Genomic DNA, 57,671 nt, shown 5'->3' on the forward strand with positions numbered 1-57,671 from the left:
TTCGTAAATTCAGATACGTGTGGCTGAAAGAATTCTGACGTAAATACTAACGTAATATCCCCTGGATTCGACATAATGTCCATGGAATCTTTTAACTCAGTATTATATTGGTTGTTGAACTTATTTAATGATTTTTCGAATTGAGGATAAAAGGAAGATTGTTCAGGCTCTGTTTGACCACTTGGCATCATACAAGTTGCTAACTCCTTATTTAACGCAAATGTCGTACAAAGAGAAACCTTCGGAAGCTGAAGAAGGTCGGCCACAGTGGAACCTGCTAAAAGGTGATAATCATAAAGTACATAATCATATGTTTCATGCTTTGTTTCACTCATGATTTTAGTAATAATATTCTCAGATTCATTTAAAAACAAATTCATTACTTCATAGCGATCATAAGACTCTTCTTTGGTCATTCGATTGCTCATATCAAGACTTGGACGAAAATCTTCGTATTCACGAAATGTCGCGCCTGATTTTTGAATTTTTTCAGCGTAGTCTTCAATGCCGTAATAGACGACCTTCTCCCCTTGAGCCATCAATTCTTTTACAATTCCTAAAGAAGGATTCACATGCCCTTCACCTGGAAAGCCTATTACTAATACATTTCCCATAACATCCATTCCTTTCACTTAGTTAATGATTAAATGACTTAATTATTCATTTAGTAAATCTATTGTATAGAAACTGAATTTACTATAAATTATCTTTACCGTAAAGTCATTAAGCGTTTTCAACTAAAAAAAGGTTAAATAGGCTCATTTTGGAATATAGTTATAAATTAACTCAAGAAAAACAAATATTGTAAAATTTATCTTGTTTGTAAATAGATGTATACGCTTTACACCTGATTCGAATAAAAAAACACACCCCGCTACATTAAGCATGAGGTGTGTTGTTCATTTAGAAGTTGTATAACTCCCATATATCTGATGTTTCTGAACCAATATACCAAGCTGCCGCTCCGCCTAAATGATAGTCATTAATCAAATTAACCCGGCGCTGCATAGATGCTTTGTCCTCGAGCCATATTTGATGCTTCGTACCATTTTCGGTGTATTCTACATAGTACTGAGAGGCTTGGCTGTCCCATTTCTTGGTCAGCTTTTTAGAAGAGATAACAGATTCAGCTTCTTTCATCGTTAAGTCTTTTGTGACAACTTTTTTGGTCGATAGATTCGTTTTCCATTCTCGCGTATAAAAAGGAACTCCCAGCAGGATTTTATGTGCAGGTACATCTTTCATAAGAAGTTCTGTTCCTTCTTTCACCCAAGGCAGCGAAGCCACAGACCCTGGAACCTGACTTCCTCCCCAGTGTTCTTCATAACCCATCATAATGACGTAATCTGCCACTTGACCAATCTGTTTTCGATCAAAGCTTCCTGACCAAAACGGATCATTATTTTCTCGTGTGACATCTACTGAAACGGTCATACCATGAGGCTTTAACGCTGCTTTTAATTCTTTAATAAATAAAACAAAATCTTGTTTGTTTTTGATATTAATATTTTCAAAGTCAACATTGATCCCATCGCTGTTTGTTTTTACTAGCGAACTTTCTACTGACGATACAAGCTTTTGCCGCTTTGCTTTGTTACTTAGCACATCGCTTGTAAGCACATCATCGAAATTGTTACCGATGAGCGGCCAGACTTTTTTGCCGTTTTTATGAGCCGTTTGAACATATGATTCATTTATAGAAGATGAAACAACTTTGTCATTCGACGTTAGCGTAAACCAACGAGGTGAAACAACGTCTAAATTCTTTTGTTTCATCGATTCTGTGTAGCCTGCTGTTTTTTCATTAAAGCTCCAACCCATAACTACAGGCTGATGCTTCTTTTGCGCTAAATCAGATTTTTTGATCCAGCCCTTTTTTCCTTCCAAAAGCTGTACTTGTACATAGTAATCAGGAATAATAAGCATTTGTCCGGGCTTAATATTTGTTGAGGATAGCTGATTTAACTTTGTTAATTCATTTGCTTTTACACCGTACTTTACGGAGATTTTCCAAAGCGTATCTCCTGATACTACTTTATGTAACAAGCCTTTTGGCGGTATTTTCAGCGTTTGCCCTGGAATCAGCTCCGTCTTTTTCAGCTGATTTTGTTTTATTAGATCACTGACTGTTACACCGTATTGCTTAGCTAGTAGCCATAGTGTATTTCCCGGCACTACCGTATGAGTAGCAACCTGAGCTGCATCTCCAGCTTCAGATGAAATGACAGGAAATTCTTCTCCTTTTTTCACTGTCTGCATAACAGAAGAATGTAAAGAAGGAGAACGATATACGTTTACGTTGTCACCTTTGACAGTGCCCACTGAAGAAGCAGCGGCTCCTTTACTCATCGGGGCCAATCCTCCGCTGAAAAGACAGAGAACGATCAGGCTCATACATATTTTCTTCATTTTATAATTTCGCCTCCCCACTTTTTGACATCACCTGTCTAGTTTACTACTCCTATAAGATAGAATCCTAGAGGTACATTGTGGTAAAGCGACGTCTGGGTATACGTAAAATTCAAATAAAAAAGCTTACCGTCCGATGACGATAAGCTTTCGTTTCTTATGCATTTCCCACTACATTTTGATCTTTAATATCCATATCAATTGTATTAGCGGTACTGGCACTGCTTGTAATATTCATAAAATTCCCTGTGTTCCCGCTGCCAGAACCGACTGTTGTAAAAGCTGTGCTTTTTGGCTTAATAGCTAGACAATCACCAAACTCCACTGAAGATGAAACCAATACATTCGAGATATTTACGGCTCCTACTACCGATGGCATCTGCCTCTCCTCCTGTTCATTATCTATCTGCTATAGGATATGAGCAGAAGGCCAAAAAGTAGCTTTTTCATCTTTTTAATTTTATTAAGGATCAATTCGTTTATACCTTGATTCTGCAAACATATATACTCCGTATGCCATAAGCCCGATTGATACGATAGCCAGCAGTACAGACCCAAAAGGACGCTGTGCTACTTCAGCAAGTGCTCCATCTAACCCTTTCGTTTCGTCTGGATCCGCTTGAAGAGCCGTGCGAATAAGAAAGAAACCAATAATGCCAAAGACGATACTTCGGGCAATGATACCTGCTTTTCCGATATGCCCGCTCCATCGCCACTCTTCTTTTGACATTTCGTTTTTCTTTAGTTTTTTTAGGAAGCGTCCTGAAAGAGCCCAGTATACTTGTCCTATACCAAAGATAATGATACCGATACCTGTAAGCGCAATGATGGTTTGCCCAAAGGGATAAGATAACAACTTGGCTGACACCGTCTGATAATGCTTACCTGACGTATGAACGTGAGCATGAAGCAAAATTTTCACCGAACTCACACAAAGACTAATATAAAACGTGGCGACAACTAAATAGCCTAAACGAGTAAAAACGCCTTTTCCTCCATGTCCAACGTGGTGAGGATCAAAAATAGCAGAAATGATTTGCCAAAACGCATATCCACTTAAACCTACTGCCAAAACAATTAAAATTAAAAATCCAAACGGCTGCTTTGCAATTGTGTGTAGGGCTCCTTGAGAAGTAACTAAATCGCCTTTTAATCCGAAAGCTGTCTGAATCGCTAATATACCGATGATAAAATAGACCACACCTTGAGCCACATGACCAAACCGTGAAAAACGCACGACAAATGGCTTAGTACGTTCTTTTAAGCGATGTAACTTTCGGCCCAACGTATCTTTTTTAACAAATGGAGATTCACCCATACGTTTCCTCCTGCTTTTTGAAAACAAACTTTATTTTATAAAACACCTGAAAATAAGCGTGCAAATGACTCTTTCGAACGTTCTACTAAGCTTCGCTTGTAAAATGCTACTGGTTTGATCAAATGACTGTCTTCAATATCTTCTTCGTAATTTTTGATGAGCGTTTGAATCGTCTCTCCTTCAATTAAAAATGCATTAACTTCAAAGTTCAGATGAAAACTTCTCATATCCATATTTGCAGTACCGACCGAAGCCATATCTCCGTCTATAATCACAATTTTTTGATGCAAAAACCCTTTTCTATACGAATATACTTCAATTCCACATCGAAGAAGTTCAGCAAAATATGACCTCGTTCCATATTGAGTCAGAAAGCCATCATTAATTTCGGGTACCATAATCCGTACCTCTACACCTTTTCTAGCCGCAATACGAAGGGCGGTTCTTATGGCTTCATTTGGAACAAAATAAGGAGTTGAAATCCAGATTGATTTCGTCGCGCTTGTAATCATAGTATAGTAATAATCACTCATATTTTCCTGCGTATCAGGCCCTGTCGCCACCACTTGCACAAAGCCTTCTCCTTCGACAGGATGAGGCTTTGTATACGCTTCATTGTTAATTAAGCATTCTCCAGAAACGTATTCCCAATCGAACATAAAGATCGAATGCAAGGTTTGAACAGATTCTCCTTTTAGCATCAGATGAGTATCTCTCCAAAAACCAATTTTTTTGTTTTTTCCTAGATACTCATCCCCAACATTCAATCCCCCTACAAAACCTACTTCCCCGTCAATTACGACTATTTTACGGTGGTTTCGAAAGTTAAATTTTTGATTAAAAAATCCATACTTAATAGGTAAGAAAGGATGCACTTTAATATTCGCTTTTTTCATTCGTTTAATATCTGAACCTGATAGTGTAAAACTTCCCATTGTATCGAATGTAAAGCGCACTTCTATACCTTCGCTTGCTTTTTTTATTAAAATATCAATGATTTCTTTTCCTAGAGAATCTGAGTGAAACATATAGTATTCCATATGAATAAACTGTTTTGCTGATTGCAAATGCTTTTTGATTTCATTAAACGTTTCTTGCCCGTTCTTAAGGACGTAGGTTTTTGTATGAACATTCATCTTCGTCAAAGATACACATTGAAGATACTGAGCAAAGTAACGCTGATGCGATTGAAGCGGCGATAGATCAGGGGTCGTTTCTTTATCTGCCATCTTTCTAAGCATCTCTCGGTTATGCATACGCTTTTTTTTGAACATATGCCCCTTTAAATAGAGCTGTCCTGAATACAAATAAAAGAAAAAACCTGCAACAGGGAAGAAAAAGAGGACATACATCCAAACCAACGTACTTTCAGGCGTTCGATTTTCAAGCATAAGTGAATACATACAAATGAAAATGATGACACCATATAATCCAACTAAGGCATACTTCCAATGAACATCAATAGAGGTAAAAAAGAAAGCATAAATGGAAAGTAAAATAATAAATAAAAAAATAAAGTCCAACCGGCGTTTTTTCATAAAAGCTCTCCTAAAAACAAACTGTATTGTATCACTTGTCTATCTTTCATATGAGGTAGTATATGGAATACACAGAATTCTTATCATGCACGCTACATAAAATGTACATATATTTGCACAAAAAGCAGTTTAGCCGCTTAAGCAACTAAACTGAACTATCTCAGACAAGCATCATTCATATACCTATACCCTGGATGGTAAAACAAAAAACCTCCTTACGGGGAGGTTTTTTGTTTTACACGCATGACGATGTCTTTTTATGAGTTGGTATAACCGGACTCTTTTTCTTTTTTAGGCCAAACAAAATTAGAAAGAGATAATAAGAAATCAATTCCTACAATAACTGTCCAAAATTCCACTACATTTTGCAGCACGTTGGTTTTTCCATTTGGTACTATATACATCATCGCTGCTAAAAGAGCTGCTCCAATAGCGTAAGCAACAAGATGCTGTATCCATGACTTAAAATAATGCTTTGCATATTCTTTTCCATAGCGCCTACGAGGTTTTTCTCCGCTTTTCATCACATAATATTGAAAGCGTTCGTCTGCCCATTGAATCATACTTTTCCCAAAAGCGATCGAAATTCCAATATACACGGCTGCAATAGCGTGAGCATAGGTCGCTGTAGCACCTCCGTAAAGGTCTACGCTCGTCACAATCAGAAGAACAAAATCAACAACAGGTGTTAGAGCTAAAATAAAAAAACTGAGCTTTTGTTTTTTAAACATATACCTTGCTGCTAATCCTAAAATGATGACTATCCAAAAAGCGATTTCACATGCAATAATCATCCAGGCTATTAAGTTCAAATAATCCCCTCTCTTCCTCTCGTTCAACGAATAGAAAATTGGTTTTAAGTGAAAAATTTTTATGCATAAGTTTATTTTTACGTATATACATCCTGCTTCATAACCTTACGGCTTATTCCATCCTCAGCTGAGTTCTAAGATTCGTTGAACCGTATTTGCTAGGCGGATCTTTTAAATCGATATCTATAATATTCCCAGCTCATTCCTGCCCCGACTCCAATCGAATAAGCTAGTATATCGCTCCATAAGAAGCCATACCCCAGAGTGAGCCCTCCTAGCGCAGTCTTTCTTATGTCATCAATCCACCGAGTGTGATACAGCTGTGTAAATTCAATGAAGTAACAAAACACTATAGCAAACATACCAATCATTTTTATCCTCCATGTAGGAAACAAAAAACCCGCGCTGACAAAAATCATTAAGGCCCATAACGAATCTCCCGCATATATATTTACGATGTGAGGAAGATACGCGGTAAGTTTTCTTGATAAAAGCCCTGCTCCCATGATAACAAAAGCTAGAAGAAGATATACCCATCTATTTCTTTTATTCATTTCAAACTCCTTTTTTCTTCTTAAATACTCCGTAGCAATAAGCCTTCACTGTATAATTTTATCAGAACCGCAGACTGTTAAATACCGCTTTTTTTCATTTTTTACAGCTTCCCCCTACGTATATATGACAACTGTCATAGTTTCTATATGACACGTATGTCTTAAATAGTCAGAAAAATCTCTTTATACTGAGGGTAATATACGGTGATGAAAGGAATTTCATATGACTATACAAAAACAAAAGAATTTACGAAAACAAGTTGCACCTTTTGAAAAAGCAGTAATGAAAGACAGCATAAGACAATTGATTAATACTTTTTTACCTTTTTTCACACTGTGGTTTCTCGCTTATGAGAGCCTTTCAATTTCTTATTTTTTAGCATTTCCGCTAACTGTTATCGCAGCAGGATTTTTAGTGAGAATATTCATTATTTTTCATGACTGTTGTCACTACTCTTTCTTTAAAAGTAGACAACACAATAAAATTCTCGGAACCATTACCGGTGTCTTAACGATGTTCCCTTACAGTCAATGGGGACATAGCCATGCAATTCACCATGCAACAAGCAGCAACTTAGATAAAAGAGGTACGGGTGACATTTGGGTGTTAACCGTAACAGAATATAAAGAAGCTTCTATTTGGAAAAAAATCGCTTACCGTATCTATCGTAACCCGTTCATTATGTTCGGCGTGGGACCTATATATGTATTTTTGATTACAAACCGATTCAATCAAAAAAATGCGAAGAAACAAGAAAGAATGAATACGTATCTTACAAATGTATTGATCGTTGCATTAGCAGCAGCGACCTGCTGGTTGGTAGGTTGGCAGGCGTTCCTATTAATTCAAGGACCGATTTTCTTCATTTCAGGTTCCATTGGAATTTGGCTGTTTTATGTACAGCATCAGTTTGAAGATTCCTATTTTGAAGAAGATGAGCACTGGGATTATGTAAAAGCAGCCGTTGAAGGAAGTTCATTTTACAAGCTTCCAAAACTATTGCAATGGCTAACAGGCAATATTGGGTTTCACCATGTACATCATTTAAGTCCAAGAGTGCCCAACTATAAGCTTGAAGCTGTTCATCAACACACACAGCCTCTTCAAAATGTACCAACCATTACACTCGCAACAAGTCTTCGCTCTCTTCGATTCCGTCTATGGGATGAAGAAAACAAAAAGTTTGTGAGCTTTAAAGAAATAAAAAAACGCTCAGCTGCACCAAAAGCAAGCAGAATTTCATCTCAAACAAAAGCGGAACTTTAATAAAATAAAACAAAACAGTCAAGCTTTCAAAAGCTTGACTGTTTTATCTATCTCTCTAAACTTATTTCGTTCTACTTTGTGGTAAACTAATAGTGTATTTTAACAAGTAAACGAGGTTCTTTATGAAAAAATATACGTTTTTCCAAAAAATCACTGGGCTATCTCCTTACATATGGACGGTATTTGTCATTCTACCATTTTATTTTATTTTACAGTCTTCATCTATGAATCACATTATTGTTGGTTCGTTACTCACCATCTTATTTTTTATTTTCTATCGTTTTGCGTTTGTTTCAACAGGCAAGTCCGTTTACGTATGGACGGCTTTGTTAATCGTTATTTCCTTAGCCCTGACAACTATTTTTAATTATATTTACTTTGCCTTTTACTTTGCTTTTTTTATCGCTTATTTTATTGGAAATATCCAAAAACGGCTCGCTTTCTTCACTTTGTATGCTGTTCATTTAATTAGCACCGTTATTTCGGTAAACTTTAACGTTGTTATGCAAGAAGAGATCTTTTTAAAACAGCTGCCTTTCATTTTTGTAATTTCCATCAGTGTGATTGTACTGCCATTTAGCATTTATAATCGGAAGAAGCGAGACCGGCTGGAAGAACAGCTTGAAGATGCAAATAAACGTATTTCTGAGCTTGTAAAACAGGAAGAACGCCAGCGGATAGCTCGCGATCTGCACGATACGTTAGGACAAAAGCTGTCTCTTATCGGTCTAAAAAGTGATTTAGCAAGAAAACTTATTACAAAAGATCCTGAAAAAGCAAAATCAGAATTAAAAGATGTCCAGCAAACAGCGCGCACGGCTCTTAATGAAGTGAGAAACATGGTTTCTCAAATGCGTGGAATCCGCCTTAGTGAAGAACTAAAACGCGTTCAAGAGCTTTTAGAAGCTGCCGAAATTAAGTTTGTAGGAGAAGAGGCCATTTCATTAGAGAATGTGTCGTTGCTAATTGAAAATATTCTTAGCATGTGTTTAAAAGAAGCAGTAACCAATGTGGTCAAACATAGTCAAGCCACCGTTTGCACGATTACTTTACATCAGTCTGCAAAAGAAGTAGGCATAACGGTAGAAGACAATGGAGTTGGTATTAATACGAAGAAAACCTGCTGGAAAGGAAACGGTCTTTTAGGAATGAAAGAACGGCTGGAGTTTGTAAACGGCCATCTTGATATCTCCAGTCAAGGGGGGACGATTATTCATATTACAGTTCCAAACATCGTTAAACATATTAAGGAGGAACAATTATGATTCGAATTGTTATTGCCGAAGATCAGCAAATGATGTTAGGGGCTTTAGGCTCTTTGTTAAATTTAGAAGATGACATGGAAGTTGTCGGAAAAGCTTCAAATGGGGAACAAGCGGTATCACTTGCTAAGCAGCACCAGCCAGATATATGCGTAATGGATATCGAGATGCCTCTTAAAACTGGGCTTGAAGCTGCAGAGGAACTGAAAGATTTAAACTGCAAAGTCATCATTTTGACAACGTTCGCTCGCTCCGGCTATTTTCAAAGAGCTTTGAAAGCAGGCGTAAGCGGATACTTGCTAAAAGATAGCCCCAGTGAAGAACTCGCAAATTCCATTCGAAGCGTGATGGCAGGCAGACGCCTCTATGCTCCAGAATTAGTGGATGACTTATATAGTGAATCTACCAGTCCCCTTACAGCTAGAGAGAAAGAAGTATTAGCTCTAGTAGCTGATGGAAAAAACACAAAAGAAATTGCTGACGAACTATCTATTAAGACTGGAACGGTGCGCAATTATATTTCTACCATTCTGGACAAACTCGAAGTAAAGAACCGCATTGAAGCCATTACTCGCTTTAAGGAAAAAGGCTGGTTCAAATGAAAAAAGCATGCATCAAACCGAGATGCATGCTTTTTAATCATTTGGCAATTTATCGTACCCTAATTTGTCGATGATCACAACATGCTCGGGGAATTCATCAAGCAGCTGCTGTTTTGTGAATAATTCAAAGTCACGGAAATCAAAACCTGGTGCGACCATGCATCCAACGAGAGAAAACGTATTCTCATTTGCCACAGAGGAACCAAAAATCGTATCTCTTGGAACTAAAAATTGAGGAACTTCTCCATTTTCTAAGTTTGTACCTAGTTTTACTTCTTGATAGGTTCCGTCGCGGTAAATAATATGAATGGTTAAAGGGCTTCCCCCATGATAGTACCATAGTTCATCTGATTGAAGCCGGTGGAAATGCGATACATCTTGAGACCTTAATAAAAAGTAAATACTCGTATATAGAAATCGTTTATCATCAAACTCCGATGACACTTCTTTATCAGAAATTTCATCATTGGAGCGATAGGTTTGTTTATAAAACCCTCCTTCTGGATGAGGCTGAAGCTCGAGCTTTGAAATCCAATATTCCCACTTATGTAAATCCATTACGTTCCTTCCCTTCCTTTTTCTTTTATCATTAACTACATCATAGTAAATCATTCTTTCTAACACAACAAACGGCTTCATTATTCCATCAGGAAAAATGAAGCCGCTTACCACTGGTATCTTATCATTACATCCTACCCTTTCTGTTAGCACGGCTATATCTATACCTGCTAGAATGGCAGCGATGAAATAAATATGTCATATACAAATCTAACTGAAATCGATCTCCCTCAATGAAACATTGAAACGGCTGTTCTCTGCCTTGATCATTTTTTTCAGATGAACGCTGCTTAAACGGGACAATATTCATCTCTTTTCCCCCTCAGACAGATGTACTTTTTAGTGTAAATGCTGATGACAAACGTAATATTTTTTGATAAAAGTGAGGGCTGCCTGTGCATCTTGAATGCCAAGCTTTTTACAAACGCCAGCTAACATGAGCAGTTTGTACATAACCAGCTTTTGATTATTTGTTGCCAGTACGTAATAAACAATCGTATTAGCAACTGCCCGCGGTAATCTTATTTTTTTCAACTCATATAGCGCAGCAGACGAAGACATGCCTGCTTCAGTTAAAATCTGCTCAGTTGTGTACGTCCCCAAATAGCGAGCAAGCTTTCTTTCTTTATCGTTAAATATACCTTTAGAATCGTTCATTTTCTCTCCCTCTGTTATTTTAATAATCCATTAAATGCTGCATTAATTAGCCATAATGCGATAGCTCCTCCTGATAAATAAGTGCTGAGATAGACTAATAATTCCATATACCTCCCTCCCATTTCTATCTTACCCCTTCATTTCTCTAGCTGCAGTGATATTCATCACAGGTAAAAAGTGTATTGTTGAGCTACTGAATAGCTCCGCAAAAGAGCTCGTGAGAAAGATCTCACGAGCTGCTTAGTTAGCATTTTTATTTTCGGATAAAGCGTTTAAAAATCATAATAATTAATAATATAACTACAATAACAAGCAAAAATTTCAACATGAGTTGTCCATCCCTTCAAATCAGTAAGTCATCTTTCATTAGTAAGTAGTTACCCTGTTTTGTTTTTTATAAACTGCCTACCTACTTATTTCATGCCGAAAATTATATAATAGTAGAAAATCACCTAAAATAGCCCTACAGGTAAAACATAAATAGGAGTATAACCATGACTGACTATCTTCAAACATTTCTGCTTGAATATTTAGAAGCAGCTGGGTTTATAAGCATTCTCTTGAACATTCTTATCAGCATTACAGGCGTATTTCCAAGCGCACCCCTTACGTTCGTAAACGTAAAATTATTTGGTTTTCGGAACGGATTTTTACTTTCTTTTATTGGAGAAGTTTTAGGTGTAGCTCTCTCTTTTTGGCTGTATCGGAAAGGGTTCCGCACACTTGTTCATACCAAAACACCTTCTCACTCCAAGTGGCTAAAGCTGCTGCGCGTACAAGGGAAAGAGAGTTTTATATTAATTCTTTCTTTGCGATTACTTCCCTTTGTTCCATCAGGCCTCATTACATTCTTCAGCGCTGTAGGAAAAGGCTCCTTTGCGGTATTCATTTCTGCTAGCGCACTTGGAAAAATTCCAGCGCTTTTTATTGAAGTTTATTCGGTTTATCATATTTCATACGGATCTATGCAAGGCAAAATCATTTTAGTGGTTTTATCCATTTTTTTGCTTTTTTATATAAGTAAAAAATGGAAGAAAAAAGCTTAACAGACTATAAAAAGGGAAGACTATCTAAAAATAAGCAAAAACATTATCTTATGTAACTGTAATAAGATAACGTATTGGAGATGGTCCATTGATTTTTCTATTGGTTTCTGGAAGTATCATTATTCCTATTATCATGCTTTTTTTCTCACTAAAGTGGAAAGGAGCAGAACTAGTTTTTAATACGCTAGCCCTTCTTTCAGCGCTAGTATTTGGAAATATAGCCGCTGCTTCTATCTATCGTATCTTAAAAAACCATACTGTTTTTATGACGAGCATTCATGCAATCTTTTTAAATTCAGCTTTTTTATTAACCGGAGCGTACCTTGGAATCTATGCACTGTATAAACTGTTAGCTCTGACCTTAAATGTAAAACAGCGTACTATGGGAAAATAGTACGCTGTTTTTTTAAGTGCAGTTTATTTTATGATTCCAGTTGGTATACATAGAGGTGAACCATCAATCGGATTTTGAATGATAGTTGATGATAAATTAAACACATCTCTTATCATTTCTTCTGTAAATACTTGAGCAGGAGAACCTTCTTTGTAAATCTGACCGTTTGAAATACTGATTAAATGATCTGCATAGCGAGCTGCTTGGTTTAAATCGTGCAAGACCATCACAATTGTACAATTTCTCTTTTGGTTTAAAGAACGAAGAAGTTCAAGCACCTCAATCTGATGAGCTAAATCTAAATATGTGGTAGGCTCATCCAAAAGCAGAAGCTCCGTACCCTGTGCTAATGCCATTGCAATCCAGGCCCTTTGACGCTGTCCTCCAGAGAGCGCATCCAGTGTGCGGTGACTTAAATTAGACAGTTTAGTTGCCTGTAAAGCCTCTTCTACAATTTGATGATCTTCAGCAGAATAGCGAGCAAATAAGCCCTTATGAGGGTGACGACCGTAATAGCACAGCTCTTTTACTGTTAAATCTTCAGGAGCTTCAGGAGCTTGAGGCAAAATAGCCAGTTTTTTTGCTACTTCTTTTGATGAATGACGATGAATATCTTTTCCATTTAAATATATACTTCCTTCTGTTGGCTTCAATAAACGCGCCAATGAACGAAGGATTGTTGATTTTCCGCAGCCATTCGATCCAATGATTATGCTTATCTTTCCTTCTGGAATGTGAAGGTCAATATCGCGAATAACTGAAGTTGAATCATATGATAGCGAAAGTTTTTCCGCAGTTAACTTTGTCATTACTCTTCCTCCTTTCTCCTATTTTTTCTGTTCACGCCGCAGTAAATATAGAAAATAAGGGGCACCAATAACAGATGTTACAATTCCAGCTGGAATCTCAACGGGCGGCATAACCCCTCTTCCTAAACTGTCAGCAATTAGCAGGAATAAAGCACCTACTGCTGCTGAAACTGGTAACAAGAACTTCGAACGGCTTCCTACTAGCCTCCTACCAATATGAGGAGCAATTAAACCAATAAAACCAATTGACCCAACCACAGCTACAGATAATCCTGTCAATATCACAGCCATACTCAATAGTGTATAACGAACGTACTTTGTTCGCTCTCCTAGGCCAACTGCAATCTCATCTCCTAAGTTTAAAATATCGAGCTTAGATGCAAATATAATAATAAAAGGCACAAGTACGACGCAAGGAATTAACATCAAAAGCTCACTCCAGCCTCTTCCCCATAAGCTTCCTGTAAGCCAAAGAAGAGTTGTATTCACGTCATCCGGAAACTTAATCATAAAATACTGAATTCCAGCCTGGCAAATAGCTCCTAAAGCTACACCCACTAAAGCCAGCGTATGAGTTTTAGCTCCTTGAGAATAGGAAAACACCATAAGTATAACAGCGATGACTGATGCTCCTAAAAAAGCTGAAAGCGGCAGCAGAAGCATAGAAGCAGCTGGAAATACAATTAAGATAAAAACGGCGAATAGCCCTGCTCCTTTTGTTACACCGATAACATCAGGAGAAGCAAGCGGGTTTTTTAATATCCCTTGCAAAATAGCTCCTGCTACCGCTAAAGCCGCACCGACCACAATAGCAATGAGGGTACGTGGAATGCGATAATTTGTTAAAATAAAGGAACTACCTTGGGAACTACCTACCATTTGCTGAAAGATTTCTGCAGGGGAAATATAAACGGCTCCTACTCCTAAGCTAATTACAACCGTGAAGATTAAACATAATAATAAGATACTTAATATTTGATAAGGGTGTTTTCTTTTCATTGCTTAATATTCCTCCCTTTTCTAGCAAGATATAAAAAGAAAGGAGCTCCGATAAGAGCTGTTACGATACCTACTGGCGATTCAAAAGGATATGCAATGAAACGAGACAGTACATCGGCATAAACAAGCAAGATAGCTCCTAATAGAGCTGAAAATGGCAGGATCCGCTGATAGTCTCCTCCTACTAATTTTCTAGCTATGTGAGGTACAATGAGACCTACAAATCCAATTGGCCCCGCAACGGCAACAGATGCACCTGCAAGCATAATGACTAGTATACCTGCAAAAAAGCGAATCCATTTTACCTTTTCACCTAAACCCGTTGCCATATTCTCTCCTAACACTAGGATCGATATAGAACGAGATGATACAAAAGCTAGAAGAAGACCTAGAAATGACCAAGGTAACAAAATTTTCACATGAGTCCAGTCTTTCCCGTTAATAGAACCTACAAGCCAATACAAAACGTCCGTAGCTTGTTCATTTAACACAATCACTCCTTGAGTAAGCGACGATAAAAATAAATGCACGGCCATTCCGGCAAGTGCTAGTTTCACATGAGTTGTCTTTCCGCCCGATGCGAACAAATAAACCGTTATTCCTCCTAAAGCTGCTCCTAAAAAGGCAATATAAACAGTTGATTGAGAGGTAAGGTCAGGAAATAGAATAAAAGCTATTACAATCGCTAACGAAGCACCTGCGTTCACCCCAAACACTTGGGGTGAAGCAAGCGAATTTCGTGTAATAGCTTGCATCAATGCTCCAGCAACTGCCAAGCTGGCTCCAATAAGAGCTGCCAGCACGGCTCTTGGCAACCTGAGCGTCTGTACGATCGTTGTCTGCTTAGAGTCATCAGGAGCAAAAATTGCTTTAATTACTTCTGTAAAACTAACTGCAGAGGATCCCACAGCGACATGCAAAATCATTCCGATGATTAACAAGCAAACACTAGCTACCAACACAATGTATTTATTTATTTTTTGCTTTTGGACAAGGTTTGTCATTTCCAACACACTTTCTACAGTTTTCTTTTCTAAACAAATAGAAGCAAGAATAGAATAACTATTCTCGCCTCTTTGTCAGATTCCGCTATATTACTGCTGCTTATTGTTTAGTAACTTAACCGTATCTTTTCCAATTGCCTCAGCTGAAATCACCCCTCGGAATCTTGTCCATAAATCACGGTCTACTACAAACACTTTATCATTTTTAACAGCTTCTAAATTTTCCCAAAGAGGATTTTTTTTCCATTCATCCGTTACAAGTTTGCCTTCATTATTTGCTAGGATTAAAATATCTGGATTAATGTCTGACAGCTGCTCTAAATTCATTTCAGCATATGCTTCTTTGTTCTGCACAGCGTTCTTCAACCCTAGCTTTTCAAGAAATTCTCCGTCATAAGAAGAGGACGTATGCGCTTGGAAAGAAGTATCTCTGACAACTGCTGGTAAGACTGTCTGACCACTTTCTTCTTTTAACTCATTTTTTAATTTTGAAATTGTTTCTTCATGCTCATTTAATCGCTGCTCTGCCTTTTTTTCTTTTCCTACTGCTTTTGCAATTGTTTTAAATGAGTCTATATTTTCTTCATATGTAGATTCACGGCTTTTTAATTCGATTGTAGGTGCAATTTTGTTTAATTCTTTATAAATTGCTTTATGACGCTGCACATCGGCGATAATTAAGTCCGGCTGCAGGGAACTAATTACTTCTAAATTCGGCTGTTGACGTGTTCCTACTGAAGTATAGTCAATCTTTCCACCTACAAGTTTTTTAATCATATCTTTTTTGTTGTCATCTGCAATTCCTACTGGCTTCATTCCTAAACCTTGCAGAGCATCCACAAATGATAGTTCAAGAACAACTACTTTTTTAGGATTTTTAGGAACTTTCGTTTTTCCAAGCTCATGCTGAACAGACACCTTTTGGTTATTATCTGAATTTTCTTTCGACGAATTTTGATTTGACCCGCATCCTGCTAGAACAAATAAAATAGCAACAATAGCAGCTATACTGAGAAGTCTAATCTTTTTAACTTGCTTCATTTTAATGCTTCCTCCTATGTATATACTCTTTTTGACGCTGATAATCATTATCATCAATGTTATCTGTTAATTCAAGATGAGTCAATAGTTTTCTCGTAATACGGGACATATTTTGAATAAATAACAAAAAAATCCTTTCACTGCTTTTTGAAAAAGCTTTATTCCCTCCCCTTTTTACCATACACTATGTACAAGTTGACCAAATCCAACTTTATTGCACTAATACATTTTGGATAAACTTAATTTTGGAGTGAAAATAATGAATTCGTCTCTATTACAAATGAATACTATATTTATTAGTATTCTTATTGAAGCTCTTCCTTTTGTATTACTAGGCGTAATCATTTCAGGAATTATTCAAATTTTTGTAACGGATGAAATGATGGCTCGAGTTATTCCTCAAAATAAAATAGGTGCTGTCATATTAGCTAGTGTGATTGGAGCTCTTTTTCCAGCCTGTGAATGTGGAATTGTGCCTATTACTAGACGTTTAATGGCAAAAGGGGTTCCTCTTTATGCTACCATTCCTTTTATGTTAACAGGCCCTATTATTAATCCAGTTGTTTTATCTTCTACCTTTGTAGCTTTCGGAAATGATTGGAAAATAGTGTTTTATCGGGCAGGAGTAGCTTTTATTGTTTCCTTACTTGTAGGTCTTATTTTAAGTGTTCAATTCAAAGCACCTCAGACAAAATGTGAGGTTCATTTGCATACTTCCCCCAAGAAAATGAGTGAGAAAGTTTCACAATCGATTCGTCATACTATTGATGAGTTTTTTTCTGTTGGGAAATTTTTAATTATTGGCGGATTAATTGCTGCCGGCATGCAAACGTTCGTGAAGACCTCTACTTTACTTTCATTGGGACAAGGAAATGTTTCATCAAATACGGTAATGATCGGACTTGCCTACGTATTATCGCTTTGTTCCTCTGCAGATGCGTTTATCGCTTCCTCGTTTCGCAGTATGTTTACAGATAGTGCTATTGTTTCATTCTTGGTATTCGGTCCAATGTTTGATATCAAGAATACGCTGATGATGGCTAAGCCAGTTTAAGACTAAATTTGTCTTTACGCTTTTGGCGTATGTCTTCATTTTAGTACTTATTGTTTCGATTTTAATTGTTCATTAGTAAGGATGAATTTGGCATGATTCGTATTTTAATTTTAATAGGGTTTACGTTCATCTTCATGCACCTTCATGCAACTGGGGATATCTCAAAATATATCAATATGAAATATTCCTGGATTTCATTTTGCACCATCTTTGTCCTTTGGTTCTTGACTATTGCAGAATTAATCTTTTACATGATAGGCCCTAAAAAACATGATGATGATTGTAGCTGCGGATGCGCCCATAATCATCAAGATGGCAAATGGAAACGAAGAGCATGGTACCCAATTTATATTTTACCTGTATTCACTGTCTTATTTTTACCTGTCGCAACCCTTGATTCTAATATTGTTGAAGCTAAAGGGTTCCATTTTCCTATTTATGACAAAAAAGATCCTTATTCTTCTCATCAATTTTTACAGCCTGACACAAGTTCTTTTTACGGAGAAGAAGCCTATGATAAAATGATTCATCGTGATCTTAAAAAGTTTTCTAAAGGAGAAAATATCAACTTAGAAGATGAGGAATTTTTTAATGCAATGGAGACTATTTACCGATATCCTGGTCAATTCAGTGGCAAAACCATTTCTTTTAAAGGATTTATGTATCAAACGAAGGAGCTAAAAAAGAATCAGTATTTTCTCTTTCGCTTTGGTATTATTCATTGTATTGCAGATTCAGGGGTGTTTGGAATGCTTATTGAGTTTGCAGATGATATTACTTTTAAAAATGATGACTGGGCAACGGTTACAGGAAAAATTAGTACAATGTATTACCAGCCGTTCAAAAAAACCATCCCTGTTGTGAAAGTAACAAAAGTAAAGCGTGAGCAGGCTCCAAAGGACCCTTATGTATATCGAAATAACCAATAATTAAAAGCCGTTCTTTTAAATAAGAACGGCTTTTTACATTAATGAACAAATTCCATTTTTTCTTCGATTTTATGAAATTTCTCATAAAATTCCTCCGCTGAAATCGGTTTGGAGAAATAGTATCCCTGCACTTCATCACATTTTTCTTTATGAAGAAGTTCTACTTGTTCAACTTCTTCTACACCTTCTGCTACGACGGATAGCTGTAAACTTTTGGCTAGTGTAATAATGGCTCTGACAATCGACACTTCCGTTGTATTAGGATCTAAATCTTTAATAAAAGACCGATCAATTTTCAGCGTATGAATAGGCAACTTCTGAATATAGCTGAACGAGGAGTATCCTGAGCCAAAATCATCAATCGAAATAAATACTCCTGCATCTTTTAAGATTTGTAGCTTTTCGATTGTTTGCTCAACATGCTTCATCGTAACACTTTCTGTAATTTCAAGCTCTAAATATCGTGATTCTAACTCTACTTCACGCAAGACACCTAACACATAATCAACAAAATCAATTGTACCAAAATCCACGCTTGATATGTTCACACTCATTTTTAAGGGAGGAAGTCCTTGAAGCTGCCAATACTTATTTTGATGGCACGCTTTTTTTAATACCCATTTCGTCAGTGTAACAATAACGCCTGTTTCTTCAGCAATCGGAATAAATTCTGCGGGAGAAATGACGCCCATCTCGGCATGAGTCCACCGGATTAAAGCCTCCACTCCAACAATATGGCCACTTTGAATATTGACTTTCGGCTGATAGTGAAGCTCCATTTCGCCCAGCTCAAAAGCCTTGCGTAAACCATCTTCAATTCTCATTCGTCGCGTAGTATGAACCTGCATTTCTTTTTGATAAAACAGATAATGATTACGCCCTTGTTTTTTGACTTCGTACATCGCTAAATCCGCATGGCGAACTAGCACTTCAAGTAAATTTCCATCTTTAGGAAATAAACTAACTCCGATGCTTACCCCTAAATAAACATCTCTCGATAGCACTACAAAAGGAGTGGATAAGCAGTCATTTAATGATTGACAGATTTTTTTCACTTCTTCATCCGTCCTATCATGCAGTAAAACTAAAAACTCATCTCCTCCAAAACGCGAAAGCACATCTTGGTTTCTTAGGCAGCTCTTCATTCGATCGACAACCTGAAGCATAAGCTGATCTCCAGCATGATGACCAAGCGTGTCATTTACCTGTTTGAAACGATCTAGGTCTAAAAATAAGAAATGAAGCTTTTTTCCTGAAGCAGCTGCTGAATCAATAGATTTCTCTACAATGTTTGAAAACATACTGCGGTTTGGTAAATCTGTTAGCATATCGTGAAAAGCCATATATTGAAGCGATTCTTGAGCTTTTTTCTGTTCCGTTACATCTCTAGTTACTGTCTGAAAAAGCGTCTCTCCATTAATTTGAATGAGCGTAGATTTTACTTCTAAGAAGAGTTCCTTACCTAACGCATTAAACATTTTCAACTGAGCTAATGGAGATCTTGGCTCATCTTTTCTATCCTTTACTGCCTTCAATCCTTTTTTAATATCAGGAACTTGTTCAGATGAAAAGAAATCATATAACGATTTACCAACGAGCTGGTCTTCCGTTACTCCTAAAAGCTGAATCATAGCATCATTCACAGACACGACCTCTTCTTCTCGATGGACCATAATCGCCAATGGAGAGGAATAAAACAAGTTTTCATAGCGATTTTTTGCTTCAATCAACGTTTTTTCCGCTTCGCGCTCTTGCGTCATATTGCGGATATACAGCATATACTCAACCGCCTCTTCAATTCCTACCGCCATCACCGTTATCTCAACCGTAACTTCTCTATTACTTATCAAAAGGGAGTGCTCAGTTCGTCCATCTTGTAGAGAAGAAAATTTATAGAAGGGCAGCAGCTTAACAACATTACTCCCGATTATATCTGATGCTTTAAGAGAGAAAAGCGTTTCCGCTGCATAATTGAGCGATAAAACATGTCTTTTTTCATCGATCACCAAAATAGCATCCAGGGCGGATTCAAAAAAAGCCCATTTTAAAACTTCTTGTTTTTGTACGCGTCGATCCATAAAAATGGTTAAAAACACAGCCGTAAATAGGCAGACAATAAAAAAAACAATAACGACGGATAAATATATTGGATTTAAGGCAAAACCGTTTGAGTGTTCAGACATTGACATTCCTGAAAAAGAAGCTGCCTGCATGCCCGTATAGTGCATACCTGCAATAGCAATGCCCATAATAGTAGAACAAATAACCTTAGCAAAAACGGTAAGCTTCCCTTCATTTAGCTTTGAATAAAAACCAAGCCACAAAGCTGTATTAGAAGCAGCAACAGCAATAAGAATAGAGAGAAAAACGATAAATGGATCATATGAAATCATAATTGGCTCCATAGCCATCATGCCCAAATAGTGCATAAAAACAATTCCAGCTCCCATAAAGCTCCCTGCAATGGTCAGTGCCTTCATGCTTTTCTTTTGTTTGTGAATGAGGTAGAGGCCTATATAACATCCCGTTATCGCTCCCAAGATTGAGAGAAGAACAAACCATAAATTATATGAAACATCTACGGGCAAGTGAAAAGCAAGCATGGCGATAAAATGCATTGACCAAATGCCTATTCCCAATGTAAATGCCCCACTGATTAACCAAAACTGAATAAATTTTGCCCGGGAAATTTTCACACGATTAGCTAACCCAAAAGAAGCGTACGCCGCAGTAATAGCGATAAGGAAAGAGAGTGTAACGAGTAACTCATTGTACGTCCCTTCTAGTAAATGTGTATGATGATTCATTCATGACCTTCCTTCAATTCGTTCTTTTCTTTGTTATCGGTTAAGGCCTAAAAATATTTACTATTTCAAAAGAACTTATGCTTGATTTACTTCTTACCTTTTGAACGTCCTGACAACATTGCGCTCACTTTTTCCTTGTTGACGGTGTATAAACAAGTACAATCATCTGACTCATACGCCTCTTCTAGTTGAAACGAAAATGTTTTTAAAAGAGTAATTGAATCTTTATTATTAGGATCAACTTTTGCTTCAACTTCTTGTATATGAAACTCTTCAAAAGCTTTTTCTAGCAAAAGGCAGAGTGCTTCTGTCATGAGGCCTTTTTTCCAAAAAGGTCTGCCTAAATCATACCCTATCTCTGCTTGCTTTTTAACATAATCAATACGGTTTAGACCGCAGGTTCCAATGATCTCATCGGAAGTCTTTAATCGAATAGCATAGCGTGTTGCTTTCCCTTCTTTCGTCAAACTTTGGAGAAGTGCAATCATGCTTTCCGCCTGATAAAGAGTCGTAAAGGGCTCAATGTTCATATATCTAGTAACCTCTTCATCCGACCAATATTCAAAAACTTTAGAAGCATCTTTTTTCTGAAGAGGAGATAAATATACCCTCATCAATGTTCTCCCTCCTTTTGATGAATGATGGAGCAAGACATTTTCATCTGCTCCTTTTTCACCTCTTAAAAAATCTCACATGGTGCACGGAACATGTGAGATTTGACATTTAACTATTTTTTGATTGTGCATCGCGCAGCTGCGTATATAAACGATTAATTGCTACAGTCATTGACTGTTCATAGGAATGATGATCATAATAAACTGCTATATTTTTTAACATTTCATACGTTTGATGATCAAGCTGCACCTCAAGCGTAATTTTTTCGTCAATTGTTGCTGTTTGCAAATGATGAGGCAAGTCCTCTTTTGTAGATACTTGCTCTGCAATATGAATTGCTTCTTCTACTGTTTCAATTCGGCCGTACTGATGCACCCATCTTCTGCCCATTTCAATCGTATCTTTTACAAACTGACGATTGGTAATGGTATCTTTAATATTAAATTGATGATCTGCCACATATACAGATTGATACAAGATTACACTGATCACTTCGTCTTTTAAATTTAATTTTCTCAGCTCATCAATTAAATCCGCTATATATTTAGGTAATGGACTAAATGTCCCTCGCACTTCCTTAATTAAATCCATGGCAATGGATTCAGTTGAATTGCGTTTAAATGCTTTTATAATATCTATCATTACATGTTCGTTTGCCATACATACACCACCATTTATGAATCGAATAATTTCATGCTCCTTGCTGCTTTGCATAGACATTCACTATTCGTTTAAAATATATACTATTATTCTATTATATAAAAAATATGAATAAGTTGGTATAGGATGAATGATTTATCATTATTTTTTCATAAGATTTTATGAAAAAGAACATGTTTATCTATTACTAGCATAAATCCAGCACAGCAAATAACGGTCTCGCTAAAATCTGAGAAGACAAGCATTTATTATTAGTAAATGTTAGTTTTTCTTTAATAGAAGACATTAAATAAAAGAGACCAAACCAATCCCGCTTATTGAAGTATATGGTCAAAAGATTTTTAGATGTTAGATGACAGAAGGTATCCAATATCAGCAATCAATCTCCTTCCCTGTTCATTGTCACTTAGTCCATCTATCAAAACAACGGCATAATACGTTTCGTTACCTCGCATGAGAATAGCACTATCATGTTCTGCTCCCTGTAGTTCTCCAGTCTTATTCGCAGCTTGAAACGCTGACCCTATACGTGCTGGAAGCTTATGCTGAAACTGCTGTATTTTTAACATTCTCATTATTTTTTCGCGACTAGATTTTTGCAAAAGGTTTCCTTCATATATTTCCCTTAGACACTTTACTACGTCAGAGGCACACGTATAATTATCAATCCCTTTTTCAACAGCGATTTCGTCCATCATATAGCGGTTTAAAACGGTTTTCTTTAATCCTAGATTTTTAGCACATTCGTTAATTTTTTCAAATCCTACTAAAGAAATGAGCTCATTTGTAGCTATGTTGTCAGAAACAACTATCATAAGGGTAAGCAGCTCTTCCACTCTAATATATGTTAACCGCGGAAGAGCTCTAAGTACGCCTGCTCCGCCAACCGTGTTTTTTTCCGTTCTTTGAATGACAGATGTTAAAGCCAAGATGCCCGCATCAATTTGACGAAACGCTTCTATTGCAAGCAGCAGCTTGATTGTACTTGCTGCTCGTTGTTGGATAAAAGAATTAATCTGTATGGATTCTTTTCCTTCAATATGAATACGTATAAGTCCATTATTACTCCGCTTCCATGTAGTAACTGCATCTTCGATTTTCATTCTCGCTCTTTCCATCATTTTGTCGCAGCTGTTTCCATATAGTTGTTACTCATTATCTTTTGATTGTATAAGTGACAGGCTACAAAGTGATTGTCTTCAACTTCCTGCCACTCTGGCTTTTGAGTCTTACAGGCTGCTACTGCAAGAGGACAGCGCGTATTAAACACGCAGCCAGAGGGCGGATTAATTGGACTCGGTAATTCTCCTTTAAGAACAATCCGCTTCCGATTATCCTCAACGTCAGGATCAGGGATAGGAATAGCTGACAGTAGAGCTTGAGTGTAAGGGTGAAGCGGTTTTTGATACAGCTCCGAACTTGTTGTTAATTCTACTAAATGCCCTAAATACATAACTCCAATACGATTGCTTATATGCTTTACCATCGACAAGTCATGTGCAATAAATAAATAAGTTAACCCTTTTTCTTTTTGGAGTTTTTTTAATAAATTAACTACTTGAGCCTGTACAGACACATCTAAAGCAGAAATAGGCTCGTCTGCAATAATGCATTCTGGATTTAGTGCTAAAGCTCTCGCAATCCCTATACGCTGGCGCTGTCCGCCGCTGAATTCATGTGGATAGCGATTGGCATGATCACGGTTTAGCCCGACATCTTCTAGCAGCTCATACACGCGGTTCAGCATCTCTTTTTTATTCGAATAAAGTCCGTGAACCTCCATTGGTTCTGAGATAATCTCCTTCACGGTAGAACGAGGGTTTAGTGAAGCATATGGATCTTGAAAAATCATTTGCATATTACGATGAAAAGCAAATTTTTCTTTCTCTGATAGCTCATGCACGTTTTTCCCTTTATAAAGCACCTCTCCTGATGTACGGTTATACAACCCAATGATTGTTCGTCCGGCAGTTGATTTTCCGCAGCCGGATTCACCAACAAGTCCAAAGGTTTCTCCTTTTGAAATATGAAAAGACACGCCGTCTACTGCTTTCAAAACCTGCTTATTCGTAATCGAAAAATATTTGCTCAGCTGCTTTACTTCTAACAAATGCTTCGTTGTCATAACTGCCACCTCCTAATAATAGCGCCGGGCTGCGCACAGCTCTTCTTCATAAAGCGTTCCTTTTAATTCGATCAGTTCAACGGTTTTACCTGTTTTAGGTGAATGAAGCATTTTTCCTTTACCATAATAAATACCAACATGGTGGATAGATCCTTCACCTTTTTCATGAGCGAAAAACAGCAAATCTCCAGGTTGAATAGAGGCTAATCCTACTTCTTTTCCTTGCCTTGCTTGATCGGTTGCATCTCTTGGAATAAGATATCCGTTTGCTTTATGAGTAGCATAGGCAAACCCGGAACAATCATATCCCCAGGCACTCATGCCCCCCCATAAATATGGAAGATTCAAAAACTGTTCTCCCGCTGCAATAATCATATCCCCAGTTCCTTTTACTTTACGGTTTCTATCCTCTATTACAACAGCATCTTGACGTTTTATTCTCCCACTGCCAATCGGCGTTTGAACTTCTAGCCATTCTTTATCTTCTTTTAAAAGAGGCAGCTGCGTTTGATAACTAATTTGCAAGGCTTCTTCCGCTAGGTGCAGGGTCGCAATCGTTGCTGATACCACTGCCGTTGGTTTATTCAATGGAAAATATTCAGCTTGAGAAATCAGTTGGTGGAAAGGAACCCACCCGGGATATCCTCTTTCATCTTTAGAAGAAAACTGAGAAGGAATAACGATTTTTGCCCATTTACCTTTTATTTCCGTTACATATACTTCTTCTCCTAGTAACAGCTGCGTTTGAACTAAATTTTTCTCACAAAGCTCCAACCGGCGTGTATACGTTAATTGTTCTAGCCATTTATCCAGTTTTACTGGGAAACTTGTTGCATTGTCATCTATTTCTCTGCTAGATTCATAAGAAGTCCAAACAGTCGCTACGGCCACACAAACGTAATACGCTTTTTTATCCATCACTTATTTATCCTCCCTCCAGGTTTAACCTTCAGCGTTCGACTTTATCTTTTGGTAATGTAATACCGGATTCAAATTCCACCATTCGTTCATAAGTCGACATTGTAGCATAGCTTCCAATCGCCACAGCTGTTTGAGGAGAGCAATGCCCGATGCGAAACCCTTTCATAACAGGCTTTTTTAAAGAAGTCAGGTAACTTGTTAATGCCATTTCTAATGAAAGCGACTCCGTACGTTTTTTAGGATAGCAGTTATGAAAATCCCCGATAATAATTCCCGCTGCATCCTGCAGTTTATTGGCCATATACAGCTGTGTCATCATGCGGTCAATTTCATACGGCTCTTCATCAATATCCTCAATAAATAAAATTCGATTTTTTGTATCTAGTTCAAATGGTGTGCCAAGCGTGCTTACCAGTAAAGTAAGATTTCCTCCTATCAGCTGACCAGTTGCTTCTCCTTCACAAATAGTGTCGAGCGAACTAATTTGATCCGTATAGCAAAAAGAACGGTGAGAAAATAATTGATAAAAAGCTTGCTTCGTCTCTATATGAACATCTTCTTTTCCGATATCCGACGAAAGCATTGGCCCATGAAAGGTAACCAAACCTGTGCGCTGATGAATAGCCGTATGTAAAAATGTAATATCGCTATATCCCCAAAAAATCTTTGGGTTTCGCTTAATTAAATCGTAGTTTAATTGCGAGGCAAGCCTAGCAGTCCCGTACCCGCCGCATGCACAGATAATTGCCTTTACTGCCTTATTGGCAAACATCGCATGTATATCTGCTGCTCGCTGTTCATCAGTCCCTGCCAAGTACCCGTTTTTTTTATATAAATGCGCACCCGTTACGACGTTTAATCCTATTTCCTTTAAATATTCTATTCCTTGTTTTAGATTATGCTGATTAGGCGGACTAGCCGGTGCAATAACAGCTACTGTATCACCTTTTTTTAATCGTTTTGGTTTGATCATTTGTTACACTCCTTTTCTGTAAAGAAATGAAGAAAGTGAAACTTGGGTCAGAAGGGAATTGAAATCCCCTCTGACGAAAAGTTCCACTTTACTGTTTATCTGCCCACTTCAAATCTAAATAGCCAACAGGATGACGAACAATTCCAGATACGTTATCTTTTATTAAAAACACATAGTTGTAGAAATGGATAGGAATGATCGGCACCTCATCAAATAAAATACCTTCTGCTTTATACATAAGCTCAAAACGTTTTTTATTATCCGTTTCGTTCATAGCTTGTTTAATTAACTCATCATATTCTTTATTGCTCCAAGCTGTACGGTTCATTGAATGACCCGTCTGGAAGCTCTCTAAAAAGTTAATTGGATCTGCATAATCAGCTAAAAATGAACTTCGTGACAGCTGAAACTTTAACGCTTTTTGTTCTTCTTGGAAAACATTCCATTCCATATTGGCAAGCTTCACATCTACGCCTAGATTTTCTTTGAACATTTGCTGCAGTGCTTCTGCTATTTTTTTATGCGTATCGTCTGTACTATATGTTAGCGTAATAGCTGGCAGCTTTTTATATCCTTCTTCTTTCATTCCTTTTTTCAGAAGTGCTTTTGCTTCTTTGTCATCTGTTTTTAATAAGTCGCCGCCCGTTTTACGGAAATCTTTTCTATCTGCATCTTTAAATCCGTAAGATACGAACCCGCGAGCTGGTTTTTCTTTATTCTTTGTAACAAAATTAACAATTTGATCTTGATCTACAGCCATTGCAAATGCTTTACGGATATTTTTGTTTTGAAAGGGCTCTTTATCTAAGTTAAAGCGGTAGAAGTAAGTTCCCGCTTGGTCTTCGATATGAACATCTCCATCTTTCAACAGCTTTTCACTTAAATCCGATGGAATTTCAGAAACATCTAGTTCTCCATTTTGATACATTTGATATTCTGTGTTTGTATTTTCAACAATTGCCCATTTTACCTTGTCGAGCTTTACATTTTCAGCATCCCAGTACTGATCGTTTCTTTCCATGACTAGATTACTGTTATGCTTCCATTGAGTTAATTTGAAGGGACCATTAGCAACAAACGAATCTGCTTCTGCAAACCATTTCGGATTTTTTGTTGCTACTTTTTCATTAATTGGGAAGAACGCTGGATTGGAAACTACGCTTAAGAAATAGGCTTGAGGACTTTTAAGCGTAACTTCAAAGGTTTTGTCATCTAGCGCTTTTACCCCTACTTGATCAGCACTGCCTTTACCCGTATTAAATTCTTCTCCACCTTGGATGAAGTAACCTAAAAATGCCGCTGGTGAACCAGTCTTAGGGTCTAACAGCCTCTTCCAAGCAAATACAAAATCACTTGCTTTCACGTCATCTCCATTTGACCATTTAGCATTTTTTCGTAAATGAAACGTATAGACCTTTTTGTCCTCAGAGATATCCCATTTCTCGGCCATTGCTCCTTCAGGCTCATCGCTTTTTCCTAAACGAGTCAGCCCTTCCATTAAGTTATTAAGCATATTCCATGAATATGAATCAAATCCAATAGGTGGATCAAAAGACGTAGGTTCTGCGCCATTATTCATATAAAGGACCTTACCCTCATCTTTTGCTGTACTGCTCTTCTTTTCTGGCTCCGCGCCGGAATCTTTTGTGGCCGTACAGGCAGCAAGTGCAAATATAAGTACACACATCATTAGTAAAGACCCTATTTTTTTCATCATTTCCCCCTCTTTCATAAGTTCTCTATTCATCTATAAATCTAGCTTATAGTTGTTACAAATTTTTGGGCTCTCTCATCTTGAAGCCAGCAGTGCACTTGGTGACTCTCTTTCAGCTTTGTCGATACAGGATACATGCGATCACACACTTCCATTACGTAAGGACAGCGAGGTGCGAACGAACATCCGGATGGAGGTGCAAATAAATCGGGAGGTGATCCTGCAATAGGCACAAGCTCACTTTCATATAAATCTAACCGAGGAACTGAACGCAGCAATCCTTTTGTATACGGATGCTGCGGCGTATAAAAGATGTCTCTTCTTGTTCCAATTTCTACAATTTTCCCTGCATACATTACGGCAACACGGTCAGCTACCTGAGCAACTACTCCTAAATCATGGGTAATTAAAACAATGGAGACATCCGTTTTCTGCTGAATATCCTTAAACAATTCTAAAATCTGCGCTTGTATCGTGACGTCAAGGGCTGTGGTAGGTTCATCAGCAATTAGCACTTCGGGATTGCACACAAGAGCCATTGCAATGACAATACGCTGTCTCATTCCCCCGCTAAATTCATGAGGATATTGCTTTAGGCGTTCTTTAGGATTTGGAATTCCGACTAGCTCCAGCATTTCAAATGCTTTTTGTTTGGCTTTTTCTTTCGAGATGTTTTCATGTTGCATAATATTTTCTGAAATTTGCTCACCTACGCGAAGAGTTGGATTAAGCGCAGTCATAGGATCCTGAAAAATCATCGAAATATCAGCGCCTCGAATGTCTCGCATTTTCTTTTCTGATAGTTTCGTTAAATCCTGGCCTTTAAATAAAATAGATCCGCTTGTGATCCTGCCCGGAGGTGTCGGAATTAACCTCATAATACTTTGAGATGTTACGCTTTTTCCGCACCCTGACTCTCCGACAATCGCTAGTGTTTCTCCTTTATGTAAATCAAAACTAACGCCTCTTACAGCTTGAACTCGCCCTCCGTAAGTTGAAAACTGTACGTGTAAGTTTTTGATTTGGATCATTTTTTCCATTTGCTTACCTCCTTAATTTCGGATCAAGTGCATCTTGCAGTCCGTCTCCAAGGACATTAAAAGCAAACATAGTAAGAGAAATAAAAAAAGCGGGAAAAAATAAACGCCACCAATAGCCTGATAGAATCGTTGATAAACCATCGTTTGCCATTACTCCCCAGCTGGCATAAGGAGCCTGTACACCCAGCCCTAAAAAACTTAAAAAAGCTTCAGCAAAAATGGCAGTTGGCACGGTTAGTGTCATTTGAACGATAATTGGCCCCATCGTATTTGGAAGCAGGTTTCGCTTAATGATACGACTAGTTTTTGTTCCAAACGTTTTGGATGCAAGCACGTATTCATAGTTTTTTATTTGCAATACTTGCCCCCGTACAATTCTCGCCATCCCGATCCAACCTGTAACGGAAAGTGCCACAATAATCGTAGAAAGCCCGGGGCCCATGACTACCATTAGTAAAATCACGACTAATAAATAAGGAAGACCATATAAAATTTCAATTACGCGCATCATGACATTATCTGTTTTTCCGCCTTTATAGCCTGAGAATCCCCCGTAAATGACACCGATGATAAAATCAATAAGCGCTGCCATCAGCCCTACAAATAAAGAAATTCTAGCCCCGTACCATGTTCGAGTGTACATATCTCTTCCTAAGTCATCCGTTCCAAACCAATGACTAGCCGAAGGAGGAAGGTTTTGCTCTGTAAAAGAAGCTTTCGTTACACTGTAGGGTGAAAACATAGGGCCGAATATAGCCATCACAACGAGAATGACTAAAAAAAAGAGGCCCAGCATGGCTAACTTGTTTTTTACAAGCCTGCGCCAAGCATCATGCCAATAAGAAAGACTCGGCCTTACAACTGCTTCAGCTTCAGACTTCTTTTTTTTCTTTGGCACAAACCACTCATCAGGAATTTGCTTATACTCCTGTTTTTCCAGCACATTATCCCTCCTTCTTATACAGTTTGATTCGTGGATCAAGTATTCCGTAAGCAATGTCTACCAAAAAAAGCATAATGATGAGAATCGAACTGTAAAAGACCGTCGTGCCCATAATTACCGGGTAGTCTCTCGTATTAATACTGTCCACAAAATATTTTCCCATGCCAGGAATAGCAAAGATTTGTTCAATAACAAATGTGCCGGTTAATACGCTGGCTGCAATCGTTCCAAGGACTGTTATAACGGGCATTAAAGCATTTCTAAGCGCATGCTTAAATACAATTTTTACTGGCGAAAGCCCTTTTGCACGCGCTGTTCGAATATAATCTTGCGTTAGTACTTCTATCATGCTTGAGCGAGTCAAACGTGCAATAATAGCCATAGGACCTGTGGCAAGAGCTAGAGTCGGAAGAATCATATGTAAAGGGCTCGTCCACGTAGCAGCAGGTAAAATTTTCAAATTAACAGAAAGCTGTTGAATTAACAACGTGGCCATAACAAAATTTGGAACCGACAATCCGATAACTGCTATGCTCATCGCCATGTAATCAATTATTCCATTCCTTCTAAGAGCAGCGATAATGCCTAGTGTAATACCTGAAATCACCGCAAGAATTAACGTCACCATTCCAAGTTCAAATGACACGGGAAACCCTCTTCCTAAAAGGTCGTTAACCGTTTGAGACGGCTGTTTAATGGAAGGACCAAAGTCAAAAGTAACAATGGATTTTAAATAAAGAATATATTGCACAGCTAGCGGCTCATCTAAGTGATAAAATGATTCCAGGTTTTTTTGAACTGCATCGCTTGTCGCTCGTTCTTCATTAAATGGAGATCCAGGAATCGAGTGCATTAAAAAGAAGGTTAAGGTCACAATTACCCACAGCGTAACGAGCATGGATAAAAATCGTTTCAAAATATAACTTTTCACCTTTATCCCACCTTCTAACAGAATGTTGTGCGCGTAGCTAATTCAGTCATCACAAGCATGGCCTGATAAGCTTCTAAAATATCTTTTGCTTGAAACCGAACGGTCGTCGTTCCAGGCTCAATTTCTGTTCCCGGCATTAAATGTGCCCACTCTGCTTGACCGTAATTTGCAAATTCTATTCGTAAGGTTGGATGTTTAGGTGGAATTAAAGGTTTAACAAGGTGTTTGTTTTGAATAGCTGCGGCTGTTTTTTCTTGAAGTAATTGTTCTGCTTTCTTAGGGGTTAATGTTTTGGCTGCAGAACGTGAAATGGCCTGTTTGACGATAGCAGTCGTCACGTTTGGAATAAGCTGCTGTGCTTCCAGCGCCGTTTGGTCATCACCGGCTACCATTAAAACTGGCACGCCGTAATAGCCTGCGACGTATGCGTTGAAGCCTAACTCTCCAATATTCGTATCGTCTATGTACATATTGCGAGCACCAAATATCATCGAATGAGACATGACACCAGGCATGGATGCTTTAGCATGATACCCTAGAAACATAGCACCATCAAAAGTCTGATCTAATCCCTGTACCATTGAATATGGTTTTACGCTCCCTGAAATAAGCTGAGTTTCTGGATGAAGCCGTTCAACAAGGAGATTATTCATACTCGAATGGCTGTCATTTGCCACAACTTCTGAGCACTTTTCTCTAAATCCTGCATAAATTACTGCATTTGCTTCATCCGTCATTATTTTGCGGCTTCTTTCATAATTTTCTTTCTGTCGCAGAACATTTGTGTGATCGACGAGTCCCGTAATTCCTTCCATATCAATCGACAGGTATAGTTTCATTTGTCTTATTCCTCCTCCTTTCTTGACTGTTAGTCAGTTCATTATAAATTATTCTTATGTTTATAATTTATAATTGTAAGAAAATTATAAATTATCTTTCTTCTTTTTACAACAATATATTGAATTTTTTGACACTTTACTCATCTTCCTTTTAACAAGATATCGCTTACAAATTGGAAATCCCATGGTAAAATAATAGAGCAGCCTGTTGGTTCATTCAGCCGCTCGTCGGCATTAATTGAGGTGTTAAGAATGTTTCGAGTTTCCATTGCTTCACTACAATGGTTTTTATTTATGATTTCTAATAGTATGATTGTTCCTATTGTAATTGCTTCTCAGTTTCATTTAAACGCAGCGGATTCTATTCAATTTTTACAGCGAACGTTATTTATTTTAGCTTTATCCGGGCTCTTACAGGTATTTATAGGGCATAAATACCCAATCATGGAAGGGCCAGCTGGCGTTTGGTGGGGCGTCTTTTCTCTGTATGCGAGTCTTGGAACCGTTCTGTTTGGTTCTCACTCTGAAACGCTCCGCGTGCTGCAGTTTACCCTCCTTATAAGCGGGATAATTGCTATTTTAATGAGCCTGCTTGGTCTCATTGATAAACTAGCAAAATACTTTACCCCGACAGTTACCGGTACATATTTAATTTTATTAGTGACGCAGCTCAGCGGTTCCTTTTTAAAAGGAATGTTTGGCATTACAGAAACGAATTCAGCTATTAAACTTCCAATTGCGCTGGCTTCAGCTGCGATTTTGCTGCTGACTTTTTATTTATTATCGCACCGGACGTTAAATAAGCTCAGCATTATTATTAGTATTGGTGTAGGCTGGGGAGTATTTGCAATGCTAGGGTTAGCTAAACCTATCGAGTTTCAGGCGCAGTTATTTTACATACCTAAAGTGTTCGTATTTGGGGCTCCTCGCGTTGAATGGAATATGGTTGTTACTGCTTTTTTTGTGACGCTCATTTTAATTACAAACATGCTCGCTTCTATTCGTGTTGTTGAGTCTGTTTATAAACAAAAAGGAGAAAAAATTGAAAAAGACAATATTAAGCGTTCCGGGATGGTTTCGGGTATAAGTCAGCTGCTTGGAGGATTGTTTTCAGGTGTCGGTGCCGTTCCTATTTCAGGTTCCGGTGGATTTATTTCAGCTACAAATCTTTATAGCCGAGTTCCTTTTATTGTAGCATCGTGTCTTTTGCTTTTTCTGAGTATCTTTACTCCTTTAACGTCCATTATGTCCGCTCTTCCTCCTGCCGTCGGATACGCGGCAATCTTTCCTGTTTTTACAGGTATGATGGCTCTTGGAATTGGAGAATTCAAGCATGCCAAACAGCCCGAAAAAGCAATGAAAAAAGCCGGTATTGCGTTGCTGTCGGGGATAGGGGTTATGTTTTTGCCTTCTCAAGCTTTTTCAACACTGCCTCCTTTAGTTACTACGTTTTTAAGCAACGGATTAGTTCTTGGTACCATTATCATTCTTGCACTGGAAATTTCCGAATCCATTTCTTTGAACAGACAAGGTGCAAAAGAGGGATAAAAAAAGAAGCTGAAACCCAGCTTCTTTTTTTTACCTTCTTACCGTTAATCCTTTCAGTTCATCGTCTTCCATAGCCATTTCATAAAATTCTCCCGTTTCATCGTGCGCTAAAACATAATCCAACTCTTCCTGAGCAGAAGCAGTTTTTCCAAGAACAGCTAGATAGCATGCCAAGTTATAGCGAATAAAAAGATCTTCGTCTCCACTTTCTACTCTGGTTATCATAAGCGAAGCTGCTGCTTCCGTTTCACCTTCTAAATGATACGCGATACCTAAATCGGCATACATCCCTTCATACTCTTGACGCTGTTCAATTGCTTTTTGAAGAAGCTGAACAGTTTCATGATAACGTTCCGTTTTATTATACAGTTTTGCTAGTCCTGCATATATGTCAGGCTGATAAATCTCCTGCTGAAGTAATTCTTGAAAAGCTGCCTCCGATTTTTCTACCTCTTCAAGGCTACTCAAAATAAATGCTCGGTATATCTGCAAATCTATATGATATGGCTGCTGTTCAAGAAGTTTTTGAACTAAGTTTAGCGCTTCATGTGCAGCCTGTTCATTTTCATGGATGTTAACGAGTATATTGGCTAAATGATAGGCAACATCAAAATCCCAGCTTTGATGCAGCGATTTTTTCAGCACGGTGATGCTATCTTCAATTAATCCTTTCTCCTCGTAAAAAGCCGCAAATGCATGCACAGCCTCTTTATTATTCCGATCCGTTTTTATAGCAAGTTCATACAGTTCAATCGTTAAGCCAAGCAGCGTAACCGTTTTTGCTTTTGCTTTGAACTTTGCTAAGCTTCGTTTGAAAATAGATCCTTTCTGCTCTTCTACGATCGAATCGGCATACTCATTTAAAGCCTCGGCTGCGTTTTTAAATAACAAGCTTTTGCTTTGTTTTTCCATTTTTATCTTTTTTAAATCTGCCGTAAGCCCGGACAGTTTTTTTCCATTTGGAAAGCTAGACATGAACGTTTGAAATAGAGCGTAATCTTCCGGATCCTCACTTAGTAACTCTGTAAGAATTTTTCTAGCTTCTTCATATCTCTTCTCCATGATGAGCCATTTTGCCTGATGATGGCGAATAGCAGGATTCTGTGGATCTAGTTCAAGCGCCTTCTCTAAATACGTTTCAGCCTGTGAAATGTCTCCTTTTAGGCGATACACATGAGCCTGGCTGTCAGCCAGCCATTGGGGAAGCACAATTTCCTCTACGCTTTTTAATACCTCTAACAGCTCTTCATACTCTTTCTCTGTTTCACAAAGTGAAGCTGCGTGCTCAACTTTTATTTCCATAGGATTCAGCTGTATCCATTGAAGGAGCCAATTCCTTTCAGCCGTTCGATTTTGTTCTTCACAAGCCGTTTCGGCAAGCTTCATACAAGCGGCTTCAAATGTTTTATCAAGAGTTAAGCATTTTTGGAAGGCCTCTTTTGCTTCAGTGATGCGATTCATTGATTGATATATTTCACCTAACCGATAATATGGCAAAGCATCTTGCTTGATACGAAGCGCTTGTTGATAAAGTTTCTCACTTTTTGTTAGCTGCTTGGCTTGTTCGTATAATATGCCTAAGTAGCACATGTACAAAATCTCATCGGGGTGCTCTTGATGTTCTGCGGTTAAAAACTTAATTCCACGAGTCAGTAAAGCCGTGTCTTCTAAATAACTCGTATATGCTTCTAACACTTCATCTAGTGCTGTTTGAGCAAAATGAATTCCTTCTTCATAAAGAGCAAATCCAAACTCTATCGTTTGGTCGTCTAGATTCTTCTCTTTTGCTGCATCCAAAAGCATGCTGCCTGCATCCAACAGGACATCGCTGTTCGATGAAAACTTCTGCGCAATAAGCGTGAGCGTATCAACGGCCGTTAAATGTTCACCTGTTTCTAGATACGCATAAGATAAGCCCAAATACATAAGGGCATCTTCTTCTATTTTTAAGCCTTCTTTATACAGAGCAATAGCTTCTTCGTACCTTTGATTCGCGACGTATAAATCGCCTAGTCTTCCTCGAATTGTCATGTCGCTTGGGAGATGCTTCATGCCTTCTTTGAGATAGCTTTCAGCTTCGTCTGTTTTTTCTAGTTGATATTGTAGCAAATCAGCTATCGAAAGATATGGATAAGGAACAGTCGGCAAAAGCTGTTTAGCTACTTGAAATCCCCGGTAAGCTTTACGAAACTTTTTTAAATGTTCATCACAACGGGCTCTTTCAAACCAGCTGTGCGCATCTTTTGGGTTTTCTTTTAATAACGCGTCGAAAAGATTTCTGGCTTCTGCATATCTTTCTTTCTCCATTAAAATAAGTCCGTGATTGATTTGTGTATAAGATTCATCGCCATACATATTTAAGGAAATAGTCGAGCATTCAAAAGCCTTTTCGAGGTTTCCTTTGTACATATATGCAAGTGCTAAATAGCTCCAGTTCAAATGCTGCTCTACGTCTAATTGCAGGGAGCTGCGCAGTGCTTCAACAGCCTCATCATACTTCTCTTCATCCAGCGCAATTCTTCCTTTAAGATAGTGATAAAAAGAGCTATGCTTTTTGTTATCTATGTGGTGTAACAAGGAAGATGCTCCCTTACTGTCGTCAAGTTTAAAAAAGGCATATGCAGCGTGAAGCTTAAGATAATCATGATTGCTATATTTCTCTAACACATGGTTAATACACGTACGAATGTAGGCTTCATGCTCTTTTCTATACAAATGCTTCATACTGTAAATAGCGGCAAATGGAACATGCTCATTTGCTTTTAGTAAAGAAACGAGATCATTAATGTGTGCCTCTTCATCCGCTTCAACTAGTTCGATTAAGTCATACAGCTGACGAATAAACACATCTTGCTCTTTAGAAAGTGAAGCAAGATCCGCTGCCGCTTTAGAAGCAACAATTGATAAAAACCCCGAATTAGCGTAATGCTGATCAAAATTTTTATATTCTACATACGTTGGACTTAGAAAATTGGCATCTTGTACATGAAAAAGTTCAAGTTCATCATCATAGCCAAATACAACTTGAACGTGGGAAGCTTGTTCAAATTCCAGACTGACCAAAATAGGCAGCCCTTTGTCTAATAGTTCTTTAAACTGTTCAACTGTGCCGGTAAAAAACATCGCTGCAAAGCCAAGAGATTCAAAGTAGCTCACCGCAGTTGATAATTTGGAGCCTAACCCTCCGTAAATATGCGTTCCAATCTCATCCTGTGTTTTTTCGGTATGTAAAAGCCTTAACATCATACTCATACTAGCTGGCACGCAATAATTATCTTTTTGAACAATTGGTACAATAGGAAGATTGATTGTACTGCATTTATCGTCTGTATTCTTTCCAATTAATTTTTGATAAGGTGAATCTTTTAAGCATCGCTTGGTCGAGAGCAGATGCGTAAGCTGAGATTGCTGCTGCTGTTCAAAATAAATGTCCGCGCGCAGCAGCGTAAAAAAATCTTGATAATCATGATAGGGTAACTTTGAATCGATAAATTCAATCGTTTCAAGCAAAAGAGAATACTCTTTTAAATCTTTTAACCGCATCACTTTATCCATATATAAAGACGGAAGCTGTGGATAGCGGACAATAGCCTCGTTAATTGTTTCAAGCGATTGTTTATGCTTCCCTTCATACGCATATAGATCTGCGAGCATTGCATAGCAAAAATCTCCATTCTCCTTATATGCTGTTCCTTCTTTTAGGCAGGCTTCAGCTTTCATTCTGTCGTTGAGCTGCAAATAAAAATAGCCCCATCGGTCAGCCATACCCTTTTGATTATGTGACGTTACTTGTTTCATCCACTTAGAAGCTTCATCCACTTGTTTCATTTCTAAAAGAATTCTTACCTTTAAAAAATAGATTTTCTCAAGCTGTTCCTCTTTAACTGATTCCGTATCCAGCTGAGAAATTAATAAAGAAAGTCTATCATCAGCGTCGAGTATCTTGCCTTCTCGTAGGAGATCATCACAATAAAGAGTCACCATTCGAATCGAGCCAAATCGACGATAGCCATATGTCGTTAACATTCGACTTAAACGATTTAATAAAGCTTCATCACAAAAGCGGATAAGCTCGTACAGCTCTTCTTCCGTTTGTAAGTTTGTTAACCATTCTTTCATAATCCCCGCGAGGCTCTTTGGTTGAAGGCTTTGTACTTCTTCTGTTATATACGCTACAAGATCAAATATTTGATAATGATCCACCATGCTTTTTAATTTCTGATAATTTATACTCAATTCAAAACCACCTTATTCAATAAAATAAGAACTATTGCATCTGCTGTCTATAAATTGAAGTATAAGAAATTTCAAGGATTTTTTCTAGACACAATATAAATTTAAGCATATTGACGGGTCTTTAAATAGCGAAGAGCTGTCTTTTATCATAAGACAGCTCCATAAAATCACACTTCAGCTTTCTTCAGTTTTACGCCGCCTTCAGGTTTTGGTTTGATAGCTTTTAAAACTAAAATGGCACCTACTGCACTAACCCCTAGAGACGTTTGGAACACAGCCATGTCCGACCACTTCATAAGCAATGTATAAAGAGGAGGTCCAGCTGCTACTCCGACAAAGCGCATCGAACTGTAAAGAGACGTAATGGTTCCTCTCTCTTCCTTTTCAATTCCTTCTGTAATAAGCGCATCAAGACTGGGAAGAGCTGCTCCAATTCCAATTCCACCAAGCACTAAAGTGAGTAAAATACTAAAAAGAGACGTATTAAAAAATAAAATGATGAAAGAACATGTTAACAATAAAAAGCCAAAAAAAGCAGACCACTTCATAACGATTTTATTGTTGCCAACTTTTTTCCCCGCCACAAAAGAAGAAATAGATAAAGCGAGCAAGGGAATAGCCATTACTAAACCTTTTCTCGTATTCACAATATGATAACGCTCCTCTAGTATGGTCGATAGATAAAATAAAACCCCGAATAATACAAGCATAATAATGGCGCCTAAAATAAAAATAGCCATAAGCCATCCCATATTTTCTTTGAGCGTCTTCTTCAAATCCTTTAAAAACTGCGTAATACTTTTCTTTTTTTGTTCAGATTCAGAAGAACTATCATGTTTCGGAACTTTTACTAAAAAGATAACTAAAAGAATCGAAATAAGGCAAAGAATAGGAATGAACCAAAAAGGAAGAAACCAAATCATAGCCGCTAAAAAAGCTCCCAGTATTGGGCTTAGTACTTTCCCAAACGTATTAGCTGTTTCAATTAAACCTAGTCCTTTTGTAATTTCTTGCTCGTCTTTGAACATATCTCCTACACAAGGCATCACAACAGGCATAGCTCCTGCTGAACCTATTCCTTGAATCGCGCGGCCAATTAAAATAACCCAGAATGGATTGGCCATTTGCCATGAAGCCCAGCCTGTTAAAGCCCCTCCTACTGCAGCAAGCAGCAAACTAGGAATAATAATTTTCTTGCGGCCAAATCGATCTGATAAATAACCAGCAATCGGGATTAAAAAAATAGCGAAAATTGAGTAGACCGTGATAATCATGGATACCTGCAGCGAGCTTATCTGTAGACGTTTTTCAATCACCGGCAGCACCGGAATTAACATTGAATTTCCGAGGGTCATGATAAGTGGCACAGAAGCAAGAGCAAGTAAATCCAATTTTTTTCTACTTTCCATAGCGTCCTCCAAACCTTACTTCTAATTAACGTCACAATCACACGTTTTTCAATTTAAGCTTTATAAAACCTCTCGCGTTCATTGATTTTAAAGCTTAACTATCTCATTACATAAGATGATGTATATCTATATTTTTTAGCTAAAAAGGTGATTGCTATTCATGGTTTCACTGTTCTTCTTCAATTTATTGAACTTTGTTATTTATCCCTGTTAATACTTGTAAAATCACATATTTTTAATCCTATATATGAAGAAGCGTACGAGTATCTACGTACGCTTCTTCATATATAGGTGTCATCTTGTTACACTACTTCACCTCGATGACCATCTCCATCATACATAAACTGTTTATCAATGATATGTTCGATATATATGGTTGTCAAATCACTTTTTTTCACTTGAGCTACAATTAATCCTAACGGATCGCCAATGGTGAAGCTTGTTCCATTTTGAAACATTAGCAGCTGCTCATTTAAATGCAATACGCGCTTATAAATTTGCTCTTTCTCTAGGTTGCTGCGGCTCTTTGCTGCTTCGAGCGTTGAAAATAACAAAATGATTTCTTTTCCATTTACTTGTGTACGATACATACACGATCCACTCCTTATCACCGCGTTAAAAGTATGCTGACTATACTTTTATTATAAACTAAATTTTCAGTTATTTTTCATCTCATAAGAAATTTTTTTATTTAACGTTTACTACGTTCACGTTAAATAAAAAATTAATTTTCAGAAAAGTTAAATTTTAATATTGAAATTTTATTTCTTCTTATTATATAATATAAACAATCATTTACCTCTATTGGAAATGATAATTCCAGTTTCAGCAGCATGAGGCTGCACAGTACTAGGGGGATTCAAGTTATGCAAAATGGTAAAGTAAAATGGTTCAACAATGAAAAAGGCTATGGCTTTATTGAAGTTGAAGGCGGCAGCGACGTATTTGTACATTTTTCTGCCATCCAAAGCGAAGGTTATAAATCCTTAGAAGAAGGACAAGAGGTATCTTTTGAAATTGTAGAAGGCAATAGAGGTCCGCAAGCCGCTAATGTCACTAAGCTATCATAAATAGATCTTTTTATTTTATAGTAAAAGAGACTCTTTTCCGAGTCTCTTTTTTGTTATACCTAGCGTTTGGCCTCAGTAAGCTGCTGTTCACATGTTTGAATAGACTGCATGCACTGCTGAAGAAATTGCTCGTCTACTCCTGTGCCATGAGCTTTGGCAGATTGAAGCTGTGCTTTTGCATCATTAAGCGCATTCGTTGCCTCCTCAAGCTGCTGAGGACTCATACTCATCGTAGCTGTCCCAATCATCTTTTGAGCAGATTGAATAGACACTTCTACTTGCTTTAAATCATTATATCCTGTTGTTACTTCTTCATTTGAAAACTTATCCATTGAAAGAACACCTCCATATGGATAGAATGAAGCTGCTGCCGGCAAATTATACACGCTTACTTTTTAGTCAGCAAATCTCCATACTGCTTAATTTTTTCTCCTACGGTACACTCTTTAATACAAAACGTCTGAGCGTATGTTTTGCCCTTTTCTTTATTAAACGTTTTTTTTACAAAACAATCACTACAGTAGTAATCCAATAACTCCGTTACTTCTTCTAATAATTGTTTACGTTCCACTCTCGTTCATCTCCATTTCGTTCTGTGTGTTACACTTGCTTCCTGCTAGCAATTGGTATCCCTTGAAGAGCTTGAGTAGCAAGCTGGTCGGCCTCTTCATTTTCCTTCCTTGAAATAGGCTCATATACAGGGCGGATACCAAGTTCCTGCATTTTATCTTCTATTCGATCTAAGTACCGATTAAACTCTTCTTCGAAACAGGGCCACTCCCCAGCCAGCTGATTTAATACAACCTGAGAGTCACCTCTAAACGTTACCGGTATATGATGAACACCAAGTTCCTCAAGCTCTTGTATTAAATAATAAAAAGCAGCATACTCTGCCTCATTATTTGATTCAATCTCTTGCAGCCTTGAGTTGCGTCGTATTCGGTAAGAGTTGTTGTTCTGTTTAAAATAAATCACAACCCCAAGCCCCGCTAAGAGCGTATCATGCTCATAGCCTCCGTCAAAATATGCCACAATATCGTGAGGCTCTGTCTGTACTTCCTGTAAGAGCTTTTTCGCTTCCTTTACAGTCCATTTTTGCTGCTGCTCATCAAGTAGAAAAATTTCCTTCGTTCGACCTGTTTTTTCTAAATCACCCACAATCATTAGCGCCTCATTCGCATCTGTGAAATCGGATGTGAAAATTAACTGTTTATGTTTCGAGGATTTATAATGCCATTCAATTTGGAAATTCATAACGAGCATTCCTTTCATCAGCAATTTTGAATTCAACACTTTTTCTGCTTTTTTGTATTTTATCTTCTATTATGTCTTTTCATGACAGTTTTCTTACCTAATAAGCGGATTTTAGCGTTTATCCGTGCTAATATAAAATAGCTGAAGTACTTATGATACAATACTATTGATGAAAAAACATGGTTTAAGCTTATATTGTTTTAACAAGGAGGCTGTATGATGATTGAAGTTTATATAGACGGAGCCACTGCTGGCAACCCTGGTCCTTCTGGAGCTGGTATTTTAATTAAAGGAAACGGTGAACATCATCGTTACGCTATTGCTCTTGGGACAATGACGAATCATGAAGCAGAGTACCATGCACTTCTTCATGCATTAAAAATTTGTTTAGAAAAAAAGTATACGAGCGTATCCTTTCGAACGGACTCTCAGCTAGTAGACCGCGCAATGAACCAGGAATACGTTAAAAATAAAGCGTTTGCTCCTTTACTGGAAGAAGCCCTCAAACTGTCCAGTCAATTTGAGTTATTTTTTATAAAGTGGATCCCTAGCTCTCAAAATGCAGGTGCTGATCAGCTGGCCAGACAAGCCATTAATCAAAAAGAAGCAGGAATGTAATCCTGCTTAAATCATACCTGATGACTTTAAATATTGAATGGCTTGTTTTTGATTGCTAATACGATTTGATGTCAAATTCTCGAGGAGCGATACAAAAAAACTGCCGTCAAATTCTTTTTGTACTTTTAGTGTCCATTCAATTGTAAATATGACCATCTCGTCAGCTGCACGCGTATACTGCTGACCAAATGAAATAAATCCACGTGCATCTTCTGCTAAATGAAAGCCTTTTTCTTCAAGATAAAGAAGATACTCTTCAACGGTTTGAGCTGTTTTTGTCACTTTTTCGTCCCATCCTTTTGCAAAGGTTCTTCTTTATCTTAGCTTACTTTTGGCTGTTTGACTATGATTTCCCTTCTAAAAAATAGCCAATTGCTCCAAGTGCTACTCCTAAAATGGCTCCGCCAATCACTTCTTCGGGCTGATGCCCAAGCATTTCTTTCAAGCGCTGTTCCGTCAAATCGTGAAAGCCTCCGTCTGGAAGACCCGCAAGCTTTTCAATTTCTTCATCTAACGTATTCACTTTAATAGTAATTTCGCCAGTCTGCCTTCGAATTCCTTGTGCATCGTACATCACAATAATTCCAAAAACAGATGCTAACGCAAAGTCAATCGTAGAAACACCTCTTTTTAATGCTACATAGGTAGCCAAAGAAGATACGCCTGCTGAATGAGAGCTTGGCATTCCACCCGACGCAGCAATCATCCGCATATCCCACTTTCCTGTTTGATACTTTTTAATTGGGATTTTTAACGCTTGGGCTAAACCGATTGATGAAAGAGCAATGACAATTCCTTTATTCATATTGCTTCACCTCATCTATAGTTTGCGATGGATTGACATCTCGTACCCAAGCAAATATTGCCCAACAAAAAACGCCGGGCTAATCTGCTGACAGAGCAGACTAATCCCGGCGCTTTTGGAAACAGTTCTGTTATTTTTTACGCTTTTTTTGTGCAGCATTATTCATTTTGGCAGATTCAACTTCAGCATAAGAGCCGAATTCTTGTCCATATTGATTATTTGCACTTTTATTAGCTTCTAACTTCTTGTTAACAGAATTGTTTTGATTTTGTTGCACGTTGAACTCAGAAGCAAACTCCCCAGCATAAGTGTCATTTGCACTTTTTGCACGCTTTGCTTTTTGAGCCTGATTTGCTTTAAACTCAGAAGAGAACTCTTGGTTATAATTATGCTTTGCATTGTTATTCGCTTGCGCATTTTTATTACCTAATTTTTGACGACCCATCGCTATCTCCTCCTATTTGTACCTCGTTGGTACACTATTAGTATGGATCAAGCGGCACGTCATATCCTGTTCAAATTAAGGTAAAAACACCAGAGCTTAGCACGTTTACATTCTTGCCACGTACTCTTTAACCATTTCTTCTGTCACTACTTTACGGCCTGGAATGATGGTATATTTTTGAGACAGCTCATTAATTTCTGCTGTTGCAGCATTAATGCCGTCTACAGAAAAAGGTTTCCCTTCTTTGCACAGAAGCACAGCTGCTTCAATAGCTTGCTCGCGTCGAGCTTCTAAGCTGGCAAAAGCACGTACTAATTCGTGCTGTTTTTTAGAATGGGCTGAAATTTCTTTATGTACACTCATGTTCGTTCCTCCATTATATTATGCTGAGTTAGTAAAAATAAGTTAATGTCCTCATAACTGATTTGCTTTTCCGGTAATTCTTTTACGCTTTTTTCTATCGCTGCAGCTTCTTTCTTAATGCTGTCCAAAAAGTTTTTCATCTTTTCATTAAAAGCAACTTTCCCGCTTATCTTGCACTGTACAAATTGCTCAATGATGGATTGCTGCCTATCGTCGAGATTTGCCTGCTTACATAAATCGGCAAATAAAATGACAGGGAAACTGCGCTGCTTTATTACTACTTTCAGTGATAAAAATGCACGAATCAGTTGAAGCATCACTTTTATATCCTCTATTGTAACAGAAGATGTCAGATTTCTTTTACTATTTATCGTTAAAATTTTAAAATAATGATATCCCAATGCTTTTAAGGAATATGATTGAGCCATCATTTGCCGCAGTGGCTCAGCAAACGATGGCTTCTGATAATAAACAAGAGGCGACCATAGCCACTCATAAAGCGAAGGGTTTGATTTTGTAAACAAATAAATGGTTTTGTACAAATCCCACCCTTGCATATCATAATTTCCTTCTGCTACATTAATGACCTCCTGAGGTCTATTGAGATGAAGATAGCGTGACGCTTTATATTTGTATATAAAGCGAACGTCAAAATCACTCGCTGACGTGTCGAGTCCGTAAGCACGGCTGCCTGATTCACATGCAAACAAAATTTCCACATTATATTCTTTTTCAATTTCCTGTAAACGTTGATTTATGTGTGTAGACATAAAAATTAATGACCCTTTCTTTCCTCCAATACATGTTCTAGCACCCTCATTGTACTTACCAATTCTTGAATCGGAAATTCTTCAGACACGGCCGCTTGCAGCTGTTTGTAATAATCATACCATTCTTCAGATACAGACTGTTTATGCGCTAAAACGTACTGATTCACTAAATGAGTATAGTGTGAATGAAGAGCGGCTTCTTCTTTCGCAATGTAATGATTAACATCCGGCTTAATACGTTCTAGTAAAGCAGCGTGAAGCTTTGCTTTCTCATTTTTTTCAAAAAAGCTTTTATTGTTTTTATACAGTGAGAGCTCTTTTTGATACGATTCATTCTCATCAAACTGATGACTTGTCACAACTTCACTGCCATTTGGAGGCTCTAACGAGTTCAACGTTGGAGTAAACGTCGGTTCATAGCGCTGTAGCTTTGTAATGATCATTCGATGCCAGTCTTCGATTAATTTTACGATGTATTTTTCGATTCGCAAAGTGGTCGCACGCACTTCTTGCGTTGCATCGAAGGAAATAGACGTTAACAACTCCTGCAAACACAGGCGCAGCTGCTTTTGCTTTTCACCTCGATCATCCCTTAAGTTTGCCGGACTGAAGGCTTCTTTAAAGAAGTCATCGTACCTCACAAACAGACGTTTTTTTACATAAAATAAGAGCTCTTCTAATTCTCGGTCAAACTGCTGTTGTTCATATTCAAAATGAATTTCATGCAGTTTTGCTGCTACCTGCTCATTTTTTATGTGAAGAGATTGAATGTATCGCTTTTTATCCACTTCTGATTTTGTTTGCACCTGTTTCATTTCATTGGCAACTGCTAAAATTTGTTCGAAATCTGCATAAACACTTTGGATAGCAAGCTCTGGTAATTCATAGTTTATGAAGCGGTAAAACGCATTTTTGAATGGCAGAAACATTTTATCCTCGTGGTTTTGCAAAGCCTGCAAGCTTGATACCGGGTATAAGCGCGGAAAGCGTATACCATACTGTTCAAGCTGCTCTTTTACGTACGTCTGAACTAACTGCAGCTCTGTATCCGAGCTGGCTAGGTCCGCTGCATTTACTAAGAAAAACATTTTATCAAGCGCAAATACATCTTTTACACGGCCAAGCTGAATAAGAAATTCGCGGTCAGCTTTTGAAAACGCATGATTATAATACGTTACAAATAAAATGGCATCTGCATTTTTGATATATTCAAACGCTACTCCAGTGTGTCTCGCATTGATTGAATCAGCTCCGGGTGTATCAACGAGCGTAATGCCTAAGCGAGTAAATTCACAGTCATAATACAGGTTAATAAATTGAACAAAACACGCTTTTTCTTCTTTGGCTACATAATCATGAAATCCTTCTGTATCCACTACTACTTCTGAACCGATATGCTGCTTGACTTCGCCGTAGCCTTTTTCTACTGCCTGTAAAAACGACAAATGCAGCTGCAGCTCTTCTGTTGCCTGCAGGGTTGGAATAATTGTTAGCGCTTCGTCAATTGATTCTACTTCATGATGAAACAGCTTAAGTGCACCATTTAAATCTTGGATCATTTGCTCGTTTGTTTTCATTTGTACAACAGCTGTTTTATGCGGCCGTTTTTCCGTTGGAGGCATAATTTTATTGATGGTTGCTGTTGTTGGGTTCGGAGATACAGGAAGTAATCTTTCTCCAATCAACGCATTGGCAAAAGATGATTTACCGGCACTGAACGCTCCAAATAAAGCTACGGTAAACGTTTGATTTGATAGCTTTTTACGCTTTTCTTGAAGCCTGTTAATAAAGCGGTCTAATTTTCCAAATGAACGGAGCTGTTCGAGAACAGCTGATACATCTTGAAGAACCTTTTCTGTTCCTGTTTCATGCGCAGCTTCCTCAGGCTCTGAAACTAACTGCTGCTCACTCACGGCTTCATGTTTTTCTTCAGCTTTCATGATGCCCTTTTCATATTCTTCTTGTAACATATATGACAACTCGTTCGCATCTTCTGCCGTTAGGTCGTCATCAGTTTGCTGTAAAGATTGAAGCAAAGCTTTTGTACGTGCCAATTTTGCTTTCATTTCCTGAAGAGATGTATACGCTTCTTCAAATGCTTCACATTCCTGCAAGTGCTGATAAATTTTTTCACGCTTTACTTCATCTTGCTCGATTTTGCTCTGTTCAATTTGCGCATAAAGCTCATATAATAATCGCGTCGCTTTTTTCTTAATATGATCGGCTACATCTTTTGCGTACGTTAAAACATAATCACCATTAATCGTAGCTCCTGCCTTTACCGTTTCAATTAAATCATGCGGCTCTAACGGAATTTCAAACTGCTGAACCTGGCGTATAAGATCCGGATCGGTAAGATTTTGATTTTTCACCAGCTCTTGCACATATTGCTGCAAGTGCCACTGCAGCTGAGAAGCTGCACGTTCTTTCATATCATCAAAAAATAACGTCAGCCGCTCTTTTTTTACTTCCTCGGTCTTTTTCTTAGCAAATAAAAGACCCACTTTAAAATCAGGCTTTGTCGTTTCTAAAAACAGCCTAGCTTTTTCTCTCATTTCATATGGTGTTAAATTGGCGTTGCTTAGTATCTTACCTGTTTCTTGTTGGTACGTTTCTGCCAGCTGCTTTTCAGCCCGCCTCATTTCCGCTTCTTTTTCGAGAAGCTGCTCTTTTTGCTGCTTATTGATTTCATGGTTCTCAAGCGTCAGCTTATGGCGCAGATCGTCATGAATCGTTAACTTTTCTTCTTCTTGGTCTTCAATAAAGGCAAGGTGATCGTCAATTACCATTTGCATCGCATGTTGAATATGCTGATGTCGGTTTTCTTTTTCCGTCATCATAGCAAGTAATAGAGATTTTACGTACGAAAGGTCGTTATGACGGTTGGTTGGCTCTTTTAACGACGTATAGAAGATTCCTTCTGGTCTCACATTCCACTTTAAAAATGACGTTTCGACAGACTCTTTAAATGCTTGAAATGTTAGCTGATCTTCTTGGTGTTTATCAATTTGATTTACAATTAAATAAAGCGTTTTATTAGCTTCTTGCAGCTGTTTTGCAAATTGAAGATTTAATTCTGCCTGCACATGATTATAATCCATCACGTAGAAAATAACGTCCGCTAAGTGAAGAGCTGACTCGGTCGATACACGATGCGCATCATCTGTTGAATCAATTCCCGGTGTGTCCATCACCACAACATTTTTAGGAATAGCATCTGTATCTATCGATAAATGAATGGACTCTACTTCATCTCCATCGACAGCAAACTGCTTAATTTGCTCATACTCATAAGGCGCTTCATAACGCACCGGCGGCTGTTTGCGGTAATAAACGGTTGCATGCTCATCTCCAGCTTTTACTGATACTAAGTTTGCGCTTGTTGGAATAGGACTTGCAGGCAAAATTGCTTGCCCCATTAATTCGTTAATCATGCTCGATTTTCCAGCCGAAAAATGTCCGCAAAATGCTACAACAAATTCACCGTTCACCCACTTTTTTAACAGCTGTATTGCTTTTGCTGCCTGCTGTTCATCTCCAGCTGCTTGAAATTGCTTATGTAAATGAAAAAGAGATGCTTCCAATCGGAGATTTTCTTGATGTTTCACACTCACTTTACCCATTATTACTCTACCCCTTTTGCCTCATTCAAGACTGTATTTAAATGTTCTTTATCCAGCTTTATTTCTGCTTATTCTTTCTCTATTTTACTTGATTCGCATGCGTTTTCCCATAAAAAACTGAATTTTTAGTTACAAAAACAATAAAAAAAGCTGTCAATAATTTGACAGCTTTGTATCGTATTTTTTATTCATCGCATGTATGTTACGCCTTTTGGGCTTTTTCAATATTTTTCATTACATACGTTGTGACGCCAACATATGTAGCAAGAGCTCCGATCACAAAAAGACTAACCATTACGTCCACCACCGTTTCTACTTGATGAAATTGATAATCTTTATCATTTGTTTCATCTTATCATGAAAGATAATCATTTTCAATTAGTTTTAAGATTTTTTTACAGGAAAGAAACGGCCCCTGTTTTGCATCACTTCGCCGTAATTTGTTTCATTCGTTAACGCTTGCTCTTCTAAGGGAATTCTAACAGCTAATATACACAAATTGAAAACAGAAAAAATAGCTAACGTCCAGTATGCCTGAAACATAAGCGGAACTAACACCAATTCTGCCGCTACTACCGTATAGTTAGGGTGCTTCATAAAACGATAAGGACCTCTTAGCACAACCTTCGCATTAGGCAAAACGATAATTTTTGTATTCCAATACTTTCCTAACGAAGAAATAGCCCATATTCTTGCAAGTTGCACAAGCACAAAAAAACTAAACAACAAAAAAGAAAAGTGATACATTCCATCGTTTAATACATACACTTCCGTAAAAAGAGCAGCAAAAAAAGCGGCATGCATGCTTACCATCCATTTGTAGTGACTTTGACCAGCTTCGTATGCTCCCTGCTTCTTCATCCAAGCTTCATTTCTTTTGGCAATAACCAATTCACATAGACGCTGTAAGATAATAAATACAAAAAAGCTATAAAAAAACAATCGCTTTACCTCCACTCTAATAGAAGCATTTCAGAACTAAATCCAGGGCCAAGAGCTGTTAATAAACCGTATTCTTCACTCGAAATTTCTTTCTTCATAAAGCGGTCTAATACATACAAAACGGTTGCGGAAGACATGTTTCCATGGTTTTTAAGTACATCTAGGGAATCAGCAATCATATTTTCGTTTAGCGACAGCGTTGATACATATGCTTCAAGCACTTTTTTCCCTCCAGGATGAGCAACAAAATGCTTTAAATCCCGACTGGTCAAATGCTGTGTTTGTAAAAATGACTCAACTTCTCCGCCTAACCACGAATCGATAATCGTGGGAATATCTTTTGAAAAGACAACAAATAGTCCATCATTTTTGATCTCCCACCCCATTACATCTTCTGAATTGGGCATGAGCGTCGATTGTGTATGTAAAATGTAAGGGTAGCTTTTTGCAAGGGCAAAAGTGGTATCAGCTTCGTCACCTGCGACTAAAGCAGCCGCTACTCCATCTGCAAATAAAGACGTACCGATTAAGTTGCTTTTTGAACGATCATTTCTCTGAAAAGTTAAACTGCAAAGCTCAATGGATAAAACAAGGACTTTAGCACGCGGAAAGGCTTTGCAATACTCATAAGCTCTTGAAAGCCCAGACGCTCCTCCAGCACACCCTAATCCCCAAATAGGAATTCGTTTTGTGTGGTCTGAGAACGCAAGCTTATTCATAATTCGTGCTTCAATGCTAGGCGTAGCTAAACCGCTTGTTGAAACATAAAAAATTGCCTCAATTTCTCCACATGGCAAAGGAGTACTTACATAGTTCTTATTTGTTAAGCAGTCTTCAATTGCTTTTGTACCTAATTCAACAGCAGATTCTATAAAAGCATCATTTTTTTCTTCAAATGTATGGTCTTCTTGAAACCAAGATAAGTCTTTGGCAAAATTACGTTTCTCAATTTGACCATTTTGAAAAACGGTTAGCAGACGATTAATATCTTTAAACGACTCGGAAAAAAGTTCTTTTGCAAATAGCAGCGTGTCTTGCTGAGTTAATTCATAGGGGGGAACTCCAAATCCAACTGAGATAATCTTTGGCATACACTTCACCTCTTTGATTGCGTTACATTTAACATTTGTAATAGCTGGGGATTTATTCAATTCTTTTTTAGTGGAATGGAGGCGAAACATAAAAAAACTTTCCTGTAACTCAGGAAAGTCTACGTTTTGAAGAAGTGTATGTTTGTTGTGCACTTTTATTATAGCGCAAATAATCTGAATGTACAGATACAATTTATGGATTGACGAAAATAAGTGCTTATTTTTTATGAAAAGAAAATGGACATATAGATTTCATCTACATATTCATTGTTGAAATAAGCTTGTTCTTTCATAACGCCTTCTTGTTCAAATCCTACCTTTTTATACAATTCGTATGCCACTTTATTCGAAGCAAACACAGTTAAAGAAAGTTTATGAAGATTATTTTCTTTGCACCAGTTTAGCGTATAATTCATAAATTGTTTGCCTATTCCCATTCCCTGTGCTTTTGAAATAAGCCATGTACGGAAGAGCCCCGTGTGGCGCTTCATTTTAATTTCGCCTCTAAGAACACGTGCAATTCCAAGCACTTCACCTTCGACTTCAGCTACAACGTACATGTGATTGTTCTTTTCTACTGATGCAATAAAATCTTGCTCTTCTTGGACTGTGCGCGGCTCATCTTTTTGAATAAATTCCCCGGCTTCAATAATTTCTCTTACCGCTGTTGTAATATGCTCTGCATCACTTGCCTGTGCAGGGCGAATAGTGACTTCACGTCCGTCTTTTGCTTTAAATTTCACTATGTTTTTCTCTGCTGTAATCATCTATATCAACTCCTATATTTTTCACCATTCAGTACTACTATTTTGGTTCTAGCTTGCGTAATTTATCAGTGGTAAAGTTCTGCTTTTCATTTCATCTAACAAGCAATCATGTGCATTTGTTGTATTACCCACGCTTTAAACAAAGCTAAACCATTTTTGAAATATTTATTCTTGCACAGACACCCTAGAAATGCAATTAATTGTGCTAAAGAACTATTATTCCAAATTTTCTTTACAAAAGTGCATAAAAAAGCTAGGACACAACAAAACACCTGAAAGCTACGTCCACCTTACCAACAAAAAAATACGAACTAACAACCAATAATTTTGATTATTAGTTGCTAGTTCGTATTTCACTTCGACTAAAATATTTTTGTCCCTCTGCTTTTGATTAAAGTCCCATTGAGATATATTTTACTTCTAAATAATCTTCAATGCCGTAATGACTTCCTTCGCGTCCAAGACCACTTTCTTTAAAGCCGCCGAATGGAGCTTGAGCTGCAGATGGAGAGCCATCATTTACTCCTACAATGCCGTATTCTAACTCTTCAGATACAAACGTTGCTTCTTTAATGTTTTCTGTAAATACGTAAGCGGCTAAACCATAAGGGCTATTGTTTGCTCGTTCTACGGCTTCTTCTACTGTTTTGAATGTTGCTACAGGTGCCAATGGTCCAAACGTTTCTTCAAACATGCAATTCATGTCATCAGTTACATTTGTAATAATTGTCGGCTCCATAAAGAAACCGTTTTTAGTTGTTATAGCTTGTCCGCCAACCACAACTTTAGCTCCTTTACTTTTTGCATCTGCAATTTGTGCTTTTACTTTCTCAACCGCTTTATCGTTAATTAACGGTCCAACTTGTGTACCTTCTTCTAATCCATTTCCTACTGTTAATTCCGCCGCTTTTGCTGCAAATTTTTCAACAAAAGCATCTGCAATGGATTCTTGTACATATACGCGGTTTGTGCAGATGCACGTTTGACCTGCGTTTACGAACTTAGAAGCAATTACGCCGTTTACAGCAGCGTCTAAATCTGCATTTTCTGTTATGATAAACGGTGCGTGACCGCCTAATTCCAGCGATAATTTTTTCACAGTATCAGCAGCACCGCGCATTAAATGTTTGCCAACCGCTGTTGAACCAGTAAATGTTAATTTTCGGATACGTCCGTCTTTTTGCCATGTGTCACCAATAGCTGCTGCATCTCCAGTAACAACATTGATTACACCTTTTGGAACTCCAGCTTCTTCTGCGAGCTCTACTAAACGATATGCTGTAAATGGTGTTTCTTCAGATGGTTTTAGAACAATTGTACATCCTGCTGCAAGAGCTGGGGCCACTTTACGCGTAATCATTGCTGCAGGGAAGTTCCATGGTGTAATAGCTGCTACAACGCCGACAGGCTGTTTTTTAACCGTAATACGTTTATGCGTATGATGAGCTGGAATCGTTTCACCGTATACACGCTTTCCTTCTTCAGCAAACCAAGCAATATAATCATTGCCATACTGCACTTCACCTTTTGCTTCTGCAAATGGTTTGCCTTGTTCCGTTGTCATAATTTCTGCTAGTTCATCTTTATGATTTTCAATTAGTTGATGCCATCTCATTAAAATAGCACTGCGCTCTTGAGCGGTTCTTTTCGACCATGTTTTAAAAGCTGCAGCCGCTGCATCAGCGGCAAGTGCTGCTTCCTTTGCGCCTGCCTTTGGAATTTGTCCTATTACTTCTTTTGTTGCTGGATTGACTACATCAATTTTCTCTTCCGTTGTTGTCCATTCACCGTTAATATATAGTTTGTTTGGATACATCATTCATCCTCCTAGTTGTGTGAATTTCTTTGTGCTGTGTTAACTACACTATATACACTAGCATCTTCATTGATTTATGAGAACTTCCCTTCTATACTATGGGTATAACAAAAGGTTATAGGTGATAAATATGAAAACAGAATGGCTTGAGTCTTTTATTGAAACAGCCAAAACAAAAAGCTTAAGCAAAGCAAGCGAACAGCTGCATATGACGCAGCCCGCGCTCAGTAAGCAAATGAGAAAACTAGAAGAAGATTTAGGAATCACATTATTTATTCGCTCCGCTACAGGAGTAGAATTAACCTCAGCAGGTGAAATTCTTTTACAAGAAGGTGAATCCATACTATCAAGCGTTCATGCTCTTCAAAAAAAATTAGTGTCTACGCAAGAAGCTTGTGATTTAACTATCGGAACGTGGCAGAGTATGGCTGCTTTTTACTTACCTTATCAACTGGCTTCTGCTAAAGATCACAATCGCCATATTGATATAAAAACCTCGCATCACTATTATGATTTGTTAGAGCAGTTAGAAAGCAATCAAATTGACGGGGCTTTATTTGATGATGGAGAGGTTCAACATACTTACTGGTCAAAACTATTATTCAAAGAAGACTTTTATTTATTTGTGAATGATCAGCACCGGTTAGCCGAAAAAGAAAGCGTATCATTTAAAGATTTTAAAGAAGAACCCATTGTAGTTCTCCCGCCAGGGTGCGATGTTCGGACATTAGTAGAAAAAGCGTACAATCGTCATAACTTAAAAATTTCCATTGCTAATGAAATTGAATTTGCTCAAAGTATTATGGGATTTATTTCAGCTAATTTAGGTATTTCAATTCTGCCTGAAATTTTTATGCGTCATTTACAAAGCTCAAACATTAAAGCGTTACCCATTACAGACTTCAAATTCAAAAGAGAAATTTCATTAGTGGCAAAAAACCCTGATGTGGGGAAAATGCTTTATACACTGTTTTTCAAAACACGGTCTTAATAGGAAAAACGAACAAATTAGGCCTATGTTCCCCATAACAATGAAAAGATCCGAACGATTAACCGTTCGGATCTTCTCAACTAAAATATTTTTGTCCTAGCCTCTTTTTATTTCGATACGACTTCATTTGTTAACTTTGTTTCTGCAACTTGCGTACGTGGTGATTTCATCATATTAAAGACAATATTTAAAAAGATTGCTGTAAAACTCCCCATTACAATACCGCTCCCAGTAAGAACTTGAAGACTCTCTGGTAAGTTTTTGAAGAGTTCAGGTACAACCGTCACCCCTAGACCCATGCCAACCGAACATGCAATCACAAGAAGGTTTTCTTGTTTGGCTAAATCAACTTGACTAAGGATTTTAATACCTGAAGAGATTACCATTCCAAACATAGCTACCATTGCTCCACCAAGGACAGAGCTCGGGATAACCGTCGTCACGGCTGCGATTTTAGGTAGAAAACCCAAAACAATTAAAATTCCACTCGCTGCAAATATAACATTTCTTGTGCGAACACCTGACAATTGTAAAAGTCCTACATTTTGAGAATAAGCTGTATAAGGAAATGCGTTAAAAAATCCGCCTAATAAAATCGCCAGTCCTTCTGCACGATAGCCTTTAGATAAATCTTTTTCATCCACTTCTTTTTTACAAATATCACTAACAGCAAAATAAACGCCTGTTGACTCGACAATACCAACAAGTAAAACAAGGAACATTGTCAGAATGGCCATAATATTAAAAGTTGGCATCCCAAAGTACAAAACATGTGGCATATGAACCCACGCTTCTTCTTTTACGCCGGAAAAATCTACTTTTCCCATAAAAGAAGCTGCGATTGTTCCAACAACTAATCCTAATAACACAGAGACGGAGCGCATAAATCCTTTTGTAAATCGATACAGAACAATAATTAATAGCAAAACGCCAAAACCTAAACCTAAATTGCTCAAGCTGCCAAAATCTTTACTTCCTTCTCCTCCGGCTAAATCTTTAATCGCTACAGGAATTAACGTAATTCCAATAATCGTTACAACCGAGCCCGTAACTAAAGGAGGGAAAAACTTAACCAATTTACCTAAAAAAGCAGAAAGAAGGACAATGAGTAAACCAGCGACGATAATAGAACCATATATGGAAGAAACGCCGTAAGAACCTCCAATTGAAATCATAGGTCCTACTGCAGTAAACGTACACCCTAATACAACTGGAAGACCAATTCCAAAAAAACGATTTTTCCATACTTGCAGTAGAGTTGCCACACCACACATAAATAAGTCAATCGCCACTAAATACGTAAGCTGCTGCTGAGTCAAGCCAATGGCTCCTCCAACAATAAGCGGAACAACAATCGCACCTCCGTACATAGCTAAAACATGCTGTAAACCAAGTGAAAAGACTTTTCCTTTATTCATATTAAACCTCCACTGTTGGTTTATCTTCAGCAAATGTAACTTTACCATTTGATAAAGACTGAATGCGTGCTAATGATTCTACTTTAACGCCTGATTTACGAATTTGTTTTCCTCCATCTTGGAACGCTTTTTCAATAACAATCCCAATGCCGCCTACTTTAGCACCTGCTTTTTGTACGATATCCATCAAGCCGAATGCAGCTTGGCCGTTTGCTAAAAAGTCATCAATAATTAAAATCACGTCATCTTCTCGAATAAATTTATCAGCAACTGAAATTTCATTTTCTTCTTTTTTTGTAAATGAATATACTTTTGATGTAATGAGTCCGTCTTGAAGTGTTAAAGATTTTCTTTTTCTGGCAAACACCATCTCAACGTTTAGCTTCAATGCGGTCATAATCGCTGGAGCAATTCCTGATGATTCAATCGTTAAAATCTTCGTAATTCCTGCATCTTCAAAACGCGAAGCGAATTCTTCTCCAATTTCTTTCATTAATACAGGATCCATTTGGTGGTTTAAAAATGTGTCTACTTTTAAAACCGTGTCCGATAATACGATACCATCTGTTAAAATTTTGTTTTGCAAAGCTTTCATAGTTCGTTCCTCCAACGTTTGTATTAAAAAAGCTCAAAAACATAGCTGCACTCGTATATGAGTAGAGCAATGTCCTTGAGCTGTTACGCACAAAAGTGAAAAACAAACTTCATCGCTCACCCATAGTCAAACTATTTACGGTAGTTTGGTAGATACTTACGAGCCTTATTCTCGTCATTATATGAGTGCGTTATTGAGTTAATTGTATTATATCAGCAAATCTTTTATTTGAAAATATCTAAAAGCGATATTTTCGAACATTTACTTGCGATACAAAACATAATATTCGGTTATAGCGCTTTTTATACGCGATAAATTTCTCCATATTTCTTTTCTAGATACTGAATTAAATAATCTACATTTAAGCCTTCTCCCGTTACATCGTTTAAAATTTCAAGAGGCTTTTTCATTTTTCCGTACTGATGAATATGTTCTGTTAGCCAATTTGTAATCGGCGAAATTTCTCCTTTTTCAAGAAGTTCATCATAATTAGGCAAGTCTTTTAACATGGTATGCTTAAACTGCGCTGCGTACATATAGCCAAGAGCATAGGAAGGGAAGTACCCAAAGCTTCCTCCGGCCCAGTGTACATCCTGAAGCACGCCTTCTCCATCGTGACTTGGACGAACTCCTAAATATTCTTCGTATTTCTCATTCCAAATTTCCGGTAAATCTGCAACTTTATATTCTCCGTTTATTAATCCTTTTTCAATCTCATAGCGAATCATAATATGAAGAGGATACGTTAACTCATCTGCTTCAATACGAATAAGAGACGGTTTCGCCTCATTTACTCCTCGGTAAAAATCTTCTAAATCTACATCGTCAAATTGTCCCGGCGCATGCTTTTTTAGTACGTCGTAATGATGCTGCCAAAATGCCTTATTTTTACCGACAAACTGCTCAAAAAACAGCGACTGTGATTCATGAATTCCCATTGAAGTACCTTCACATAGAACTGTACCGACAAGATTCTTTGAAATATTCTGTTCATATAAAGCATGGCCGCATTCGTGAATTGTTCCAAAAATAGCCGTTCGAAAATCGTTTTCGGCATATTTAGTCGTGATGCGCACATCTCCCGGGTTTAAGCCAGTAGCAAAAGGATGGACTGTTTCATCAAGTCGCCCCGCTTCAAAATCATAGCCAAGCGTTTTTAACACGTCTAGACTAAATTGCTTTTGCGCTTCTTTTGGGAAAGTACGGAATAAAAATTCCGTATTTGGCTTTGTATTCGACCCGGCGATTCGCTGAACAAGAGGCACAATATGCTCCCGCAGCTTTCCAAATACCTCGTCTAAGATTTCAACCGTCATCCCCGGTTCAAAAAGGTCTAATAAACGGTTATATTTGTTTCCTTCATACCCCCAATACTCCACAAACTTCTGATTGAACGCTACAATTTTTTCGAGATACGGTTGAAATAAAGCAAAATCTGCTTTTTCTTTTGCGTCTTCCCAAACCGACTCAGCTTTTGAAGTTAATGTAACGTATTCTTTATATTCGTGCGGAGGAATCTTTTTATTTAAGTTATATTCTTTTTTACATTCTTCCACTGCTTTTTTCGTAATATCGTTTATGTAAGGCTGTGACTCAGGGTTCGTTAATTTCTCAATAAAACCTGCCATTTCATCAGAAACCGAAAGATTGAACGCTTCTGATGACATCATGCCAATAACTTCAGAACGCTGGTCCGCCCCTTTTTTTGGAGCACCCGTCCTCAAATCCCAGTACATCACTCCGATTGCCTCGTGATAACTTTTGATTTTATTCATGTATTCATAAAACTGTTTCTCAATTTTCTGTATGTCTTCTCTCATTGTTTTTCCTCCTTACTTTCCTTATTTCACCATAAATTATTTTATCATAATAGTAACGGCGTGTATATAACTGAATATTCAATCTATTATGCGTATAAAAAAACGCGGCTACAACCGCGCTTTTTTATACGTTTTCTATTTTTGTTGGGACATTTTGTTCAATGATTGAACGCACTTTTGAATCTGTGCTTTTTGGCATAAAGATCGTGATTAGACCCTTATCGTTATGAGAGCGAATCAGCCTTCCAACTCCTTGCTTTAAGCGAAGA

General features: G+C 37.8%; 55 protein-coding genes, 1 pseudogene and 1 riboswitch (2 of these 57 cut by a window edge). Of the genes and pseudogenes, 11 read left to right on the forward strand and 45 right to left on the reverse strand.

Annotated features, from left to right (window positions below):
• The 7 genes from AC2YJL_RS16385 to AC2YJL_RS16415 all read right to left on the reverse strand — a co-directional run.
• Nucleotides 1–614 carry the 5' portion of a macrolide family glycosyltransferase gene (locus tag AC2YJL_RS16385; RefSeq protein WP_230932124.1) on the reverse strand. The gene continues 589 nt to the left of window position 1, outside the view, so the window shows 614 of its 1,203 coding nt (coding positions 1–614); its start codon is at nt 612–614; its stop codon lies off the left edge, out of view.
• Nucleotides 615–903: 289 nt separating this feature from the next.
• A complete protein-coding gene (locus tag AC2YJL_RS16390; protein ID WP_195694957.1) occupies nt 904–2,349 on the reverse strand; it encodes a glycosyl hydrolase family 18 protein in 1,446 nt (481 codons plus the stop codon).
• A 217-nt stretch (nt 2,350–2,566) separates the two neighbouring features.
• Nucleotides 2,567–2,788, reverse strand: coding sequence for a spore germination protein (locus AC2YJL_RS16395; RefSeq protein ID WP_045294391.1), 222 nt, complete (start codon nt 2,786–2,788; stop codon nt 2,567–2,569).
• 84 nt (nt 2,789–2,872) lie between these two features.
• Nucleotides 2,873–3,727 carry a DUF1206 domain-containing protein gene (locus AC2YJL_RS16400; protein ID WP_195694958.1) on the reverse strand — a complete coding sequence of 285 codons (855 nt, stop codon included), beginning with the start codon at nt 3,725–3,727 and terminating at the stop codon, nt 2,873–2,875.
• 35 nt (nt 3,728–3,762) lie between these two features.
• A complete protein-coding gene (gene cls, locus AC2YJL_RS16405; RefSeq protein WP_013056202.1) occupies nt 3,763–5,265 on the reverse strand; it encodes a cardiolipin synthase in 1,503 nt (500 codons plus the stop codon).
• Between the two features lie 257 nt (nt 5,266–5,522).
• Nucleotides 5,523–6,077, reverse strand: a complete 555-nt coding sequence (locus tag AC2YJL_RS16410) for a hypothetical protein (protein WP_195694959.1) — start codon at nt 6,075–6,077, stop codon at nt 5,523–5,525.
• Nucleotides 6,078–6,235: 158 nt separating this feature from the next.
• Nucleotides 6,236–6,631 (reverse strand): ribosomal maturation YjgA family protein, encoded by a 396-nt coding sequence (locus AC2YJL_RS16415; protein WP_195694960.1) that lies wholly within the window; start codon nt 6,629–6,631, stop codon nt 6,236–6,238.
• 223 nt (nt 6,632–6,854) lie between these two features.
• Between AC2YJL_RS16415 and desA the strand changes: the two genes are divergently transcribed.
• The 3 genes from desA (at nt 6,855) to AC2YJL_RS16430 (ending at nt 9,762) form a co-directional block, all read left to right on the forward strand.
• Nucleotides 6,855–7,898, forward strand: a complete 1,044-nt coding sequence (desA, locus tag AC2YJL_RS16420; protein ID WP_195694961.1) for a Delta(5) desaturase DesA — start codon at nt 6,855–6,857, stop codon at nt 7,896–7,898.
• Nucleotides 7,899–8,020: 122 nt separating this feature from the next.
• On the forward strand, nt 8,021–9,163 hold the full coding sequence (locus AC2YJL_RS16425; RefSeq protein ID WP_025749309.1) for a sensor histidine kinase: 1,143 nt from the start codon (nt 8,021–8,023) through the stop codon (nt 9,161–9,163).
• Nucleotides 9,160–9,762 carry a response regulator transcription factor gene (locus AC2YJL_RS16430; protein WP_013056197.1) on the forward strand — a complete coding sequence of 201 codons (603 nt, stop codon included), beginning with the start codon at nt 9,160–9,162 and terminating at the stop codon, nt 9,760–9,762. Before AC2YJL_RS16425 ends, AC2YJL_RS16430 begins: the two co-directional genes overlap by 4 nt.
• Nucleotides 9,763–9,795: 33 nt before the next feature.
• Here the strand turns inward: AC2YJL_RS16430 and AC2YJL_RS16435 are convergent, their stop codons facing one another.
• A complete protein-coding gene (locus AC2YJL_RS16435; protein WP_050690762.1) occupies nt 9,796–10,320 on the reverse strand; it encodes a cupin domain-containing protein in 525 nt (174 codons plus the stop codon).
• A 339-nt stretch (nt 10,321–10,659) separates the two neighbouring features.
• The gene (locus AC2YJL_RS16440) at nt 10,660–10,977 is read right to left on the reverse strand and encodes a hypothetical protein (RefSeq protein ID WP_195694962.1); all 318 of its coding nucleotides are present in this window, start codon (nt 10,975–10,977) and stop codon (nt 10,660–10,662) included.
• A gap of 494 nt (nt 10,978–11,471) precedes the next feature.
• Between AC2YJL_RS16440 and AC2YJL_RS16445 the strand changes: the two genes are divergently transcribed.
• Complete coding sequence (locus AC2YJL_RS16445) at nt 11,472–12,023, forward strand: TVP38/TMEM64 family protein (protein ID WP_487374814.1); 552 nt, start codon at nt 11,472–11,474, stop codon at nt 12,021–12,023.
• A gap of 88 nt (nt 12,024–12,111) precedes the next feature.
• A complete protein-coding gene (locus AC2YJL_RS16450) occupies nt 12,112–12,417 on the forward strand; it encodes a transposase (RefSeq protein WP_195694964.1) in 306 nt (101 codons plus the stop codon).
• A 23-nt stretch (nt 12,418–12,440) separates the two neighbouring features.
• Here AC2YJL_RS16450 and AC2YJL_RS16455 read toward each other — a convergent pair whose 3' ends face one another.
• From AC2YJL_RS16455 to AC2YJL_RS16470, 4 genes are all read right to left on the reverse strand, one after another.
• Nucleotides 12,441–13,226 carry an ABC transporter ATP-binding protein gene (locus AC2YJL_RS16455; protein WP_369360870.1) on the reverse strand — a complete coding sequence of 262 codons (786 nt, stop codon included), beginning with the start codon at nt 13,224–13,226 and terminating at the stop codon, nt 12,441–12,443.
• An 18-nt stretch (nt 13,227–13,244) separates the two neighbouring features.
• Nucleotides 13,245–14,225 (reverse strand): FecCD family ABC transporter permease, encoded by a 981-nt coding sequence (locus AC2YJL_RS16460; RefSeq protein WP_195694966.1) that lies wholly within the window; start codon nt 14,223–14,225, stop codon nt 13,245–13,247.
• Nucleotides 14,222–15,229 carry a FecCD family ABC transporter permease gene (locus tag AC2YJL_RS16465; RefSeq protein ID WP_195694967.1) on the reverse strand — a complete coding sequence of 336 codons (1,008 nt, stop codon included), beginning with the start codon at nt 15,227–15,229 and terminating at the stop codon, nt 14,222–14,224. The genes AC2YJL_RS16460 and AC2YJL_RS16465 overlap by 4 nt, the downstream gene beginning before the upstream one ends.
• A 90-nt stretch (nt 15,230–15,319) precedes the next feature.
• Complete coding sequence (locus tag AC2YJL_RS16470; protein WP_195694968.1) at nt 15,320–16,270, reverse strand: ABC transporter substrate-binding protein; 951 nt, start codon at nt 16,268–16,270, stop codon at nt 15,320–15,322.
• A gap of 259 nt (nt 16,271–16,529) precedes the next feature.
• On the opposite strand from AC2YJL_RS16470, the pseudogene AC2YJL_RS16475 reads away from it, so the two are divergent.
• Both AC2YJL_RS16475 and AC2YJL_RS16480 read left to right on the forward strand, forming a co-directional pair.
• Nucleotides 16,530–17,400, forward strand: a pseudogene (locus tag AC2YJL_RS16475) (permease).
• Between the two features lie 16 nt (nt 17,401–17,416).
• The gene (locus AC2YJL_RS16480) at nt 17,417–18,253 is read left to right on the forward strand and encodes a TIGR03943 family putative permease subunit (RefSeq protein ID WP_369360873.1); all 837 of its coding nucleotides are present in this window, start codon (nt 17,417–17,419) and stop codon (nt 18,251–18,253) included.
• 38 nt (nt 18,254–18,291) lie between these two features.
• Here the strand turns inward: AC2YJL_RS16480 and AC2YJL_RS16485 are convergent, their stop codons facing one another.
• The 12 genes from AC2YJL_RS16485 to AC2YJL_RS16540 form a co-directional block, all read right to left on the reverse strand.
• On the reverse strand, nt 18,292–21,060 hold the full coding sequence (locus tag AC2YJL_RS16485; protein WP_230932119.1) for a bifunctional diguanylate cyclase/phosphodiesterase: 2,769 nt from the start codon (nt 21,058–21,060) through the stop codon (nt 18,292–18,294).
• A gap of 86 nt (nt 21,061–21,146) precedes the next feature.
• Nucleotides 21,147–21,674 (reverse strand): GNAT family N-acetyltransferase, encoded by a 528-nt coding sequence (locus tag AC2YJL_RS16490; RefSeq protein WP_195694972.1) that lies wholly within the window; start codon nt 21,672–21,674, stop codon nt 21,147–21,149.
• A 109-nt stretch (nt 21,675–21,783) separates the two neighbouring features.
• Nucleotides 21,784–22,335, reverse strand: a complete 552-nt coding sequence (locus AC2YJL_RS16495) for a hypothetical protein (RefSeq protein ID WP_013056190.1) — start codon at nt 22,333–22,335, stop codon at nt 21,784–21,786.
• A 341-nt stretch (nt 22,336–22,676) separates the two neighbouring features.
• Nucleotides 22,677–23,438 carry a serine hydrolase gene (locus AC2YJL_RS16500; protein ID WP_230932118.1) on the reverse strand — a complete coding sequence of 254 codons (762 nt, stop codon included), beginning with the start codon at nt 23,436–23,438 and terminating at the stop codon, nt 22,677–22,679.
• Between the two features lie 14 nt (nt 23,439–23,452).
• A complete protein-coding gene (locus AC2YJL_RS16505) occupies nt 23,453–24,460 on the reverse strand; it encodes an ABC transporter ATP-binding protein (RefSeq protein ID WP_102813280.1) in 1,008 nt (335 codons plus the stop codon).
• A gap of 12 nt (nt 24,461–24,472) precedes the next feature.
• Nucleotides 24,473–25,378: a C40 family peptidase gene (locus AC2YJL_RS16510; protein WP_230932175.1), complete on the reverse strand. Its 906-nt coding sequence runs from the start codon at nt 25,376–25,378 to the stop codon at nt 24,473–24,475.
• Between the two features lie 31 nt (nt 25,379–25,409).
• Nucleotides 25,410–26,354 (reverse strand): S66 peptidase family protein, encoded by a 945-nt coding sequence (locus AC2YJL_RS16515; protein ID WP_369360876.1) that lies wholly within the window; start codon nt 26,352–26,354, stop codon nt 25,410–25,412.
• Between the two features lie 88 nt (nt 26,355–26,442).
• Complete coding sequence (locus AC2YJL_RS16520) at nt 26,443–28,086, reverse strand: peptide ABC transporter substrate-binding protein (protein ID WP_407819227.1); 1,644 nt, start codon at nt 28,084–28,086, stop codon at nt 26,443–26,445.
• A gap of 23 nt (nt 28,087–28,109) precedes the next feature.
• The gene (locus tag AC2YJL_RS16525; RefSeq protein ID WP_153253500.1) at nt 28,110–29,108 is read right to left on the reverse strand and encodes an ABC transporter ATP-binding protein; all 999 of its coding nucleotides are present in this window, start codon (nt 29,106–29,108) and stop codon (nt 28,110–28,112) included.
• A gap of 4 nt (nt 29,109–29,112) precedes the next feature.
• Nucleotides 29,113–30,051 carry an ABC transporter permease gene (locus AC2YJL_RS16530; RefSeq protein ID WP_013056183.1) on the reverse strand — a complete coding sequence of 313 codons (939 nt, stop codon included), beginning with the start codon at nt 30,049–30,051 and terminating at the stop codon, nt 29,113–29,115.
• Between the two features lies 1 nt (nt 30,052).
• The gene (locus AC2YJL_RS16535) at nt 30,053–30,982 is read right to left on the reverse strand and encodes an ABC transporter permease (protein WP_013056182.1); all 930 of its coding nucleotides are present in this window, start codon (nt 30,980–30,982) and stop codon (nt 30,053–30,055) included.
• A 14-nt stretch (nt 30,983–30,996) separates the two neighbouring features.
• Nucleotides 30,997–31,821 carry a M55 family metallopeptidase gene (locus AC2YJL_RS16540; RefSeq protein WP_230932116.1) on the reverse strand — a complete coding sequence of 275 codons (825 nt, stop codon included), beginning with the start codon at nt 31,819–31,821 and terminating at the stop codon, nt 30,997–30,999.
• A gap of 252 nt (nt 31,822–32,073) precedes the next feature.
• On the opposite strand from AC2YJL_RS16540, the gene AC2YJL_RS16545 reads away from it, so the two are divergent.
• Complete coding sequence (locus tag AC2YJL_RS16545) at nt 32,074–33,369, forward strand: purine/pyrimidine permease (protein WP_050690748.1); 1,296 nt, start codon at nt 32,074–32,076, stop codon at nt 33,367–33,369.
• A 30-nt stretch (nt 33,370–33,399) separates the two neighbouring features.
• On the opposite strand, the gene AC2YJL_RS16550 is transcribed toward AC2YJL_RS16545, so the two are convergent.
• From AC2YJL_RS16550 to AC2YJL_RS16560, 3 genes are all read right to left on the reverse strand, one after another.
• Entirely contained in the window at nt 33,400–37,605 is a 4,206-nt protein-coding gene (locus tag AC2YJL_RS16550) for a tetratricopeptide repeat protein (protein WP_251567714.1), read from the reverse strand.
• Between the two features lie 167 nt (nt 37,606–37,772).
• Entirely contained in the window at nt 37,773–39,014 is a 1,242-nt protein-coding gene (bcbE, locus tag AC2YJL_RS16555) for a bacillibactin exporter BcbE (RefSeq protein ID WP_230932113.1), read from the reverse strand.
• Nucleotides 39,015–39,316: 302 nt separating this feature from the next.
• The gene (locus tag AC2YJL_RS16560) at nt 39,317–39,604 is read right to left on the reverse strand and encodes a hypothetical protein (protein WP_013056176.1); all 288 of its coding nucleotides are present in this window, start codon (nt 39,602–39,604) and stop codon (nt 39,317–39,319) included.
• A gap of 276 nt (nt 39,605–39,880) precedes the next feature.
• On the opposite strand from AC2YJL_RS16560, the gene cspD reads away from it, so the two are divergent.
• A complete protein-coding gene (cspD, locus tag AC2YJL_RS16565; protein WP_013056175.1) occupies nt 39,881–40,084 on the forward strand; it encodes a cold-shock protein CspD in 204 nt (67 codons plus the stop codon).
• Nucleotides 40,085–40,143: 59 nt separating this feature from the next.
• Here cspD and AC2YJL_RS16570 read toward each other — a convergent pair whose 3' ends face one another.
• Genes AC2YJL_RS16570 through AC2YJL_RS16580 form a run of 3 tightly spaced genes read right to left on the reverse strand, consistent with a single transcriptional unit; the run spans nt 40,144 to nt 41,338 of the window.
• Nucleotides 40,144–40,416, reverse strand: coding sequence for a DUF2564 family protein (locus AC2YJL_RS16570; protein WP_013056174.1), 273 nt, complete (start codon nt 40,414–40,416; stop codon nt 40,144–40,146).
• Nucleotides 40,417–40,472: 56 nt separating this feature from the next.
• Complete coding sequence (locus tag AC2YJL_RS16575) at nt 40,473–40,655, reverse strand: zinc-finger domain-containing protein (protein ID WP_013056173.1); 183 nt, start codon at nt 40,653–40,655, stop codon at nt 40,473–40,475.
• A 29-nt stretch (nt 40,656–40,684) separates the two neighbouring features.
• Complete coding sequence (locus tag AC2YJL_RS16580) at nt 40,685–41,338, reverse strand: ribonuclease H family protein (RefSeq protein ID WP_016763503.1); 654 nt, start codon at nt 41,336–41,338, stop codon at nt 40,685–40,687.
• A 219-nt stretch (nt 41,339–41,557) separates the two neighbouring features.
• Between AC2YJL_RS16580 and AC2YJL_RS16585 the strand changes: the two genes are divergently transcribed.
• The gene (locus AC2YJL_RS16585) at nt 41,558–41,956 is read left to right on the forward strand and encodes a reverse transcriptase-like protein (RefSeq protein ID WP_016763502.1); all 399 of its coding nucleotides are present in this window, start codon (nt 41,558–41,560) and stop codon (nt 41,954–41,956) included.
• A 6-nt stretch (nt 41,957–41,962) separates the two neighbouring features.
• Here the strand turns inward: AC2YJL_RS16585 and AC2YJL_RS16590 are convergent, their stop codons facing one another.
• The 10 genes from AC2YJL_RS16590 to AC2YJL_RS16635 form a co-directional block, all read right to left on the reverse strand.
• Nucleotides 41,963–42,238, reverse strand: a complete 276-nt coding sequence (locus tag AC2YJL_RS16590; RefSeq protein ID WP_013082383.1) for a DUF6123 family protein — start codon at nt 42,236–42,238, stop codon at nt 41,963–41,965.
• A gap of 61 nt (nt 42,239–42,299) precedes the next feature.
• The gene (locus AC2YJL_RS16595; protein WP_013056169.1) at nt 42,300–42,761 is read right to left on the reverse strand and encodes a divergent PAP2 family protein; all 462 of its coding nucleotides are present in this window, start codon (nt 42,759–42,761) and stop codon (nt 42,300–42,302) included.
• Between the two features lie 130 nt (nt 42,762–42,891).
• On the reverse strand, nt 42,892–43,206 hold the full coding sequence (locus tag AC2YJL_RS16600; protein ID WP_013056168.1) for a hypothetical protein: 315 nt from the start codon (nt 43,204–43,206) through the stop codon (nt 42,892–42,894).
• A 105-nt stretch (nt 43,207–43,311) separates the two neighbouring features.
• A complete protein-coding gene (locus AC2YJL_RS16605; RefSeq protein WP_195694981.1) occupies nt 43,312–43,569 on the reverse strand; it encodes a DUF2533 family protein in 258 nt (85 codons plus the stop codon).
• Complete coding sequence (locus AC2YJL_RS16610; protein ID WP_251567713.1) at nt 43,566–44,339, reverse strand: nucleotidyltransferase domain-containing protein; 774 nt, start codon at nt 44,337–44,339, stop codon at nt 43,566–43,568. Before AC2YJL_RS16610 ends, AC2YJL_RS16605 begins: the two co-directional genes overlap by 4 nt.
• Before the next feature lie 5 nt (nt 44,340–44,344).
• Nucleotides 44,345–47,962, reverse strand: coding sequence for a dynamin family protein (locus tag AC2YJL_RS16615; protein ID WP_251567712.1), 3,618 nt, complete (start codon nt 47,960–47,962; stop codon nt 44,345–44,347).
• 384 nt (nt 47,963–48,346) lie between these two features.
• A complete protein-coding gene (locus AC2YJL_RS16620) occupies nt 48,347–48,904 on the reverse strand; it encodes an isoprenylcysteine carboxyl methyltransferase family protein (protein ID WP_013082378.1) in 558 nt (185 codons plus the stop codon).
• Between the two features lie 5 nt (nt 48,905–48,909).
• Nucleotides 48,910–49,995, reverse strand: coding sequence for a type III polyketide synthase (locus tag AC2YJL_RS16625; protein ID WP_098248333.1), 1,086 nt, complete (start codon nt 49,993–49,995; stop codon nt 48,910–48,912).
• Nucleotides 49,996–50,219: 224 nt separating this feature from the next.
• Nucleotides 50,220–50,762, reverse strand: coding sequence for a GNAT family N-acetyltransferase (locus tag AC2YJL_RS16630; protein ID WP_013056162.1), 543 nt, complete (start codon nt 50,760–50,762; stop codon nt 50,220–50,222).
• Nucleotides 50,763–51,153: 391 nt separating this feature from the next.
• Nucleotides 51,154–52,578, reverse strand: coding sequence for an NAD-dependent succinate-semialdehyde dehydrogenase (locus AC2YJL_RS16635; RefSeq protein WP_195697101.1), 1,425 nt, complete (start codon nt 52,576–52,578; stop codon nt 51,154–51,156).
• 130 nt (nt 52,579–52,708) lie between these two features.
• Between AC2YJL_RS16635 and AC2YJL_RS16640 the strand changes: the two genes are divergently transcribed.
• Nucleotides 52,709–53,569 (forward strand): LysR family transcriptional regulator, encoded by an 861-nt coding sequence (locus tag AC2YJL_RS16640; RefSeq protein ID WP_251567710.1) that lies wholly within the window; start codon nt 52,709–52,711, stop codon nt 53,567–53,569.
• Nucleotides 53,570–53,676: 107 nt separating this feature from the next.
• Here AC2YJL_RS16640 and AC2YJL_RS16645 read toward each other — a convergent pair whose 3' ends face one another.
• The 4 genes from AC2YJL_RS16645 to AC2YJL_RS16660 all read right to left on the reverse strand — a co-directional run.
• Nucleotides 53,677–54,987: a nucleobase:cation symporter-2 family protein gene (locus AC2YJL_RS16645; RefSeq protein WP_050691213.1), complete on the reverse strand. Its 1,311-nt coding sequence runs from the start codon at nt 54,985–54,987 to the stop codon at nt 53,677–53,679.
• Nucleotide 54,988: 1 nt separating this feature from the next.
• A complete protein-coding gene (locus AC2YJL_RS16650) occupies nt 54,989–55,582 on the reverse strand; it encodes a xanthine phosphoribosyltransferase (protein ID WP_028408002.1) in 594 nt (197 codons plus the stop codon).
• Nucleotides 55,583–55,685: 103 nt separating this feature from the next.
• A riboswitch (purine riboswitch) is annotated at nt 55,686–55,787 on the reverse strand.
• Nucleotides 55,788–55,884: 97 nt separating this feature from the next.
• Nucleotides 55,885–57,402: a carboxypeptidase M32 gene (locus AC2YJL_RS16655; protein WP_230932109.1), complete on the reverse strand. Its 1,518-nt coding sequence runs from the start codon at nt 57,400–57,402 to the stop codon at nt 55,885–55,887.
• Nucleotides 57,403–57,526: 124 nt separating this feature from the next.
• Nucleotides 57,527–57,671, reverse strand: the 3' portion of a protein-coding gene (locus tag AC2YJL_RS16660) for an ATP-dependent DNA helicase (protein WP_013056155.1). It continues 1,793 nt past the right edge of the window; 145 of the gene's 1,938 nt are visible here — the last part of the coding sequence; its start codon lies off the right edge, out of view; the stop codon is at nt 57,527–57,529.

The sequence above is a fragment of the Priestia sp. SRI_019 genome, assembly GCF_057586255.1.

Coding starts and splice junctions, on each gene's coding strand:
- AC2YJL_RS16390 (WP_195694957.1), bottom strand. CDS start 2,349: ATGAGTAAAGGAGCCGCTGCTTCTTCAGTGGGCACTGTCAAAGGTGAC.
- AC2YJL_RS16395 (WP_045294391.1), bottom strand. CDS start 2,788: ATGCCATCGGTAGTAGGAGCCGTAAATATCTCGAATGTATTGGTTTCA.
- AC2YJL_RS16400 (WP_195694958.1), bottom strand. CDS start 3,727: ATGGGTGAATCTCCATTTGTTAAAAAAGATACGTTGGGCCGAAAGTTA.
- cls (WP_013056202.1), bottom strand. CDS start 5,265: ATGAAAAAACGCCGGTTGGACTTTATTTTTTTATTTATTATTTTACTT.
- AC2YJL_RS16415 (WP_195694960.1), bottom strand. CDS start 6,631: ATGAATAAAAGAAATAGATGGGTATATCTTCTTCTAGCTTTTGTTATC.
- desA (WP_195694961.1), top strand. CDS start 6,855: ATGACTATACAAAAACAAAAGAATTTACGAAAACAAGTTGCACCTTTT.
- AC2YJL_RS16425 (WP_025749309.1), top strand. CDS start 8,021: ATGAAAAAATATACGTTTTTCCAAAAAATCACTGGGCTATCTCCTTAC.
- AC2YJL_RS16430 (WP_013056197.1), top strand. CDS start 9,160: ATGATTCGAATTGTTATTGCCGAAGATCAGCAAATGATGTTAGGGGCT.
- AC2YJL_RS16435 (WP_050690762.1), bottom strand. CDS start 10,320: ATGGATTTACATAAGTGGGAATATTGGATTTCAAAGCTCGAGCTTCAG.
- AC2YJL_RS16440 (WP_195694962.1), bottom strand. CDS start 10,977: ATGAACGATTCTAAAGGTATATTTAACGATAAAGAAAGAAAGCTTGCT.
- AC2YJL_RS16445 (WP_487374814.1), top strand. CDS start 11,472: ATGACTGACTATCTTCAAACATTTCTGCTTGAATATTTAGAAGCAGCT.
- AC2YJL_RS16455 (WP_369360870.1), bottom strand. CDS start 13,226: ATGACAAAGTTAACTGCGGAAAAACTTTCGCTATCATATGATTCAACT.
- AC2YJL_RS16460 (WP_195694966.1), bottom strand. CDS start 14,225: ATGAAAAGAAAACACCCTTATCAAATATTAAGTATCTTATTATTATGT.
- AC2YJL_RS16465 (WP_195694967.1), bottom strand. CDS start 15,229: ATGACAAACCTTGTCCAAAAGCAAAAAATAAATAAATACATTGTGTTG.
- AC2YJL_RS16470 (WP_195694968.1), bottom strand. CDS start 16,270: ATGAAGCAAGTTAAAAAGATTAGACTTCTCAGTATAGCTGCTATTGTT.
- AC2YJL_RS16480 (WP_369360873.1), top strand. CDS start 17,417: ATGATTCGTATTTTAATTTTAATAGGGTTTACGTTCATCTTCATGCAC.
- AC2YJL_RS16485 (WP_230932119.1), bottom strand. CDS start 21,060: ATGAATCATCATACACATTTACTAGAAGGGACGTACAATGAGTTACTC.
- AC2YJL_RS16490 (WP_195694972.1), bottom strand. CDS start 21,674: ATGAGGGTATATTTATCTCCTCTTCAGAAAAAAGATGCTTCTAAAGTT.
- AC2YJL_RS16495 (WP_013056190.1), bottom strand. CDS start 22,335: ATGGCAAACGAACATGTAATGATAGATATTATAAAAGCATTTAAACGC.
- AC2YJL_RS16500 (WP_230932118.1), bottom strand. CDS start 23,438: ATGAAAATCGAAGATGCAGTTACTACATGGAAGCGGAGTAATAATGGA.
- AC2YJL_RS16505 (WP_102813280.1), bottom strand. CDS start 24,460: ATGACAACGAAGCATTTGTTAGAAGTAAAGCAGCTGAGCAAATATTTT.
- AC2YJL_RS16510 (WP_230932175.1), bottom strand. CDS start 25,378: ATGGATAAAAAAGCGTATTACGTTTGTGTGGCCGTAGCGACTGTTTGG.
- AC2YJL_RS16515 (WP_369360876.1), bottom strand. CDS start 26,354: ATGATCAAACCAAAACGATTAAAAAAAGGTGATACAGTAGCTGTTATT.
- AC2YJL_RS16520 (WP_407819227.1), bottom strand. CDS start 28,086: ATGAAAGAGGGGGAAATGATGAAAAAAATAGGGTCTTTACTAATGATG.
- AC2YJL_RS16525 (WP_153253500.1), bottom strand. CDS start 29,108: ATGGAAAAAATGATCCAAATCAAAAACTTACACGTACAGTTTTCAACT.
- AC2YJL_RS16540 (WP_230932116.1), bottom strand. CDS start 31,821: ATGAAACTATACCTGTCGATTGATATGGAAGGAATTACGGGACTCGTC.
- AC2YJL_RS16545 (WP_050690748.1), top strand. CDS start 32,074: ATGTTTCGAGTTTCCATTGCTTCACTACAATGGTTTTTATTTATGATT.
- bcbE (WP_230932113.1), bottom strand. CDS start 39,014: ATGGAAAGTAGAAAAAAATTGGATTTACTTGCTCTTGCTTCTGTGCCA.
- AC2YJL_RS16560 (WP_013056176.1), bottom strand. CDS start 39,604: ATGTATCGTACACAAGTAAATGGAAAAGAAATCATTTTGTTATTTTCA.
- cspD (WP_013056175.1), top strand. CDS start 39,881: ATGCAAAATGGTAAAGTAAAATGGTTCAACAATGAAAAAGGCTATGGC.
- AC2YJL_RS16570 (WP_013056174.1), bottom strand. CDS start 40,416: ATGGATAAGTTTTCAAATGAAGAAGTAACAACAGGATATAATGATTTA.
- AC2YJL_RS16580 (WP_016763503.1), bottom strand. CDS start 41,338: ATGAATTTCCAAATTGAATGGCATTATAAATCCTCGAAACATAAACAG.
- AC2YJL_RS16585 (WP_016763502.1), top strand. CDS start 41,558: ATGATTGAAGTTTATATAGACGGAGCCACTGCTGGCAACCCTGGTCCT.
- AC2YJL_RS16595 (WP_013056169.1), bottom strand. CDS start 42,761: ATGAATAAAGGAATTGTCATTGCTCTTTCATCAATCGGTTTAGCCCAA.
- AC2YJL_RS16600 (WP_013056168.1), bottom strand. CDS start 43,206: ATGGGTCGTCAAAAATTAGGTAATAAAAATGCGCAAGCGAATAACAAT.
- AC2YJL_RS16605 (WP_195694981.1), bottom strand. CDS start 43,569: ATGAGTGTACATAAAGAAATTTCAGCCCATTCTAAAAAACAGCACGAA.
- AC2YJL_RS16610 (WP_251567713.1), bottom strand. CDS start 44,339: ATGTCTACACACATAAATCAACGTTTACAGGAAATTGAAAAAGAATAT.
- AC2YJL_RS16615 (WP_251567712.1), bottom strand. CDS start 47,962: ATGGGTAAAGTGAGTGTGAAACATCAAGAAAATCTCCGATTGGAAGCA.
- AC2YJL_RS16625 (WP_098248333.1), bottom strand. CDS start 49,995: ATGCCAAAGATTATCTCAGTTGGATTTGGAGTTCCCCCCTATGAATTA.
- AC2YJL_RS16630 (WP_013056162.1), bottom strand. CDS start 50,762: ATGATTACAGCAGAGAAAAACATAGTGAAATTTAAAGCAAAAGACGGA.
- AC2YJL_RS16635 (WP_195697101.1), bottom strand. CDS start 52,578: ATGTATCCAAACAAACTATATATTAACGGTGAATGGACAACAACGGAA.
- AC2YJL_RS16640 (WP_251567710.1), top strand. CDS start 52,709: ATGAAAACAGAATGGCTTGAGTCTTTTATTGAAACAGCCAAAACAAAA.
- AC2YJL_RS16645 (WP_050691213.1), bottom strand. CDS start 54,987: ATGAATAAAGGAAAAGTCTTTTCACTTGGTTTACAGCATGTTTTAGCT.
- AC2YJL_RS16650 (WP_028408002.1), bottom strand. CDS start 55,582: ATGAAAGCTTTGCAAAACAAAATTTTAACAGATGGTATCGTATTATCG.
- AC2YJL_RS16655 (WP_230932109.1), bottom strand. CDS start 57,402: ATGAGAGAAGACATACAGAAAATTGAGAAACAGTTTTATGAATACATG.